The sequence below is a fragment of the Saccharopolyspora sp. NPDC003752 genome (assembly GCF_053605825.1).
The window spans coordinates 227543-283286 of sequence record NZ_JBSGJZ010000005.1 but is presented as its reverse complement, the minus strand read 5'-3'; the positions used below and the strand labels follow the sequence as shown (position 1 = coordinate 283286).

The window sequence follows — 55744 nt, the reverse complement described above, 5'->3', positions numbered from 1 at the left end:
ATCAGGTACACCAGCAGGATCAGCGCCTTGAGCAGGAACGTGAACATGATCCCGCTGGTGGCCGCGGCCTCTAGGTCCTGCGTGGTCATGGTCGGCTGGAGGTGGCGCAGTTCGGCGATCAGCTTGGGCCGGTCGAGGCCCTGGACGAACACCTGCACGACGCCGAGCAGCACCGATCCGATCCACAGCCACTTCGCCGTCTGCAGCGCCTGCGGCGCCGACGGCGGCTCCGGCTCGGGTACCGGTCGGCCGAACGCGTCCACCTGCTGCCCCAGGTCCGTCATGCCCGCGCGTCCCGCAACCAGCGCGCGGCTTCGACCGCCCAGTAGGTCAGGACGATGTCGGCGCCGGCCCGCCGGATCGAGGTCAGGGTTTCCAGCACGGTGCGCTGCCGGTCCAGCCAGCCGTTGGCGACCGCGGCCTCGATCATCGAGTACTCGCCGGACACCTGGTAGGCGGCCACCGGCACGTCGGCCACGCCGGCGATGTCGCGCAGCACGTCCAGGTAGGACATCGCGGGCTTGACCATCACCATGTCGGCGCCCTCGGCGAGGTCCAGGTCGGCCTCGCGCAGCGCCTCGCGGCCGTTGGCCGGGTCCTGCTGGTAGGTCTTGCGGTCGCCCTTGAGCTGCGAGTCCACCGCTTCGCGGAACGGGCCGAAGAAGGCGGAGGCGTACTTCGCCGAGTAGGCCAGGATCGAGGTGTCGCCGAAGCCGGTCGCGTCGAGCGAGTCGCGGATCACGCCGACCTGGCCGTCCATCATCCCGCTCGGGCCCACCACGTGCGCCCCGGACTGGGCCTGGACCACGGCCATCTCGCCGTAGATCTGCAGCGTGCGGTCGTTGTCGACGTTGCCGTCCTCGTCCAGGACGCCGCAGTGCCCGTGGTCGGTGAACTCGTCCAGGCACAGGTCGGCCATCAGCACGGTGTCGTCGCCGAGTTCGGAGTGCAGGTCGCGCAGCGCGACGTTGAGGATGCCGTCCGGGTCGACCGCGCCGGAGCCCTCGGCGTCGTGCGTGGTCGGCACGCCGAAGAGCATCAGCCCGCCGACACCGGCGTTGACGGCGTCGACCGCGGCCTTGCGCAGCGAGTCACGGCTGTGCTGCACGACGCCGGGCATCGACGCGATCGGCATCGGTTCGGTCGCGCCCTCGCGAACGAACATCGGAAGCACCAGGTGGCGGGGCTCCACGGAGGTCTCGGAAACCAGTCGGCGCAGCGCGGGGTTGCGACGCAGTCGGCGCGGACGGTGCGAGGGGTACATGACAGCGGCTCCCCAAACAGGCTCGACGGGGTGACACCACGAGCGTAGCGATCCGACAGAACGGACGTCCCGAGGCCTCGGCCTTGCCCCGCGAACCTCGTGAGCGTTCAAGCCGGTAAGAACCGGAACCAACGCTCACGAGGTCGAACCGCCCAGCCTTGAGCGCGTCGAGGAAACCGCGCGCCGACCGGCAATTCCGCGTCAAAGCCCGGTTGCTCGCGCCTGGTGATTGCTAGCTTCCACACATCTGTTCGACCAGCTGCACAGGAGCAGGACTTGACCGCTCGGCCGTCTCGCCTGGTCGCGATACTCGCGGCTCCCGGCGACATCTCCTTCCACGACGCGACAGATCTGCGGTTGCTCGCCGCGATGACCGAGGAGGATCGCGCCCAACTGCGGACGGTCGCCCGGTCCGGCAGGGGCTGGGACCGGACGTTCGCCGCCGTGGCTCTCGCTCGCCTTCGGGACGAGGCCGCCGGCGATCTGCTCGCCGGCCTGGTGGCCGACCCCGATTGCTGGGATGACACCGCGGTCGCCCTCCGGATCGGCGCGGACGAGTCCGGGGCGGCGGCGCTCACCGAGCACGAAGATCTGCTCACCCCGTGGCTGCTGGAAATGCTGGGCTCCGACGACGAGGCGCTGCACCGAAGCGCCGCTGCGACGCTCGGGATCCTCCGCATCGCAGCAGCCGGGCCGCGGCTGCTTCGGCTGGCGGAGTCGGCGATCGACGAACTGCCGGGCAGCGAGGAACGCACTTCGACCGCTTGGGTCCTCCTGAACGCCGCCGCCGAAACCTGGCCCAGCCGCGAGGTGGCCGACCAGGTGCGCCGGTGGCTGGACCTGCCGATCGACCACGCGCAGTGGCCTGCGGATGCGCTGACGACGATAGCCGCGAGAGCCGAGCCGGGAGCTTACGAATGGGCTCTGGAACGGTGCGCGGACCGGCTCATGAACGGGCACACCCGGTACACAGTGGACGCTTTGGTCGGCCGTGGCCGGGAAAGCCTGCCGCTGCTGGAGAAAGCAGTGCTGGAATCGCCGCACCAGGAAGCGGCGGCCATGGCCCTGCAGGCCATCGCGGTGCTGGACCCCGCTCTCGCCGAACGCCACGCTCGGGAGCAGTGGCAGCGGTTCCCGGAAGACGCGATCGAGGTGCTCAGCGAGCGCTACCGCGGAACGGCCGATCCCGAAATCGCCGAGCTGGTGGTGCGGATCGCCGGGAAGACGGCGCGGCGATCCCCGTGGGAGTTCTGCGATGCGCTGGTCCGGATCGGCGGGCCCATCGCGATGGCGGCCGCCACCCGGGCCGTCGAGAAGCTCGCCGAACGCGACCAGTACGACGAGGATCTGCCCCGCCTCCGGAGCCTGGTCACGAACGCCGCGTCGGCCCGCGACCTCGCGGCAGAGCTGACCGGTCTCGGCCTGGTGCCGGAGTGGGCGGCGGAGGCCGCGGACGAGCTGGCCCCCGGTCCGGTGTCCCCGTACGACCTGCTGCTGGCGGTGTTCGAGCGGGCGGGCCGTTCGGTCGAATTCGAGGTGGATTCCGGGTTCTACCCGCCGGGCTACGCCGACCTCCTGGCCGAGTTCGTCGACGCCTCCGGCGGCGCCGTCGAGGTCTCGGACGCCGAGCTGGTCGTGCTCGATGCCGACGGCGACACCGCCGAGATCGACGCCATCGAGGAAGAGGAGATCGAGGGGTTCCGCTTCTCCTTCACCCACCGCGGTTCGTCGCACTCCTGGGAGACCGAGGACAACGGCGACTACCTCGACATCGAGGTGACCGCGGGGATGGCCCACGCCCTGCGCCCGGCCGACCCGAGCGACCCGCGCCGGTTCGTCGAGGTCGGGAACGAATCGACCACGTACCTCTTCGCCGACCCCGAGAAGCTGGCCGAGTTCTGCAAGCGCAACGGCATCGACGAGGCCGTCAGGGGCGAGTGATTTCCCGCAGGCCGTCCGCGAGTTAGCCGGGTCAGCAGGTGAACTCACGTACGCCCCGCAGTTCGCGGGTGTCGTCGACCACGCTCCGCTCGTAGCGACCGATCGAGAAGTGCGGCCGGAGACCGCACGGCTCGTCGGCTAGGCCCAGATGATCTCGGGTGCCTTCCACAGCGACGGCGACTGGCTGCGCACCTTGCCCCGCGTCCACGCCGGTGTCGACGACGGCGACGGTCACGCCCGCGCCGTTCGCATGCTGCCACGCCTGGTCCGGGCGGAGCCTGGCCTGCGCCCACGGGATATCATCGGTGTCCGATGTGGACGGTGTGTGGAAGTCCTGATTCGCCGCCAGGGTCTGGGTGATCGGCGGCAAACGCTCCCGCAGCCATGCGCTGCCTTGAGCATTCGGCAGGTCCCGGGAACCGGCCCCTGCGGGGAAACCCCGCACCAACCGGGGCGGGTAACGACGCGCTCACGAGTTCGTGAGGGAACTCCCGGAAATTCGCCAATCGGCTAGCCGTCCCGGCCGCAGTTGATGTTGAGTCCGCAATGGGATCAATGTGAACAAGAGCCCGCGCGGATCGGAAGCGGCGAGGCCGCTTCCGCGCACCCCCGCGATCGGCACCGCCGCGGGTTCGCGGCGCCCACCCCTCCGGGGTCGAGGCGGCTGCTGAGATCCCGCTACCCAAGTCGATCTGCGCGCTCTCCAGGATTCGGAGGATTGCCGTGTTACGAGTACTGCGGCCCAAGGTGATCGCCGGGGTCGTCGCCGCTGCCGCCGCCGTCGGGGTGGGGGTGGCGATGTCCCTGCCCGCTGGTGCGGTGGCCAACGCACGGGACGCCGCGGACGGCACCTTCCCGTTCGCCGTGAAGTTCCTGATGACCGACATCCCCAAGCCCGACGGCAGCAAGTACGACAGCGCCTGCTCGGGCGCGCTGATCGATCCGCAGTGGGTGATCACCGCCGGGCACTGCTTCCACGACGTCGACCGCAAGCCGGTCAGCGGCCCCACCCCGTACCCGACGACCGCGATCGTGGGGCGCACCGACGACGCCGCCGAGGACGAGGGCCACGAGGTGGAGGTGGTGGAGGTCCGGCAGTCGCCGGTGAACGACGTCGCGGTCGTCCGGCTCGCCGAGCCGATCGACGACGTGCGGCCCCTGGGCCTGCGCTCGACGCCGCCCCGTCCCGGGGAAACCCTGGTGCTGGCCGGCTGGGGCCAGGAGTCCGCCGAGGCGACCGAGCCCGCCACCCACCTGCAGCTCGGCAAGGTCCGGGTGCACGACGTGCAGGACGCCATCACGACCGTCACCGGCAGCTGGCCGAGCTCCGACACCAGCGCCTGCCCCACCGACTCCGGGGCGCCCTACTTCGAGAACCGCGGCGCCGGCGCGGATGCGCTGGTGTCGGTCGAGAGCGGCGGGCCGGACTGCCCGCACGCCCAGCCGGAGACCACGTCCAGAGTGGACGTCATCGCCGACTGGATCCAGGAGCAGATCGACTAGCGCCGCGCCCAGCGGGCCCCGCCAGCGTGAGCGCAGGGGCGACGATTTCGCGGGGGTGTGCGTTCACCCGGGTGCTGGTCGATTTCCCGGGGCAAACATGCCGTGGTGATCACTGGGCAGTGATGGTCGTCGTCACCCCGGGATGGGTCGATTTCCCCACCGCGCGGTGCTGCTGTCGGTCTCGGACCTGGGCCCGACGGTTGGGCGTGTTCACCGCGTCCGCCGGCGGCGCCTACTCGACGCGGCTGCTACTCGGGGCCAGCCGCCGGGCCCGCTCGCAACCCCCACCGATCCGCAATTTCAATGGAAATCAGAGGTCTGATTTCCATTGAAATTGCGGAAGTTGTCCACAGGTGTCGGTGTGTCGTGGGGCGACGCGCCGGCGGTCCGCAACTTCCATTGAAATTGCGGAGGTCGTCCACCGGCGACCGGCCCCGAGCTCAGCCGCGCAGGGCGCGCACGACCTCGTCCAGCACGACTGACTTGGACGCGACCTTCGCGTCCGCGCTTTTCTCGACCAGGTAGGGGCGACGCCCTGCTGGCCCCACGACGGAGGCGACGCCGACCGGCTTGAGCCCGAGGGCGAGCGCGCTTTCCAGGGTGGGCTCGCTCAACGTCACCTCGCCGGGTGATCTCGGCCCCGAACCGCTGCCCCGGACGGCTGCCGGTCGGCGTTTCCGCTGGCGACGAGTCGTGAGCGGTTTGGAGCGCCGTAGCAGACCAAAACACGCACGACCCCGGACACCGCTCCAGGTGCCCAGGCAAAGCAGAGGGCGCCTCCGACCGGATCGGTCGGAGGCGCCCTCCACTCGGAAAATCAGCTGCGACGAGCCCGCTTGGCCTTGCGCGGCGGCGGCAGCGCGCCCTCCGCGCGGAGCCGGGCCGCGTGCTCGGCCAGCGCGTCCACCAGGTCCTCCACCCGCGGGATCTCCGGCTGGACGTCGACCCGCAGGCCGAACTCCTTCGCGGTCTCCGCGGTGTTCGGGCCGATGCACGCCACCAGCGTCCGGGCGTGCGGCTTGCCCGCGATGCCGACCAGGTTCCGGACGGTGGACGACGAGGTGAAGCACACCGCGTCGAACCCGCCGGTCTTGATCATCTCGCGGGTCTCGGCCGGCGGCGGCGCGGCGCGGACGGTGCGGTAGGCCGTCACGTCGTCGACCTCCCAGCCTCGCTCGCGCAGCCCGGCCGACAGCGTCTCGGTGGCGATGTCCGCCCGCGGCAGCAGCACCCGGTCGACCGGGTCGAGGATGTCGTCGTGCGGCGGGAACTCCTGCAGCAGGCCCTCGCTGGACTGGTCGCCGGAAGGCAGCAGCTCCGGGATGATCCCGAAGGAGCGGACCTTCTCCGCGGTGGCCTCGCCGACGCAGGCGATCTTCACGCCGGAGAACGCCCGGGCGTCCAGCCCGAACTCGCCGAACTTCTCCCACACCGCGCGGACCGCGTTCGCCGAGGTGAACACCACCCACTGGTAGCGACCGTCGACCAGGCCCTTGACCGCGCGCTCCATCTGCGCGGGGCTGCGCGGCGGCTCGACGGAGATCGTCGGCACCTCGTGCGAGACGGCACCGTGCGACCACAGCCGGTCGCTCATCACGCCGGCCTGCTCCTTGGTGCGCGGCACCAGGACCTTCCAGCCGTACAGGGCGCGCGACTCCCACCAGGACAGCTTGCCGCGCTCGGACACGATGTCGCCGATGGTCACCACCAGGTGGCCCTGCAGCTCACCCGCGTCGGCGGCCAGCGAGGCCAGCGTCGTGTCGATCGTGCGCTGCTGCACGGTGGTGCCGGAGGCGGTCACCGCCACGGCGGTCGTCGCCGGCCTGCCGTGCTCGACCAGGCGCGAGGCGGCCTCGGCCAGGTGGCTGCCGGTGGTGTGCAGCACCAGCGCGCCGGGCACCGCGGCCAGCGATGCCCAGTCCACGTCGCCGCGGACATCGACCTCGGTGTGCACCGCGCCGAGCGCGACGCCGGCGTAAGCCGGAACCGCGCTGCCGCCGGCGACGCCGGGGATGATGTCGAAGGCGGCGCCGGTCTTGGCGACCTCCTGGACCTCGCGGACCACCGCGTCGGCGGTCAGCGGGTCGCCCGCGACCAACCGCACCACGGTGCGGCCGATCGCGGCCTCGTTCGCCAGGTCCTTGGCCACGTCCGCGGGATCGCCCACGGCGGGGCGGACTTCGGCGCCGTCGGCTGCTTGGCCGACGATGTCGGCGGGTACGTCCGGGTCGGTCACCAGCAGCGAAGCGCGGGTGATCACGTCCCGGCCCCGAACGGTGAGCAGTCCCGCGTCACCGGGACCGGAGCCCACGAAAGCAATCCGTCCGGGGGTCTTACGTGCTCGGGTCATCAGGGCACTCCCCATCAACTACTGCCAGGTCCGCTGAGCAAAGCGGCCCTGGCTTCCAGCAACTGGGCGGCCAACTCCCGGCCCAGCTGCTCGGCGGCGGTCGTCTCACCAGTGGCGGAGGCGCGCACCAACTGATCGTCGTCGGTCGCCACCACCCCTCGCACGGACAGCCGCAGCGCCACGCGCCCGTCCTCGTCGAGGTCATCCACCACTTCGGCCAGCGCGCCGACCGGCGCGCTACAGCCCGCTTCGAGCGCGGACAACATCGCGCGCTCGGCGGCCACCGCGGCGCGGCTGGCCTGATCGTCCAAAACGGACTGCAGCAGGTGCTCGGTGTCCACGTCATCGACGCGGCATTCCACTGCGAGCGCACCCTGGGCGGGCGCGGGCAGCATCTGCAGTGGATCGAGCGTTTCCGTGATCACCGCAAGCCGGCCCACACGGGCCAGCCCGGCTCGGGCGAGCACGACGGCGTCCAGCTCACCGTCGGTCACCTTCCGCAGGCGGGTGTCCACATTGCCGCGGATGCTGCGCACCTCCAGCCCCAGGCCGAGGGCCCGGAGCTGGCTGGCGCGGCGCGGCGAACCGGTGCCCACAACGGACCCCGGGGGCAATTCGCCGAGCGTCAGTCCGTCCCGTGCCACCAGCGCGTCCCGCGGGTCCTCCCGGACCGGGACAGCCGCCAGCGACAACCGGGGGTCCGGTTCGGTCGGCAGGTCTTTGAAGGAGTGCACCGCGACGTCCACCTCGCCGGCGGCCAGCGCCTCGCGCAGCGCCGAGGTGAACACGCCGACACCGATCTCGGCGATCGGCGCCATCGAGAGGTCACCGGGGGTCTTCACGGTGACCAGCTGGGTCGGATAGCCCGCCTTCTCCAGCTCCTCGGCGACATTCGACGACTGCGCCATCGCCAGGGCGCTGCCGCGGGTGCCGATGCGGAGGGTCTTGTTCAACGGTCCTCACCGTCCTGTTCTGCTCGACCGCGCAGCCGCGCCTGGGCGACGGTGACCCCGCCGGGCAGGCTCTCGTCGGCCTGCGGGGTGCCGAGCACGGCAGTCGTCTGCGGATCGAGTTCGAAGAGCTCTCGGAGCGCGTCGGCGTACCCGGCACCGCCGGGCACCGACGCGAGTTGCTTGACCCGGACCGTCGGCGTGTGCAGGAGCTTGTCCACCACGCGACGGACGGTGCGCGCCAGTTCGTCGCGCACGTCGCCGTCCAGTTCAGGCAGCCGCGAGTCGAGTCGCAGCAGTTCACCGTCCACGACCTCGGCGGCGCGCTTGCGCAGCGCGGTCACGGTCGGAGTCACCTCGGCCGAGCGTTGCGCGGCGAGGTAGTTGCGCAGTTCCTCGGCGACGATCTGCGCGGCCCGCTCGGACTCGTTGCCGCCCTGCTTGTCCGACAGCCGCTGCTGCAGGCTCTCCAGGTCGACGACGGTCACGCCGGGCAGCCCGGCCACCTCGGGCGCGATGTCCCTGGGCAGGCCGAGGTCGCAGCACAGCAGCGGGCGGTCGTCGCGGACGGTCAGCGCCGCCGCGACCACGTCTTCGGTCACCACCGCGCCGATCGCGCCGGTGCAGGCCACCACCAGGTCGGCCGCGGCGATCGCGCTGCTGAGGTCCGTGAGGTCGGCGGTGCGGGCGGCGACGCCGTCGGCGCGCAGCGACGAGGCCAGCCGTTCGCCGTTGGCCGCGGTGCGGTTGGCGATCACGACCTCGCCGATGCCCGCGCGCTTGAGCTGCGCGGAGGCCAGGCCGCCCATCGAGCCCGCGCCGACCACCAGCGCGCTGCGCCCGGCCAGGCCGTCGAGCGCGACCTCGGCGTCGGCGAGCGCCTCGGAGACCACCGACGCGCCTTCGGCGTCGATGCCGGTCTCGGCGTGCACCCGCTTGCCGACGCGCAGCGCCTGCTGCGCGAGCTCGTGCAGCGTCTTGCCGACGGTGCCGTTCTCGTCGGCGGTGCCGTAGGCCTGCCGCAGCTGGCCGAGGATCTGCGCCTCGCCGACGACCATCGAGTCCAGGCCCGCGGACACCGAGAACAGGTGCTCCACCGCGGCGCCCGCGTAGTAGACGTAGAGGTGATCGGCGAGCTCGCCGACCTCCGCACCCGCGTGCCGGGCGAGCACGGACGTCACGTCGTCCAGGCCGCCGTGGAAGGTCTCCGCGACCGCGTAGACCTCGACCCGGTTGCAGGTCGAGATGATGAACGCCTCGCAGATGTGCTCGCGCTGCAGCAGTTCGCCGAGGAGCTTGGGGACGTCATCGCCGCCGATCGCGACGCGCTCCAGCACCCGCACCGGGGCGCTGTGGTGGGAAATCCCGACGGTGAGCAGGTTCACAGCCGTTCCACCATCCTGTCCGCCGATTCGACCTCACCCGACACCCGATCGCCGCCGCCCGGCGGACCGATGTCCGCACCGTCCACATCGGATCGGCCGGCTTCCGCCGCCGCTTCCTGCTGACGTCGGGCCACGTGAAACGAGAGGATCTGCATCTCCACCGCCAGGTCGACCTTGCGCACCTCGACGTCTTCGGGGACCTGCAGCACGACGGGCGCGAAGTTCAGGATGCACGTAACGCCGCCGGCGACCAAACGGTCGCAGACCTCCTGGGCGCCCTGCACGGGCGTGGCGATGACGCCGATGGTGACCTCGCGGTCGGCGCACACCTCGACGATGTCGTCGATGTGGCTGACCGGGATGCCGCCGACCGGCACGCCGACCAGGTCCGGGTCGAGGTCGAACAGCGCGGAGACCGGGAAGCCGCGGCCGGGGAAGCCGCCGTAGTTGGCCAGCGCGTGGCCGAGGTTACCGATCCCGACCACCGCGACGCTGTGCTTGCGGGTCAGGCCCAGGGTGCGCTCGATCTGGCCGATGAGCACCGCGACCTCGTAGCCGACGCCGCGGGTGCCGTAGGAGCCGATGTAGGAGAGGTCCTTGCGCAGCTTCGCGGAGTTGACCCCGGCGGCGACGGCCAGCTCGTCGCTGGAGACCGTGCCCACGTTCTGCTCGGCGAGAGCGGAAAGGGCCCGCAGGTAGACCGCGAGCCGGGCGACGGCGGCTTCCGGGATCGCCCTGGCGCGCTCCCGAGCCGCGGGGACCTCGATCGCCGGCGCCTGCTTGGAGGCGGTCCGGGAATCGGCCTCGGCCTGCCCGTCACCGTCCTGCACGTCCGCTCCGTGGGCCGTCACGCTGGATCTCCCTCGCCCTACCTGCTGCTTTGGCCTGCCCGCCCGTCCGCACCCGGAGGCGCGGCGGTCGTCGCCCACTTCCCGGCATCCCTGCTCAGGCTGGGGGCTCCGACACCGGCCGGGCTGCCGACCGGCTGCCCCGGCGTCATCCGCGAACGCCGTCGGCATCCGACGGCTCGACACCTGATCCGCTGATCCACACCGAGAATCCGGCGACCCGACCCGTACACCGTAACTAATTTGTGAACGCATGCACAAAGTCGCAGGGCCGGACTCCGCCGGAGGCGCAAGCCTTCCCCGCCATCATTGCCGATAGCCCCCCGACGTGCCAAAACGCGTGGTCTGGAGCACGTGACGGCGACAACCCGCGCCGGCACCGGGCGAGATCACGGTTCAGCGGGCCAGGGCCCGGCGGAAGCGGTCCTCCTCGACCTTCCAGTAGCCGTGCTCGACTCCATCGATCAAGATCACCGGGACCCGGTCGCCGTACTCCGCGCGCAGTTCCGGGTCGGCGTCCACGTCCTGCGCGGACCACGGCACGTCGAGCTCTGCGCAGATCCGCCGCACGTCGGAGATCGCGTCCGCGCAGGAGTGGCAACCCTCGCGGGTCATCACCGTCACCTCGTGCATGCCTTCGCTCCAGGGAGAAATTCGGGCCGACTTCGCGGCTTCCAAGGTACCCAGCGGACCGGGGGGCGGTGCGACACCGACCGCGCTGGTCAAGTGTCCAAAATCACCTGTCCGAGTTAGGCGTCGCGCCGCAGTTGAACACGCTGTGCAACCAGACCGTCACCGAGTAGCACTACCTACTTCCGAGTAACAACACGTATGCTGCTGCTCCAACGCCCACGCCCCTGGCGTCACCAGGCCGTCGGAGCCCCGTCGGCCGGCCGGAGGCGGGTGTCCGCCGGACACCGCGACATGACACCGGCACCGGTGCGTCCCACCTGCACCACGCCGGTGGAGCCAACGACGGCAGGAGGTCGCAAAGAGATGAGCAGCCCGAAGACGCTCACACCCCCCGCCCCGGCCGCACCCTTCCGCAGCGTCGACACCCCGGTCGCCCGACCGGTGCCCCGGCCGGGCACCGAGAGCTGGGCGTACGTCAGCGCCGCGCAGCAGGGCGACAACGACGCCTTCGGCCACCTCTACGACGAGTACGCCCAGATCGTCTACCGGTACGTGCTGTTCCGGGTCAGCGACCACTGCCTGGCCGAGGACATCACCAGCGAGACGTTCCTGCGCGCGCTGCGCCGGATCGCCTCCATCAGCTACCAGGGCCGCGACGTGGCGGCCTGGTTCATCACCATCGCCAAGAACCTGATCCTCGACCACATCAAGTCCAGCCGGAACCGGCTGGAGATCCCCACCTCCGACGTCACCGACAACCTGCCGGTCGGCCGGACGCACTTCGGCCCGGAACAGCACGTGCTCACCGAGGCGACCCACCGGGAGCTGCTCAGCTGCGTCCGGCAGCTCAACCCCGACCAGCGGGAATGCATCCGGCTGCGGTTCCTGCAGGGCCTGTCGGTGACCGAGACGGCGGTCGCGATGCAGCGCAACGAGGGGGCGGTCAAAGCCCTCCAGCACCGCGCGATCCGCCGGCTGGCGCAACTGCTGCCCGACGACCTCCGCTGACCACCCGCCGCGATTCCGGCGGAAACCGGAAGCCCGGTTTCCGCCGGAATCGCGGACCACCACGCCACGGCGGAGGTGCGCAAGTTCGGTTGCGGCCAGGTCTTAAGCTAGAGGCCTGCTGAGCCGGTTCGGCCCGGGTCGGCAAGACCTGGAACTTCGCACGACAACACCGGAGGACCCCCGGGAGGCGCGGCGGTGCCGACACGTCAAGGCTCAGCCGATGGCGCGGACCGGAGCTCGCGCGCGCCCGGCTCCGATCCGATCGACAGCGCGAAGGTGGCCGGTCGCGCGTCCGCCGAGGCCGCCGTCGCCGCCGCGCCGGTCCCGGACGGCTCGCTGGCCACCCCGCCCGACCTCACCGCCGCGGCGTTCTTCGACGTCGACAACACGATGATGATGGGCGCCTCGCTGTTCCACTTCGCCCGCGGACTCGCCGCCCGCAAGTTCCTCACCGCCACCGACCTGGCCGGGTTCGCCTGGCAGCAGCTGAAGTTCCGGGTCGGCGGCCGGGAGAACCCGCAGGACATGCAGGCCAGCCGGGAGCAGGCGCTGTCGTTCGTGGCCGGCCGCAAGGTCTCGGAGCTGGTGGAGCTCAGCGAGGAGATCTACGACGAGCTGATGGCGGACCGGATCTGGGCGGGCACCCGAGCGCTGGCCCAGATGCACCTCGACGCGGGCCAGCGGGTGTGGCTGGTGACGGCGACACCGGTGGAGCTGGCGCAGATCATCGCGCGGCGGCTCGGGCTGACCGGGGCGCTGGGCACGGTCGCGGAGAGCTCCGACGGCGTGTACACGGGCCGGCTGGTCGGCGAGATGCTGCACGGGCGCGCGAAGGCGCACGCGGTGCGGGCGATGGCCGCCAGCGAAGGCCTGGACCTGCGCCGCTGCACGGCTTACTCGGACTCGGCCAACGACATCCCGATGCTGTCGGCGGTGGGGACTGCGGTGGCCGTCAACCCGGACCAGCGCCTGCGCGACATCGCCCGGGCCCGCGGCTGGGAGGTCCGGGACTTCCGGACGGGCCGCAAGGCGGCGCGGATCGGCCTGAACTCGATCATGGGGGCCGGCGCCGTCGCGGGAGCGGTAGCGGCCGGCCTCGCCTACCGCCGCCGCGACCGGTCGTGAGCGATCCTTTCGGTTCTTACCGGCTTCAGCGCTCACGACCCGTCGGAAGCGCCGCCGACGGCTCGTGAGCGGTTGATCCGGTCTTACCGGAACGACCGCTCACGAGGCCTGCGCCGGTCACGAGCCGGCGATGTTCACCATCCAGCCGATGCCGAACCGGTCCACGCACATGCCGAACGTGTCGCCCCACATCTGCTTCTCCAGCGGCACCGCCACCGTGCCCGCCTCCGCCAGCTTCGCCCAGTAGCCGCGCAGCTCGTCCTCCGAGTCTCCGCTGATGCTCACCGAGATGTTGGTGCCCGGCTTGTGCTCCATGCCCGGCGGCGTGTCGGAGGCCATGAGCGTGAAGCCGCTGTCGGTCTCGAGCATCGCGTGCATGACCTTGTCCGCGCTGCTCGGGTCCGGGGCGCCGAACTCACCGAACGTGCTCATCGTCAGGTTTCCGCCGAACACGCTCTTGTAGAACTCCATCGCCTGTCGGGCGTCGCCGTCGAAGCTGATGTACGGGTTGAGCCGGGAACTCATCGGATTCTCCCCACCGGTAGCGGATTGGACTCGGCGAAAGCATGACCGGACGCACCGACGGCGGCCACGCGAAAACCGGACCGGTGCGGTGGCATCCCCGCCCACCGCACCGGCCCATCCGAAGGCCGGGCGCGCCCCTCCCGCTCGCGCGTCCGGTCATCGGCGTCATCCGGATGCGGCGAGCCGCTTCGCGGCGGAGCGGATCCGGAACGCGGTGACGATCTCCACGATGCCGAGGACGACCAACCAGATCCCGCCGAACAGGACCAGCAGCGCCACCGACGCCAGCGGCGACACCATCAGCACGATCCCCGCCAGGGCCGTGACGATGCCCATGAAGATCTGCCAGCCGCGCGCGGGCATCGCCCGGTCGGCTATCGACGCGGTCGTCTGGGTGACGCCGCGGAACAGCCAGCCGATGCCGATCCACAGGCCCAGGAACAGGATCGACTGCATCTCGCCCCGGAAGCACAGCAGGCCCAGCAGGATCGACAGCGCGCCGCTGATGAACGCCAGCACCCTGATCGCCGCCGTCACGTGCGTGCCGAACGCCGCGACGATCTGCAGCACACCGCTGACCAGCAGGTAGACGCCGAACAGCACACCGATGACGATCAGCGTCGCCCGCGGCCAGACCAGCGCCAGCACGCCGACGACCAGCGAGCAGACGCCCACGACGAGCACGGACTGCCAGGCCAGCTTCGCGAGCCGGTCGGCCACCGCCTGGGTCGGATCATCCGAAAGGCTACTCATGATCCATCCTTCCCACCGGATTCGAACCGGCGCACTTCCGAGCCGCCCCGACCACTCCTGGACGTGGCGAAGCCTGTTGGGGTGGCGGCGGTTTCGCGCGAAACCGCCGCGTTGAACGAACTCCCCAAGAGCCGCATCGAGCTTCAGACCTTGCTCGATTCGGGCGCCTTGTCCCCGGCCTGCTGCGGGACGTCCGCTTCGTGCGGCCGGGCCAGGGTGCAGATCAGCTCGTCGTCCTCGATCGAGGCGAGGATCGTGTCGCCCGGCTGGACCTCGCCGCGCAGCAGCAGCTTGGAGATCCGGTTGTCCAGTTGCGTCTGGATGGTGCGCAGCAGCGGCCGCGCCCCGAACTCCGGCTTGAACCCGCGCCGGGTCAGCCACTTCTTGGCCGCCTCGGTGACCTCCAGGTCGATCTCCTGGGCGCGCAGCAGGCGGCGGCTGCGGTCCAGCATCAGGTCGACGATCTGCGCCAGGTCGTCCTCGGTCAGCCGGTGGAAGACGATCGTCTCGTCGATGCGGTTGAGGAACTCCGGCGCGAACCTCGCGTGCAGGTCGTCCATCAGCTCGTCGCGGATGCCGTCCACGTCGCCCTCGTGGGCCAGGATCCGCTGGGCGCCCACGTTGCTCGTCATGATCACCACGGTGTTGCGGAAGTCCACGGTGCGGCCCTGGGCGTCGGTCAGCCGGCCGTCGTCGAGCACCTGCAGCAGCGTGTTGAACACGTCCCGGTGCGCCTTCTCGATCTCGTCGAACAGCAGCACGCTGTAGGGCTGCCTGCGGACCTTCTCGGTCAGCTGCCCGGCCTCCTCGTAGCCGACGTAGCCGGGCGGGGCGCCGACCAGCCGGGACACGGTGTACTTCTCCTGGAACTCGCTCATGTCGAAGCGGATCAGCTTGTGCTCGTCGCCGAACATCAGCTCCGCGAGCGCCTTCGCCAGCTCGGTCTTGCCGACGCCGGTCGGCCCCAGGAACAGGAACGACCCGATGGGCCGGTCCGGGTGCGCCATCCCGGCCCGGCTGCGGCGGACCGCCTCCGCCACCGCCAGGACCGCCTCGTCCTGGCCGACGACCCGTTCGTGCAGGGCCTCCTCCAGCCGCAGCAGGCGGTGCTTCTCGTCCTCGGTCAGCTGCGCGACGGGGATGCCGGTGCGCTTGGACAGCACCTCCGCGATGTCCTGGGTCGTCACGTCCGCGACGCCTTCGCGCCGCTCGGTGATCCCGGCGATCTCCCCTTCCAGGTCCTCGATCTGCTCCTTGAGCTCGCGGGCCCGGTCGTAGTCCTCGGCGTCGACGGCCTGGTCCTTCTCGCGGCGCAGCTTGGCCATCCGGTCCTCGCGCTCCCGGACGTCGCCGCTGCGGCTGACCGACCGCAGCCGCACCCGCGCGCCCGCCTGGTCCATCAGGTCGATGGCCTTGTCCGGCAGGTAGCGGTCGCTGATGTAGCGGTCGGAGAGGGCGGCGGCCGAGGAGAGCGCCTCGTCGGAGAAGCGGACGCCGTGGTGCGCCTCGTAGGAGTCGCGCAAGCCCTGCAGGATCTGGATGGTCTCCTCGACGGTGGGCTCTGCGATCAGGACCGGCTGGAACCTGCGTTCCAGCGCGGCGTCCTTCTCCACGTGCTTGCGGTACTCGTCGATCGTGGTGGCCCCGATGACGTGCAGTTCTCCCCGGGACAACGCGGGCTTGAGGATGTTGCCCGCGTCCATGCTGCTCTCGCCGCCGGCCCCGGCGCCGACGATGGTGTGCATCTCGTCGATGAACAGGATCACCGAGCCCTCGGCGGCGCGGACCTCGTCGATCACCTTCTTCAGCCGCTGCTCGAACTCGCCGCGGTACTGCGCGCCGGCCACCAGGCCGGTCATGTCGAGCGCGAGAACCCGCTTGTCCTGCAGGGTTTCCGGGACGTCGCCGGCGATGATGCGCTGCGCCAGCCCCTCGACGATCGCGGTCTTGCCGACGCCGGGTTCGCCGATGAGCACGGGATTGTTCTTGCTGCGCCGGGAAAGGATCTCCACGGTCTGCTCGATCTCGTCGGCGCGCCCGACGACCAGGTCCAGCTTGCCCGCGCGGGCCTCTTCGGTGAGGTCCCGGCTGTACTCGTCCAGCGTCGGGGTGTCGCTGCCCGCGGTCGTCGGGATGTTGTCGGTGGTCGCGACGCGGTCGACCCGGTCGCGGAGCTTGCGGGTGTTGATCTCGTAGGAGTCCAGCAGCTTGACCGCCGCCGAGTCCGGATCGTCGAGCAGGGCCGCCAGGATGTGCTCGGGCCCGATGTAGGACTTCTCCGCCGCCTGGGACCGCGCGTGCGCGCCGATCAGCGCGCGCTTCGCGGCGGGCGTCAGCCCCGGGCTCGCCGAGGGCTCGGCGCTGGCGCCGGGCAGCACCTCGGCGATCCGCGAGGCGAGGTGGTCCGGCTCGGCGCCGGCCTGGACCAGCAGGCTGCGGGACGGTTCCACCTGCGTCGCCGCCCACAGCAGGTGTTCGGTGTCCAGGTCGGCGCTGCCGTCCTGCTTCGCGCGCTCGGACGCCTTGCCGATCAGCTCGGTGGCGGATTCGCTGAGCAGCCGGCCGATCGGCACTCGCTGCACGGCGGGCGGCGACGTCATCGGCGACATGCCGAAGAACCTGTTGAGCAGATCCGCGAAGGGATCTTGGGAGCCGAAGGTCGAGGGGTAGCTCATCACGCACCGTCCGCTTCGTCTGGTAACTGTCCGGATTTCCGCGTTTCGACCTCACGGAAAAAGCACGTTCACCAGCACAAATAGAACAACGGACGGCCCGGTCCGCAACGCGGCACCGACCCGACGACCGCCTTACAATCCCTGGCCTCGGCGCCCCGCAACACCAGTTTCAATTGAAACTGGCGACCACCGACGCACGCACCGCCACGCAAAACGAGGCTGGAAAACCTCAATGGAACTTGCGGTCAGCCGAGGAAGACGTTGGTGCGTTGGGAGAGCAGGCGGTAGAGGGTCTGCTGGATGATCTCCCGGACCTGGTCGCTGAGGCTGAACACCAGCATCGGGTCGTCCGCCGCGCCCTCCGGGAACGACGAGGTCTCGATCGGCTCGCCGAACTCGATGTACCACTTCGACGGCAGCGGCACCGCCCCCAGCAGCCCGAAGTGCGGGAAGAACGGCGTGACCGGGAAGTACGGCACGCCGAGCAACCGCGCCAGCGGCTTGATGTCCGCCAGCTTCGGGTAGATCTCCTCGGCGCCGACGATCGAGCAGGGCACGATCGGCGCGCCGGTGCGCAGCGCGGCCGAGACGAACCCGCCGCGCCCGAAGCGCTGCAGCTTGTACCGGTCCTTGAACGACTTCCCGATGCCCTTGAAGCCCTCCGGCCACACCCCGACCAGCTCGCCGTTGGTCAGCAACCGCTCCGCGTCCGGGTTGCAGGCCAGCGTGTGCCCGGCCTTGCGGGCGAGCGGGCCGAGCACCGGCAGCGAGAACACCAGGTCGGCGCCGAGCATCCGCAGGTGCCGGGGCGCCTGGACGTGGTCGTGCAGCGCGACCGTGGTCATCAGCGCGTCCCACGGCAGCGTGCCGGAGTGGTTGGCCACCACCAGCGCGCCGCGGTCGACGGGCACGTGGTGGCCGCCGATCACCTCGACCCGGAACCACTTCTCGTAAACCGGCCGCAGGAGCCGGAGGAACACCTCGTCGGTCAGCTCCTGGTCGAAGCCGAACTCGTCGACCTGGTAGTCGCCGAGCAACCGCCGACGGGCGAACGCCAGCGCGTCGATGACGGCGTCCTCCCAGCCGGGTTCCGGCGGTTTCGCGGCCGCCAGCTGCTCCCGGTCCGCCGCGCGCAGCGGGATCACCTGCGCATCCGCCATCACGCCCCCGCACCCGGTCGGGCGAGACCGTCGCTCACCAGTTCCGCCTCTCCGCGTTTCACAGTTGTGGTTGCGTCCGGCTCAATCCCGCGTTTCGCAGTTTCTCGTGGCTGGTTCGCGTCACGTTCCCCTGAGGTGCGGTTGAGGAGGACTCGGGTTGACACAGGGCTACTCATGCCGCCTCCGTTACCGCAGCTTCCCCAGCAGGTCCCCTGCGCCGCGCTCCAGCGCCAGGATGCTCTCCTTGTCGACCACCGGCCGCAGGCCCCGGCCGCGCACGAAGTCGTCGAACGCCTGCTGGGTGGTCCAGCGCGGGGTGAACCCGAACTCCTCGCGGAGCCTCGTGGTGTCCAGCACCCGGCCGAAGTTGAGGTAGCGCAGCTGCTCCGGCGAGAAGTCGACCAGCCGGGCGCTGCGGAAGAACTGGGCCAGCGGCAGCACCGCCGTGCTCGGCAGCGGCATCGCGACGCGCCCGGCGCGCCGGATCGCCTGCGAGAGCATCAGCACGCCGTCACCGGCCACGTTGAACACGCCGGGCAAGTCCATCATCGTCGCCCGCTCCAGGACCGCCAGCGCGTCCTCGGAGTGCAGCATCTGCAGCCGCGCGTCGAACCCGAGCACGGTCGGCACCACCGGAAGCGCGAAGTAGCGGGCCAGCACGGCGTCGATGCGCGGGCCGATCAGGTTGCTGAACCGCAGCGTGGTGATGTCCACATCGGGCCGCCGCCGGCCGAAGCCGCGCACGTAGCCCTCGATCTCCACCGCATCCTTGGCGTAGCCGGACGACGGCAGGTCCTTGGGCTCCATCTCCTCGGTGAACACCGCCGGGTCCCGCGAGCTCGACCCGTAGACCGCGCAGGTCGACCGGACCACCACCTTGCGCACCAGCGGCGACTGCTGGCAGGCGGCCAGCAGCTGCATGGTGCCGATGACGTTCATCTCCTTCGTCGTGGCCCGTCCGCCGGGCCCGGAGTGGGAGTTGACCGCCGCGTGCACCACGGTGTCGACCTGGGCGTTCGCGATGACCTTGCTGATCAGCGGGTTCCGGATGTCGGCGCGGACGAACTCGGTGCGCCCCATCCGCCGCAGCAGATCGCGGCCGGGCTGCACGGTGTCCACGCCGAGGACCCGCTGAACCGAGGGATCGGCCGCCAGTCGCGCGGCGAGGTGCCCGCCCAGGAACCGGCTGACCCCCGTCACCAGCACGACATTCGGGCCCACTGTGCCTCCCTGCGCTCTCCGGCACGCTCGCCGACTGCGATGCTACCGCCGAATGCGCCCCTCACAGCGGCGTTCGGGTTACCGGAACGAGTCGGCCGCGCGCACCGGCCCACCGGCAAAAAACAACCGCCGCCGACCATCGGCCGGCGGCGGTGCGCAGGTCACTTGCCCAACTTGCGACGCTGGACGCGCGTCTTGCGGAGCAGCTTGCGGTGCTTCTTCTTGGACATGCGCTTACGGCGCTTCTTGATGACCGAGCCCATGCGGACTCCTTCACTCTTGACGGCAGTTCGAACGTCTCCCGCACCGGTGCAGCCGCATGAGCACGCACACCTGGCACGACCAACCCAAAACTTTACCCGCAGGTCTCGAGGCCTTCCGCCGTGGTCCTCGAAACGCCGCCGGGCACCGCCGGCCGGGCGCGCGAGCCGTCCGGGCCGCCATCGGCCGCCCGTCGGGCTCGCGGCCGGTCACCTGCGCAAACGGTCGGCCGGGCGATCTCAGCCCGCGTTGTAGTAGGCGCTTTCCAGGTACGCGTGGACGTCCTTCTCGGCGACCCGAAACGAACGCCCCACTCGCGCTGCGGGCAGCTCACCCGCGTGCACGAGCCGGTAGACCGTCATCTTCGACACCCGCATCAGCTTTGCGACCTCTGCGACGGTGAGGAACCGCACCTGACCCATGCTCGGTGGCGCCTGTTGGCTGGGTTCGGAGTTCGCAGACATGCTTCACCGTGCCCTTCGGCACGTGTCGCGCCGTCGGCTTCCCCTCCGACGGAAACCTCACGCACGTGCTCTATCGAGAGTAGCGGGACACACGGGACACCTGCGATGGCCGAACGTCCCCCTTGGCCCTGAGTAGTTCGCACCACCTCGCGCTCGAAGCCATGCGGCCACGCGGCGAGGGTGGCGATTTCGCGCGAAATCGCCACCCGCCAGGCGTGGGGAACGCCGATTTCGCGCGAAATCGGCGCCGGACCAGCACCGACCCGTCAGGCCGGTTCGTCGGTCTCGTGGGCCTTGCCGAGCTCGACGGACCGGTCGCGGGCCGCCTCGATGGCGTCGATGAGCGCCGCGCGCACGCCGTGCTTCTCCAGCTCGCGGATGCCCGCGATGGTCGTGCCCGCCGGGGAGGTGACCGCCTCGCGCAGCATCACCGGGTGGCCGCCGCCCTCGCGGAGCATCGCCGCCGCGCCGACCGCGGACTGGACGATCAGGTCCGCCGCGGTGGCCCGCGGGATGCCCAGCAGGATGCCGGCGTCGATCATGGCTTCGACCAGGTAGAAGAAGTACGCAGGGCCCGAGCCGGACAGCGCCGTCACCGCGTCCTGCTGGCTCTCGGGCACTCGCGCGACCTTGCCGACGCTGCCGAGCAGATCCTCGACCAGCGCCAGGTCTGCGTCCGAGGCGTGCGCGCCGCCGGAGATCGCGCTCATCGCCTCGCCGACCAGCATCGGGGTGTTCGGCATGACCCGGACGACCGCGGTGCTCTCGGGCAACCGGCGCTCGAACAGCTTCGTCGGCAGGCCCGCGCACAGCGACACCACGAGCTTGCCGCTGGGCAGGTTCGGCGCCATCTCGTCCAGCAGCGGCTCGATGTCCTGCGGCTTGACGGCGACGACGATGACGTCCGCGCGCTGCACGGCACCGGCCACGTCGACGTGCGTGATGCCGTAGGTCTTGGTCAGCTCCTCCGCGCGCGTCGGGAACCGCTCGGTGAACAGCAGGTCCGACGGGGCGCGCCCCGCCTTCAGCAGCCCCGACAGCAGGGATTCCCCGATCTTTCCGGCTCCGAGTACGGCGATCGTCGTCATGCCGCTCAGGGTGCCAGACCACGCTGCGTGGCCGACCCTCCCGAAGGTCGATTCCAGCCGCTACTGTGTCTGCCACCACAGCGCCCGCCACGGCCGAGCGATCTTTCGCGCCTGAATGACCAGCCCAAAGGAGCTCTGATCATGTTCAGCACGATGCAGGACGGCCCGCTCTCGATCGCTCGGATCCTCCAGCAGGGCAGCGGGCCGCACGGCGCGTCCGCGGAAGTCGTGACCTGGACCGGCGACGGGGCGCGGCGCCGCAGCTTCGCGGAGGTGGGCCGCCGGACCGCGCAGCTGGCGCACGCGCTGCGCGGCCTCGGCGTGACCGGCGACGAGCGGGTCGGCACGTTCATGTGGAACAACGCCGAGCACCTGGAGGCGTACTTCGCGGTGCCGTCCATGGGCGCCGTGCTGCACACGCTGAACATCCGGTTGTTCCCCGAGCAGCTCGTCTACGTCGCCAACCACGCCGAGGACCAGGTCGTGCTGGTCGACGCGACGCTGCTGCCGCTGTTCCAGAAGCTGCTGCCGGAGCTGAAGACGGTGCGGCACGTGATCGTCGCCGGCGGCGCCAAGGCCGCGCTGGAGGCGCCGGCCGGGGTGGCGGTGCACGACTACGAGGAACTGCTGGCCGGGCAGCCGGAGGAGTTCGACTGGCCGGAGATCGACGAACGCTCGGCCGCCGCCATGTGCTACACCTCCGGCACCACCGCCAACCCGAAGGGCGTCGTCTACTCGCACCGGTCGATCTACCTGCACTCGATGCAGGTGTGCATGACCGACGGGATGGCCCTGTCGCAGGCGGACCGGTCGCTGGCCGTGGTGCCGATGTTCCACGCGATGTCGTGGGGCCTGCCGTACGCGGCGTTCATGGTCGGCGCGTCGATGATCATGCCGGACCGGTTCCTGCAGCCCGAGCCGCTGCTGAAGATGATCGAGGCGGAGCGCCCGACGATGGCCGCGGCGGTGCCGACGATCTGGCAGGGCGTGCTGCAGCACCTCGATGCCGACCCGCACGACGTGTCCTCGCTGCGCGAGGTCGTGGTCGGCGGCGCGGCGTGCCCGCCGTCGCTGATGAAGGCGTTCGACGAGAAGTACGACATCTCGGTGCTGCACGCCTGGGGCATGACCGAGACGTCGCCGCTGGGCAGCGTGGCCCGGGCGCCGGAAGGCGTCACCGGCGAGCAGCGCTGGACCTACCGCGCCAGCCAGGGGCGCCTGCCTGCCGGCGTGCAGGGCCGGCTGGTCGGCGACGACGGCGCGGTGCTGCCGTGGGACGGCGAGAGCGTCGGCGAGCTGGAGGTCCGCGGGCCGTGGATCGCCGGGGCGTACTACGGCGACGACGATCCGGAGAAGTTCCACGACGGCTGGCTGCGCACCGGGGACGTGGGGTTCATCACGCCGGACGGGTTCGTGCAGCTGACGGACCGGGCCAAGGACGTGATCAAGTCGGGCGGCGAGTGGATCTCGTCGGTCGACCTGGAGAACAAGGTGATGGGGCACCCGGCGGTGGCCGAGGCGATGGTCATCGGCGTGCCGGACGAGAAGTGGTCCGAGCGGCCGCTGGTCGCGGTGGTGCTCCGCGACGGCCAGCAGGTGGACGCGGCCGAGCTGCGCGACTTCCTCGCGGGCGAGGTGGCGAAGTGGCAGGTGCCGGAGTACTGGACGTTCATCCCGGAAGCGCCGAAGACCAGCGTCGGCAAGTTCGACAAGAAGCGCCTCCGCAAGCAGCACGCCGACGGAGGCCTCGACGTCACCCGCCTCACCTGACCCACCCCGCCCCCGGACACCGGGCCCGCCGCAGATCACGAGGTCCTGAGCCTGGATCCCGGGTCCCTGGTCCAGGGTCCGCAGAGCACGGGGCCCGGCGTCCGGATCGTCCGCAGAGCATGGGGATCTCTGGATCTCTGGATCTCTGGTCCGGGGTCCGCAGGGCACAGGGTCCGGCGTCCGGATCGTCCGCAGAGCACGGGGTCCTGAGCCTGGATCCCTGGATCTCTGGATCCCTGGTCGGCAGAGCACGGGGTCCGGCGCCCGGATCGTCCGCAATTTCAATGGAAATCAGAGGTCCGATTTCCATTGAAATTGCGGGAGTTGTCCACAACCTCCGGCGTGTCGGGATCCGACACACCGGAGGTCCGCAGTTTCCATTGAAACTGGAGGACCAGTTTCAATGGAAACTGCGGGGAGACCGGGTCAGGGAGACCGGGTCAGGGAGACAGGGCGAGTTGGCGGGCCTGGCAGATCAGGCGGCCGACCGAGTCGATCACCATGACGTCCTCGTCGAACCACTGGCCGTGCACCGCGCGGCAGTCCACCACCATCCGCAGCCAGCCGTTCGCCGGCTGAGCCCGCAGCAGGGCGGTGAGCTGCACCGTCGGTGCCCAGCCGAACCGGCCGAGGTTCAGCGTCACCGGCACCGTCAGGTCGCCCGCGACCAGCCCGAACAGCAGGTCGGGCTGCGCCTCGCGGGGCTTGGCCCACAGCCTCAGCCGCGGCTCGCCGGTGCCGCCGTTGAGGAAGTCCGCGGTGCTCGCGTCCAGCCGCATGTCGCAGACCCGGGCCAGCGTGAAGAACTTCCGGGCCTCGGTGGCGGCGAGGTCGATCGCGGTCGACGGCGGGTTCACCGGCATGTCGGGCAGATCCGACCACTCGGGCTCCGATTCGGGCACCTTGCCGAGGGTGGCCGTGGCTTCCACGCAGACCTGGCCGCTCTGCTCCAGCTGCGCGCGGGCGGCCGTCACCGTCTTGCCTGCCTTGAGCACCTCGGTGCGGACCAGCACCGGGCCGACCCGGGGCGGGCGCAGGTACTGGGCGCTGAGCGAAAGCGGCGCGAGCCCGGTCACGTCGCCGAGGGCGCGGGCCATCAGGGCGAGCAGGTAGCCGCCGTGCGGACGTTCTCCGACGGCCCAGTCGGGATGCAGGTTGGCGACGAAGGTGCCATCGCCGAGCGGGCGCACCGAAGTGGCCGCTGCGAAGGGATCCAGGACCTCCGTCACGTGCGGTCCAGCGGTCGGAAGCGCTCGGCGACCGATGCGCGCAACGAGTTCATGGTCACTGAGTCTAGTGACCTTCGGAGAAGTTGATCACTAGGCATCGGTTAGTCGCGCCGGCCGCCCGCGCACGGTTTTTGCGGGCTATCGCGCGGAAAACCGCGCTCGGACCCTGACCAGGAGAAACCGGTCAGCCCGCGTGCAGAGGCTCCAGGTGCAGCCGCGCGAACAGCAGCGCCTCGGACAGCAATGCCGCGCGCTGCTGGGGATTGCGCGCCTTGCGGGTGTTGATCTCCAGGACCACCGCGCCCTGGTAGCCGTCGGCGGCCAGCGCCTCGCACACCTCCGCGCACGGCTGGTTGCCCTGCCCCGGCACCAGGTGTTCGTCCCGCGGCGCTCCGGTGCCGTCCGCCAGGTGCACGTGCGCCAGGCCGTCCTTCATCCGCTTCAGCAGCTCGATTGCGTCCACGTGCGCCGCGGCGGCGTGCGACAGGTCGAGCGTGTAGTTGCGGTAGCCGACCTCCGTCGGGTCCGGCGAGGGCTTGAACGCCGACAGCCCGCTGCTCTTGCCGCCGCGCAACCGGTTCAGCGTGCTCGGCGGGCGCAGCGGGAACATGTTCTCCACGGCGATCGAGATCCCGCTGGTCTCCTCCAGCTCCGCGACCAGCTCGGTGAATCCCTCCGCGTAGCGGCGCTGCCAGCGGAACGGCGGGTGCACGACGACCGTCTGCGCGCCCAGCTCGCTGGCCACCACCACGGACCGCCGCAGCCGCTCCTCCGGCTCCGGCGACCAGACCCGCTGCGTGATCAGCAGGCACGGCGCGTGGACCGCCAGGATCGGCACGCCGTGCTGCTCGGAAAGCCGGTGCAGCGCCGAGACGTCCTGGCTGACCGCGTCCGCCCAGACCATCACCTCGACGCCGTCGAACCCGAGGTCCGCGGCCATCTCGAACGCCGCGCGCGCCGGCTGCGGCCACACCGACGCGCTGGACAGCCCGACCGGGATCCGGCCGGGTGCCTCCTCGCGCTGGGGCGGTTGCACTGTCATCGCCTGCCAAGCATGACCGACGGTGGGTGGGTGGTCGTGCGCCGGTGCGTCACGAGTGGCTGAACAGCAGCAGTGCCGCCGGGGACACCGTGCAGAACAAGCCGACCAGCACCGCCAGCAGGATCGTCTGCAGATCGTTGGTGCGCAAGAACTTCCACGCGATGAACACCAGCAGACCGGTGATCACCAGCGCCGCGCCGAGCGCCGCGAGGGCGTTCGTGCCCCACAACCAGCGGAACCCGACCCAGACCAGCCCGCCGCCGACCAGGCCGCCGACGCCCTGCAGCACCAGCGTGCCCCACTCCTTGCCCGCGGAGACGGGCTCGTCATCGGGTTCGCCGTCGCGGTAGTCGTCCGCATCCAGGCCCGCGGGCAGCTCGGGGTCGTAGTCGTCCTCGGCGTACTCGGACTCGGGTTCGTCGTAGGAGTCGAAGTCGTACGGATCCTCCGGCTCGTCCGGCGCTTCCTCCTCCTGCTGCTGCGCAGGTGCAGGCGCGGGCGGGTAGGCCAGCACCGCAGTGCCTTCCGGATCGGGCTCGGACTTGGCTGCCGCGACGCGCGGCAGCTGCTCCGTGAGCCCCTCCTGCGGAGCGGGTTTCGGCGGCGCCGGGGGCGCGTCCTGCTGCGGCGCCGGCCGCCGCAACGCGGGCTGCTGGATCGTCGCCTCGGCGTCGCCTTCCGGCGGAGCCGACGGGGGCGATGCCTTGCCCTTGCCCGCGCTGGTGAACCGCTGAGCCCAGTAGCCGGCGCCCGCCGCCTCCGCCGCTGGCTCCGAGGCCGCGGGAGGCGCAGCGGGAGGCGGTGTCGCAGGTGCTGCCGGCGGTGGCGGAGCTGCGGGTTGCGGAGCGGGCGCTTGTGGAGCCGGCTGCTGAGCGGCCGGAAGCTGCGGAGCAGGTGCTTGTGGAGCCGGCTGCTGAGCGGCCGGAGGCTGCGGAGCAGGTGCTTGCGGAGCCTGCTGCTGGGCGGCCGGGCTCGGCGCACCCGGGCGGTGGCTGCGACGCTGCGGCGGCTCGGCGTCCGGCGGCACGGCGCGCATCTGGCCGCTGTCCGACAGCACCCGCTCGATGATCGCCTGCGGCGCGGTTTCGGACGGGTCTTCGGCCCTGCGGCGCCGGCGGCGGGAACTCTTCTGCGAGCTGCCGCCGTACTCGGCCAGCAGCTCCGCAACGGTGCGCTGGGTGGGCTGATCGGCCCCGCTGTCCCGACTCATCGCTCCCACCGTGCCCCGTGCTGCGTCTGGCGTCCAGTTCCGTCCGCGGACCCCGACTCCGCGAGCCCCAGTGTTGCGCGGGCCTGAATGGCAGTGTGACTGTCTCCATTGGTGTGGTCCAGTCGTCGCAGGATCACACCCTCCCGCAGCGCCCAGGGGCAGATGTCGAGTTCCTTCAGGCCCAGCGCCCGCATGGCGGCCTCAGCCACCAGCGCGCCCCCCACCAGCTGGTGCGCCCGCGCGCCGCTCACGCCGTCCAGCGCGGCCAGGTCGGCCGACGACATGCGGGTGATGAACGCGAGCAGCTGCCGCAGGCCGGTCTCGGTCAGCGTGCGCGGCACCCGTGGTCCCGCCGAAGCCGGGGCCGCCCCGGTCAGCCTGGCCAGCGACCGGAACGTCTTCGAGCTGGCCACCGCGCGATCGGGCCGCCCCAGCTTGCGGAAGCGCTTCGCGGTGGGCGCCAGCTGCCCCTGCAGCCAATCGCGCAGCTTCTTCACCTCGTCCTGGGTCGGCGGGTCGTGCAGCATCGTGCGCGCCAGCCGCCCGGCACCCAGCGGCACCGACACCGCCAGGTCCGGCTGCTCGTCGATGCCGACCGCCATCTCCAGCGAGCCGCCGCCGATGTCGAGCATCAGCAGGTTGCCCGCCGACCAGCCGTACCAGCGGCGGGCCGCCAGGAAGGTGAACCGGGCCTCGTCCTCGCCTGGCAGCACCTCCAGCTCGATGCCGGTCTCGGCGCGCACCCGAGCCAGCACTTCGGCGGCGTTCTCCGCATCGCGGATCGCCGAGGTCGCGAAGGCCATCAGCTCCTCGCAACCTGCGGCGATGGCAGCCTCCTGCGCGTCGGCGACGGTGCGGACGAGCTCCGCGGCGTCCTCCTCTGCGAGTCGGCCGCCGTGCGAGCCGATCCGCTCGGCCAGCCGCAGCACGGTCTTCTCCGATGTCATCGGGGTCGGATGGGCACCACGATGTGCGTCCACCACCAGCAGGTGGACCGTGTTGGATCCGACGTCGAGCACCCCTAGGCGCATGCCCGACAAATTACCGGCTGCGCACGCGGTCGGGGGCGAGGTGGGGCAGCAAACGGCCTACCAGCTCACCCCGCGCACGCCGCAGACCTGGCCAACCAGGACATCAGTGCGCCAGGTCACGCGGCCAACATCACCTCTCGACCTCGCCGTCGAGGTCGAGGCCCGAGAGGCCTGTCACGCTGAGTGCACGCCGTCCGCCCTGGGCCGTTACCCGGCGGTTGGGGACGATGCTCCACCAGGTCGCGCAGCGCCAGACCCACTCCAGCGGGCCGTACCGGAAGCGGGCGAGCCACAGCCGGCTCCAGATGATCTGGACGACGAGGATGCCGACGGCCAGCGCGATGAGCGCGCCGTACTCCGCCGACTCCCACAGCCCGGCCAGGGGGCCGAGCAGGAGGACCAGCAGCGTCGCGGTGACGTAGTTGGTCAGCGCCATCCGGCCCAGCGGTTCGAGCACCGCGGACAGCGCGCGGCGAGCCGGCGTCCGCATCAGCAGGAGCAGCCCGGTGGCGTAGGCGATGGCCATGAACAGCCCGGCCGCCGCCGACGAGTGCGTGAAGCCGGCGCTCAGGGGATCCTGCTCCTGCAGCACCAGGAACCCGGCGGAGGCGATCACGGCCACCGCGAACACGATCGCGATCTGGCCACCGCGGCGGTGCAGCGTCGCGGGCAACCCGCTCTGGGCGAGGGCGAAGCCGGTCAGCATCATGCCCGGGATCAGCGATGTGCCGCCGCTGGTGAGGATCGTCGCGGCGGCGATCAGGGCCGCGCCGATCGGCAGGTTCGCCCACCACGGCAGGAAGCTCATCGGCAGCAGCACGACCAGCCCCAAGATCGCGTATGGCAGCAGCGCCTCGCCCGGCTGGAGGAACTGGTGCAGGATGCCGAACCCGGCGAGCACGACCAGCCTGCGCAGGAACACCACGCGCGGATGCGCCGCGCGCCGGCCCGCGCTCGCCAGGAAGATCCCGAACCCGACGCCGAACAGCAGCGAGAAGATCGGGAAGAACCGCTGCTGGACGAACATGTCGAACACGTGCGGGACCGGCAGGACCTGGTAGTCCACCGTCCGGTCCATGTGCATCAGCGGCGGGATGTTGACCAGGAGGATCCCGCACAACGCGAAGCCGCGCAGCACGTCGAGCTCGACGATGCGCCTGGCGGCGGGTCTGCCGGGCGGCGCAGCGACGGCGGGCGGCGGAGTCGCGGCGGGGGCGTTGGGGATCGGGTTGTTCACGGCTCAAGATTGCCCGCTCGCACCCCTGTTCGCCGATCGGCCGATCGGCCCTCCGACCTCGGTCGATCGGTCAGTCGTCGGCGCTGCTCGCTCGGCCGATCGGCGCGGAAGAGCCCCCGGCGCGGGTCCCGAGGGGCCCGCGCCGGGGGCTCGATCGCACGGCGTCTCCGCCCGCGGCTAGCCCTCGAACTTGTAGCCGAGGCCGCGGACCGTGATCAGGTAGCGCGGGTCCGCCGGGTCGGGCTCGACCTTCGAGCGCAGGCGCTTGACGTGCACGTCCAGCGTCTTGGTGTCGCCGACGTAGTCGGCGCCCCACACCCGGTCGATGAGCTGGCCGCGGGTGAGCACCCGGCCGACGTTGCGCAGCAGGTATTCGAGCAGGTCGAACTCCTTCAGCGGCAGGTTGACGTCGGCGCCGTCCACGGTCACCACGTGGCGTTCCACGTCCATCCGCACCGGCCCGGCCGCCAGCACCTGCGGCTGCAGCTCCTCCGCCTCGCCGCGGCGGCGCAGCACCGCGCGCACCCGCGCGATCAGCTCCCGCGCCGAGTACGGCTTGGTGACGTAGTCGTCGGCGCCGAGCTCCAGGCCCACGACCTTGTCGATCTCGCTGTCCCGGGCGGTCACCATGATCACCGGGACCGAGGAGCGCTGGCGCAGCTGCTTGCACACGTCCGTGCCGCTCATGCCCGGCAGCATCAGGTCCAGCAGCACGATGTCCGCGCCGTTGCGATCGAACTCGTCCAAGGCCTCCGGGCCGTTGGCGGCGACCGCCGCCGTGAAGCCCTCCTTGCGCAGCAAGAAGGCAAGTGGGTCGGCGAAGGACTCCTCGTCCTCCACGATCAGCACCCTGGTCACCGGACTCCTCCCGTTTCGACGGTTGTGACCCCGTCCGCGCTCTCCGTCGCCGAGCGGGCGGCACTGCCCGCGCGATCCGCTGATGACACCGGCTCTGCTGCGGCCGGCGGGCCGTCGGTCGTGCCGTGCCTGGGCACCCGAAGTGTGAAGGTGGAGCCGGTGCCGGTGCGACTCCACAACTTGACCTCGCCACCGTGGTTGGCGGCGACGTGCTTGACGATCGCCAGGCCCAGGCCCGTGCCGCCGGTGGCGCGGGACCGCGCCGGATCCACCCGGAAGAACCGCTCGAACACCCGCTCGTGGTACTCGGGTTCGATGCCGATGCCGCGATCGGTGACCGCGATCTCCACGAAGTCGCCGGACAACCGGCGGCTGATCGACACCGGGCTGTCCGGCGGCGAGTACGAGATGGCGTTGTTGATCAGGTTGCTCAGCGCGGTCACCAGCAGCGTCCGGTCGCCGTCCAGCAGGTAGCCGGTGGGCTCGTCCACGGCGATCTCGATCCCGGCGGACTCGGACGCCAGCCTGCAGCGGCCCAGCGCCTCCTCCACCACGGCGTCGACGCCGACCGTGGTCAGCTCGGGCAGCCGCTCCGCGCCCTGCAGCCGGGACAGCGCGATCAGCTCGGAGACCAGCGTCCCGAGCCGGGTCGACTCGTGCAGGATCTTGTTGGAGAACCGCCGCACCTCTTCGGCGTCGTCAGCGGCGTCCAGCACCGCCTCGGCGAGCAGCGCGAGCGCCCCGACCGGGGTCTTGAGCTCGTGGCTGACGTTCGCCACGAAGTCGCGCCGGGTGGCCTCCAGGCGGACCGAGTCGGACTCGTCGGCGGCGTCGACGACGCTGAAGCCGTCGCCGAGCGGGCGCACCTCGCCGAGCACCGCGGCCGGGCCGCTGCCGCGCAGCGCGGTGCCCGCGCGGTTGAGCGGGGAGAGGTCGACGGGCACGGACTCGCCGCTCAGCAGGGCCTGCTCGGCGGCCTTGCGGGCGCGCGGATCGGCCTGGTGGTCGCGGATGAGCCCGAGTTCGTCGGCCCGCGGGTTGTGCAGCACCACGTCGCCGAACTTGTTGAGCACGACGACGCCGCTGTCACTGGTGTGCACCAGCCGCTGAAGGAGGTCTGCGACGGTCGGCCCTTCGGGCTTGCCGCGGCGCCGGGATCCCCGAGCTGCGACGAAGCCGCCGATCGCGCCCAGTGCGAGCGCGCCGATGATCAGGGCGGTGTAGCCCAATGCGGTCACGCCAGCATCGTAAGCAAGCCGGGGTGGGGAAAGGCCAGTCTACGAGGGCGTTCCGTGATACCCGTGACACGAAAAGGGGGCTTCTTCACCTCGGCTTCACCCCCTGCTGGGAGCCAGTTCACGTAGCGCCCGGTCGACCGTCGCGCTCCGTTCTCCGCCTCGGCGACTATTCGCCATCCGCCACCCATCTAGGTGACGAGAGAGGGGCACCCGCACCAGGTTGCCCGGCGCCGGGTGCCCCTCGCTCTTGGGCCGATCGGGCTAGCGGCCCTGGTTCGCGACCGCCGCCGCGGCGGTGGCGGCGGCCTCCGGGTCGAGGTAGGTGCCGCCCGGGTTGGTGGGCTTGAGGTCGGCGTCGAGGTCGTAGCGCAGCGGGATCCCGGTCGGGATGTTCAGGCCCGCGATGTCGCCGTCGGAGATCCCGTCCAGGTGCTTCACCAGCGCGCGCAGCGAGTTGCCGTGCGCGGCGACCAGCACCGTGCGGCCGGCCCGCAGGTCCGGCACGATCGCCGACTCCCAGTACGGCAGCAGCCGGGCCACCACGTCCTTGAGGCACTCGGTGCGCGGGAGGTCGGCGCCGAGGCCGGCGTAGCGCGGGTCGGCGTCCTGGCTGAACTCGCTGCCGAGCTCGATCTCCGGCGGCGGCGTGTCGTACGAGCGACGCCAGAGCATGAACTGGTCCTCGCCGTAGGCCTCGAGGGTCTGCTTCTTGTTCTTGCCCTGCAGCGCGCCGTAGTGGCGCTCGTTGAGCCGCCAGTCGCGGCGAACCGGGATCCAGTGCCGGTCCGCGACGTCGAGGGCGATGTTCGCCGTCGAGATGGCGCGTCGCAGCAGCGAGGTGTGCAGCACGTCCGGCAGCACTCCGCTCTCGCGCAGCAGCTCACCGCCGCGCTTGGCCTCGGCCACGCCCTTCTCCGACAGCGGTACGTCCACCCAACCGGTGAACAGGTTCTCGGCGTTCCACGTGCTCTCACCGTGCCGCAGCAGCACCAGGGTCGAAGTCATGCCCCCAGGCTATATAAAGCCTGTTCGGGGCTCGCTTCGCGTGGCGGTGCGGGTGGCGTCGGGTGTGGTTAGCGCGGGCCATCGTCCTTGAAGCGGCGCAGCCGCTTAGCCCACCCGCGCAACCGGCACCGCCGCGGGTTCCGCCACCTGCACCGCCACGCAAGGCGAGTCTGGAAACAGGCTCTTTCAGTCGAGGGCGGCGTCGAGGGTGATGGTGGTTCCGGTGAGGGCCGCCGAGACCGGGCAGATTTCCTTGGCCTTCTGGGCCGTTCGGTCGAAGACGTCCGGCTCGATTCCCGGTACCTTCGCCCGCACGGTGAGCGCGATCCCGGTGATGGCGAAGCCGTCGCCGCGCGGGCCGAAGGCGACCTCGGCGCTGGTGTCGATCCGCTCCGGCGGCGTGCCCGCCGCGGTGAGCAGGCCGGAGAGCTGCATCGAGTAGCAGGCGGAGTGGGCCGCGGCGATCAGTTCCTCGGGGCTGGTGCGGCCGTCGGGCTCCTCGGCCCGGGACGCCCAGGTGACCGGGAACTGGCCGGCGTTGGACGAGTCCAGCGTGACGGTGCCGGAGCCGCCCCTGAGGTCTCCGGTCCACTGCGTGGTGGCGTTGCGATCGGTCATCTCGCCGCTCCTCATCGGGTGCGCGGAGGCCGCTGCCCTCCGCCGGACCCCACCCTCCCGCAGCGCGCGGTGACCCGCAGTTTTGGTTGTGCGCTTCACCCGACAGTTATGTGATCACCGCAGCGCCGTGACACGAAAGTGGCGACTGTCACTTCCGTGGACAAACTGAACGCAGTTCGAATCCTTAGCGTTACTTTCAGTAGAAAACATCACACTAATGGAGTAATGCGGCGGGCTTGTGGCCGCTGCAGGACTCTGCGAAGTTGACAACGCTCTCCTTGAGATCGGCTCCCACGCACTCCCCGATCTCGTGAGAGCAAATCCGCGGTTCGCATCCCCCATCGAACCGCGCCCCCGCCGGGCCCCGGGTGCCCCCCGCCCACCGGCCCGTCAGGCGGGACCCCCGCGCGGGGCGGCTCGTGCTCGTGACTCCCCCTCTCTCCCGAGCCGCCCCGCGCGGTCTCTTTTGGTCTTCCAGACGCGTTGCGGGTGGCGGAACCTCGCAGCCTTGCCAGACCCGACGCCGATCCCAGGTCAGATGCTGGCCTTGCGGAGGGCTTTGCGGCGGCGGCGCAGGAGCCAGGCCGCGGTTGCCGGCACCGCGAGCGCCGCCGCGAACGGCAGCACCGCGCCGAAGGCCGTCAGCAGGAACGCGCCGATCTCGGACAGCGCCCGCCAGCCTCCGAAGAGCCCCGCCAGGAAGCCCGTGTCGTCGTCGGCGACCGCGGCCGGGCGCTCCAGCCGCACCGTCACCGTGGCCAGCTCGACCTGGCCGGACAGCGTCGCTTCGCGCCGTTCGAGGGCGTCCAGTTCCGTTTCGCGCGAGGTCAGCTCGCTCTCGATCGACACGATCTCGTCGACCGTCGCGGCGCGGTCCATCAGCGCGCGCAACCGCTGCACGCTGGCCCGCTGGGAATCGATCCTGCTCCGCGTGTCCACCAGCTGGTCGGTGACGTCCTGGGCCTGCTGGCTGCGCGACGTGACCCGTCCCAGGCCCGACAGCTCGCCCAGCACCTGGTCCAGTCGGTCCGCCGGAACCCGCATCGTCATCGTCGTGCCCGACCGGTAGGCGTCCTCCTGCTGGAGGTAGCCGCCCGCGCCCTCGCTGCGCCGCCGCACCTCGGCCGCGCCCCGCTCGACGTCGTCGACCTCGATGTCCAGCTCGGCCGTCCGGATCACCTCGCGCGCACCGGTCGCCGGGCTCTGCGCGTCGCCGGTTGCCGTGTCGGTCGCGAAACCGCTGCCCGAGGTGCTGCGCTCCTTCGGAGCCGGCGCCACCGCGCGCGACTCCGAGACCGCCGAATCACCCGCCCCCGAGGAACACCCGCTCAACAGGCCGAGCGCGACCAGCGCCACGATCGGCCCGCGTAATCGCCGCTTGCCCATGCCGTTCTCCTCCGCATCGTCGTGAACACGGCGGAGACGGAGCGGGACGATCTTCCGGTTGCACCGATCGGGCGACGAACGCCGCTACGGCCGGTCGTGCAGGGGCTCGACCGGGCCGTCGCGCTCCACCAGCTGCCGGAACGGCTGGAGGTTCGCCAGGGACTCGCCGCGCGACTCGCGCCAGCCCCACTCGCGCCGGATGGCCGTGGCGAACCCGAGCTCCAGCAGGGTGTTGAAGTCGCCGTCGGCCGCCTCCAGGACCTGCCCGAGCACCCTGTCGAGCTCGTCGGCGGTCACCGCGTGCAGGCCGATCCGGCCGACCAGGTAGATGTCGCCGTTGCCGTCGATCGTGTAGTGCACGCCGTAGAGCCGGGCGTTGCGGTGCAGCAGGAACCGGTAGACGTCCTCGTGCGCCTCGTCGGGCTGCCGGCACACGAACGCCTCGACGACCAGGGCGTGCTCGGCGACGATGAGCCAGCAGTTGGTCTGCAGCTTCTTGGTGCCCGGCAGCGTGACGAAGTACCGCCCCGCGCCCTTGGTCTCGTACTCCAGCCCACTCGCGTCCAATGTGGACTTGATGACCTCGTCGACGCTCACGCCGTGACCTCCCGGATGCGCAGCTGCGCGTGGAACGACATCTTCGCCTGCGCGTAGGCGTCGAGCAGGGCCTCGGTGGTGCGCTGCCACGAGAAGCGCGCTGCGTGCGCGGTTGTGTTCGCGGCCAGCCGAGCGCGCAGGCCCGGCTCCAGCATCGAGCCGAGCGCATCGGCCCACTGCCCGGCGCCGTGCCCGTCCACCAGCAGCCCGGACACCCGGTCGTCCACCGCGACCGGCAAGCCGCCGACGGCGGCCGCCACCACCGGCGTGCCGCAGGCCTGCGCCTCCAGCGCGACCAGTCCGAAGGACTCGTTGTAGCTCGGCACCGCCACGACGTCCGCCGCCCGGTACACATCACGCAGCGCCGCCCCGCTGCGCGGCGGGAGGAAGCGCACCACGTCGGTGATGCCCAGCTGCACGGCGAGTTCCTGCAGCGCCCGGGGACGCTCCAGCCCGCTGCCGGACGGGCCGCCGACCACCAGCACCACGAGGCGGTCGCGGATCTCCGGCCGGCGGGCGAGCAATTCCGCAGTCGCCCGCAGCAGCACGTCCGGGGCCTTCAGGGGCTGGATCCGGCCGACGAAGGCGAGCACCACCGCGTCCGGCGGCAGGTCCAGGGCCGTCCGGGCGGCAGCGCGGTCGCCGGGGGTGAAGAGTTCCAGGTCGACGCCGGGCGGGATCGTCGCGACCGCGTCCGGGTCGGCGCCGTAACGTTCGATCAGGTCGGCGGCCTCGAACTCGGTGTTGGCCACCAGCATGTCCGCCTCGGCCACCACCTGCTCCTCGCCGAGCACCCGGCCCCGCGGCTCGGGGTTGTCGCCCTGGGCGAGGTTGGCGTTCTTGACCTTGGCGAGGGTGTGCGCCGTGTGCACCAGCGGGACGCCCCAGCGCTCCCGCGCCAGCCAGCCGACCTGCCCGGACAGCCAGTAGTGCGAGTGGACGATGTCGTAGTAGCCGGGCTCGTGGCGGGCTTCCACCCGCAGCGCGCCGGCGGCGAATGCGCACAGCTGGGACGGCAGGTCGTTCTTGTCGAGCCCCTCGAAGGGGCCCGCGACCACGTTCCGGACCAGGACGCCGGGGGCCAGCTCCGCGATCGGCGGGATGTCCGAGGAGGTCGCCCTGGTGAAGATCTCGACCTCGGTGCCGAGCGCGGCGAGTCGCTTGGCGGTCTGCGCGACGTAGACGTTCATGCCCCCGGCATCGCCGGTGCCGGGCTGCTCCAGCGGGGAGGTGTGCAACGAGAAGACGGCGGCGCGGCGCGGCCGCATGCGTAACGTGCTGGAAGTCATCTGCTGCCCATCGCAAGCCGAGCGGCCCGAATTTTTCGGGCCCGCGTCAAACCCCGACACCCGGCGCGGCGGAAACATTCCCGTCGCCGTGCCGGAACACAGCCGGGGCCGGCGTTCGACGCTACCGCTCAAGGGCCGCCGGACGGTCCTGCCAGGCGGCCCCGGGTGGCACTGCTCACACGTCGGCCGACCGGCGCGAACGCGGCGCGAGCAACGCCCCGACGAGCGCGATCACCCTGCGCTGCGGCGTCCTCACGGCGGTCCTCGCCACCGACGCCGAGGGCTGAACCACCGGAGGAACGCGAAGGGGCCGCGAGTCCTCCGGGCCGCGGCGGCGACCCGAAGCGCTCACGGCCCCGTTCCAGCAGCAGCTCAGACCGCGGACTTCTTGGTCCACTGATCCCAGTTGAGCAGCCAGTCGTAGACGTCGAACTGCGGCGGCATGGTGCTGGCCGAGCCCGTCACCTCGACCGGGTCGCCGAGCAGCGCGCTGTCGAAGTAGGCCTTCGCGTCGGCCGCGCTGAGGTTGATGCAGCCGTGCGAGTTGTTGACCTTGCCGAGCGCCGCGGCGTTCTCCTGGTTCTCGTGGATGAACTCGCCGTGGTTCGAGAACCGCGCCGCCCAGGTCTTGCGCACGTCGCGGTAGCCGTAACGGGGATTGTCCATGATCTCCACCGGGTTCTTCTGCATGATGATGAACGTGCCGTTGGGCGTGTTGCGGCCCGGGTCGTACTCCTCGCCGTAGCTCGCCGCGTAGTTGGCCACCTGCTCGCCATCGCGCATCACGACCAGCCGGTGGGTGCCCACCGCCGCCTTGACGATCTGCGCCCGGCCGATGTCGAACTCGGTGCTCAGGTCCGCCAGCCCGTACGAGCCCTGGCCGTAGGACTGGCCGTAGAGCTTGGCGTGCACGCTGACGTGGGTGTGCGCCGGCCAGTACTCCTTCGGCCGCCAGTCGACCTGCCGGTCCGACAGCCAGGCCCAGGAGCCTTCGACCGGCACCGAGGCCTGCACGGTCAGCGCCCGCTGGATCCCCGCCTTGTCCTGGACCGGCTCGTCGAACTTCACGCTGATCGGCATCGCGATGCCGACCTCGGCGTTGTCCGTCGGGTTGATCGTCGCGCGGATCGTCTTCTTCGGCTGCAACGTGCTGAAGGTGCCCTGCACCGGCACCTGCTTGCCGTCCTCGCCGATGGCCTGGCCGGTCCAGGAGTAGCTCTTGCCGTAGCCGAGCGCCTCGGTGGCGTGCCAGTTCTTGCCGTCCCTGGACAGCTCGCCTGCGACCTGCTTGCCGTCGGCGTTGGTCAGCGCGATGGAGTCGAACCTGCCTCGATCCACGGTGGCCGTGATCGGCGCGGCGGGGTTGACCTCGCCCGCGTCGGCGCCCGGTTCGAAGGACACCTTGGCGACCGGATCCGCGGGTTTCTGCTCCTGCGGCGCGGACGCACCGCAACCCGAAATCAGCAGCACCGCCGCTACAGCTCCCGCCAGCGCAGCCCACCCCGACCGCAGCTTGGAACCACTCACCTTCTGACCTCTATCCCCTTCGAGAATGTGCGCACGACCATCCGTTTTGCCCGGAATGCAACGGGACGGTCGTCCAGAAGTGACCCTTTATCCATAAGACGCCCGAAGGCGAAAAAAGATGTCTGGAACCCCCAGTGTGTCGTGTCACATCCGGCACGTCACATCAGCCCCGGCCGGACGTGGTCCGATGGACGCGGGCAATCGGCCGTCTCCCGGGAGGAAGAAGACGTGAGCACAAGTTCTGCAGGCCGCTGGGCCGTGGTCACCGGGGCGAGCTCCGGCATCGGCGCGGCCACCGCGCGCCACCTCGCCGCCGCGGGCTTCCACGTGGTGCTGGGCGCCCGGCGGCTCGAACGGCTGACCGCGCTCGCCGAGGAGATCGGCGGCACCGCGCTGCCGCTGGACGTCACCGACCCGGATTCGGTGGCGGCGTTCGTCGAGCAGGTGCCGGAATGCCACGTGCTGATCAACAACGCCGGCGGCGCGAAGGGCCTGGCCAAGATCGCCGAAGCCGACGAGGACGACTGGCGCTGGATGTGGGAGACCAACGTGCTCGGCACGCTCCGGGTCACCAAGGCGCTGCTGCCGAAGCTCGTCGCCTCGGGCGACGGGCACGTGGTGACGGTGACCTCGGTGGCGGCCTCCGAGGTCTACGACAACGGCGCGGGCTACACCTCGGCCAAGCACGCGCAGGGCGCACTGCACCGCACGCTGCGCGGCGAGCTCCTGGGCGAGCCGGTGCGGTTCACCGAAATCGCGCCGGGCGCCGTGGAGACCGAGTTCTCCGAGGTGCGCTTCGGCGGCGACAAGGAGCGCGCGGCGGCGGTCTACCACGGCATCACGCCGCTGGTCGCCGACGACATCGCGGACATCATCGCGTTCGCGGTGACCCGCCCGTCCCACGTGAACCTGGACTTCATCTCCGTCAAACCCCGCGACCAGCACTCGGCCACCCGGATGCACCGCCGGACCGAGTGATCCCTTCCGGGTGACGGTCCGCAATTTCCATTGAAATCGAACCTCTGATTTCCATTGAAATTGCGGACCCGACCGGCCGGGAGCCGATCGGGTCGGGGTGGGAGGGGTGTGGGTCAGACTCGGATTCGCTGGGATTCGGTGCAGAGTTCCACGTCGAGTTCCGCCAGCACGTCCGCGATCGGGCTGGCGAAGCCGAACGCCCCGCCGCGGCTGCCCGCCACGTGCAGGCCGATGATCCGCCCGCCCGGATCGAGCACCGCCGCCCCGGCGTCGCCCGGCCCGCAGAACCGCAGGTCCGCGGCCGCGATCCGGATCTGCTCCCGCAGCACCCGGACGCCCAGGGCCTCGCCGTGATCGATCCGCACGGTCGCGTCGATCGAGGTGACGACGCCGAGCGTCACGCCCGTGCCGAAGCCGTTCTTGCGGACCCGCTCGCCCGGGTACGCCGACGCGTGCCCGGTGACCGGGCCGATCCCGTCGACCACGCACGACGTCTCCGAACCCGGCGCGATCGCGACCGCGGCCGCGTCGACCCGGCCGGACAGCGCCGCCCGCGCCAGCTCGGTGTGCACCCGGCCGTCGTCCGGATCCGCCATCCGGTCGCCCACCGCCCAGGCGTCGTCCAGGCAGGCCACGTCGAAGGTGGTCAGGCCCATCGTGACCACCGTCGGCGCGGTGCCGGTGACGATCGCCCCGAGCGTGCCGATGCGGCAGTACTCGCCGGCGCTCGGCACGGTGGGCGGCGCCAGGTGGACGGCCCGGCAGGGCGCTAAACCGCCGCCGGCCCGCACCACCCCGGAGCGGTCGCCGCGGCGCCGGTTCGGCGCCATCGCCTCCTGCCGGGCGCAGTGGATGTGCTGCAGGACCGGCTGTTCCTCGATGACGTCGGTCGGGATGCCGAAGATGTCGCCCGGCACGCAGGTGCCCGGGACGAGCTGATCGCGCGGCCTCTTGCGGATCACCGAGACGACGATCGCCTGTTGGCCGGTGGGTGCCCCGGCACGGTGCTTCACACCGATGTCGACAGCGGTCACCCAGGGCAGGTCCAGGAGCTGGTCCTCGACCGCCCGCTTGATCGGGCGTATGACCGCCCGATCCCTAAGCTCCCTGATGCTCAGCATGGTGGCCCCCTCCACCTACCCCATTTAACACTCAGGGTTACGCATCAGTCACGAAGAGTCACTCTTACGGCCGTTCGGCTCTTCGGCTGCTACAGCGAACAGTCCACCAACACGGGCTCGGGTGCCAGCGAAACACCGAAGGCCACGCGTACCCCGTCCCGAACTTCACGCGCTAGAAGTAGCAGGTCGCGGGTCGTCGCGGTGCCGCGGTTGGTCAGCGCGAGGGTGTGCTTGGTGGACAGCCCCACCCGTCCGCCGGGGCCGCGGTGCCCCTTGGCGAACCCGGCGCGCTCGATCAGCCACGCCGCGGACAGCTTGGTCCGGCCGCCGTCCGCCGGGTACTGCGGGATCCGCTGGTCGGGGCCGATCTCGGCGACGATCCGGGACAGCACCTCGGGCAGGTGGCCGGCCTCGACGATCGGGTTCGTGAAGAACGAACCGGCGCTCCAGGTGTCGTGGTCGACAGGGTCGAGCACCATGCCCTTGCCACGCCGCAGCGCCAGCACCGCTTCACGGGCGGCGGCGACGTCGACCTGACCGCCGGGCTCCACGCCGAGCGTGCGCGCGAGCTCGGCGTACCGGATCGGGGCCGACCGGCCGCCGTCGCGCAGCAGGAACCGGGCGCGCAGCACCACGGCCGTGTCGCTGTGCTTGAGCACGCTGGTCCGGTAGGCCAGCCCGAGCTCGTCGGCCGGGACCGTGCGCACGCGCCCGGTGGCGCGGTCCAGCAGGTCGACCGAGACCAGCAGCTCGGACACCTCGACGCCGTAGGCGCCGACGTTCTGCACCGGCGTCGCCCCGGTCAGGCCGGGGATGCCGGACAGGCATTCGAGCCCGCCCAGGCCCTGGCGGACCGTGTCGGCGACCACCTCGTCCCAGTCCTCGCCGGCCTCCGCCGTGAGCTGCACCAGCCCGTCGCCGACGCTGTCGTACTGGCGCCCCTTGGTGGCGATCCGCACCACGTGCCCGGCGAAGCCCTCGTCCGCGACCACGACGTTCGAACCGCCGCCCAGCACCAGCAGCCGCTGCCCGGCCGAATCCGCGGCCCGCACCGCGGCGGTCAGCTCGTCTGGCTGATGGGCGACCACCAGGTCGGCCGCCGGGCCGCCCAGCCGCAGCGTGGTGTAACCGGCCAGCGACCGACCGTCGGCGCCGTGCCCGACGGCGGTACCGGTCGGGTGCGGATCCGACGACCGAGTGTTGTCGCGCACTTCTTCGGCACCGGACATGGAGGGATTCACGGTTGCCAAAGGTAGCCTCCGCTGCATGGCACGCCGCATCGAGCACCGGAGCACCTCCGAGTGGCCCGCCGCCCGGGTGTACGAGGCGCTGATCGACAAGAATTACCTCACCGACCGGTTGGCGGAGATCGGCGGCGCCAGCGCGGCGCTGGTCCAGCACGTCAACACCGAGGACGGCGCGCGGTTCCAGCTGCGCCAGGGCGTGCACGCCGACTCGCTGCCGTCGGTGGCCCGCACGGTGGTCGGCGGAGACTTGACGATCGACCGCAGCGAATCGTGGCGGCGCGAGGAGGACGGGCACTACACCGGCGAGATCGCCGCCGAGGTCGCCGGCGCGCCCTGCTCGATCACCGGCTCGATGTGGCTGCGCGACCTGGCCGAACCGGCCGGAGCCGCGATCAGCGAGTTCGTGGTGTCCGGGAGCGTGCGGGTGAACGTGCCGTTCCTGGGCGGCAAGCTGGAAGATCTGATCGTCGACCAGGTGCAGAAGCTGCTGGCCGACGAGGAGCGCTTCACGACCGAGTGGCTGGCCCGCCGGGGATGAACTCGGCCCCGAAGAAGCGGGCGCCCCGGCTCGCCGCCGGTCGGGCCCGCGCCCTGGGCATGCCCACGCGCGGCACGACCAACCCGAACCGGCTGCGGCGCATCGACCGGTGGATCGCCGGCACGCAGTGGGTCGCCGACGCGCTGCGCAACGCGGCGGAGCCGGTCGTCATCGACCTCGGCTACGGCGCCACCCCGGTGACCACCGTGGAGCTGGCGGCCCGGCTGCGGCCGCTGCGCCCGGACGCGCGGGTGGTGGGCCTGGAGATCGACCCGGACCGGGTGGCGGCCGGCAAGCTCGTCGCCGATCCGCCCGCGCTGGAGTTCCGCCGCGGCGGGTTCGAGCTGGCCGGACTGGCCGCCGGGGTGCGCGACTTCCCGGGGCCCGCGCTGGTGCGGGCGTTGAACGTGCTGCGCCAGTACACCGAGCCCGAGGCGTGGAAGGCGTGGGAGGAGCTGTGCTCCCGGCTGGCGCCCGACGGGTTGCTGGTGGAGGGCACCTGCGACGAGATCGGTCGGCGCTGCTGCTGGGTGACGCTGGACCGGGGCGGGCCGCGGACGCTGACGCTGGCCTGCCTGCCCGCCGACATCGAGCGGCCGTCGGACCTCGCGGAGCGGCTGCCGAAGACCTTGATCCACCGCAACGTGCCAGGCGAGAAGGTGCACGCGATGCTGGCCGAGCTCGACGCGTGCTGGGCGAAGGCCGCCCCGATGGCCCCGTTCGGGCCGCGCGCCCGGTGGGCTCAGGCCGCGCAGTCGTTCGCGGAGCTGGGCTGGCCGGTGCGGGACCGGCGACGCCGGTGGCGGCTGGGCGAGCTCACCGTCGACTGGTCCGCGGTGGCGCCCTGAGCCGACCCGGTCGAGCGGGATTCCGCGCACGCGCCCGGCTGCACCAAGGCTTCCGCTGATCTCGCGGCCCGCCACCGGTGTCCGCGACGACGTCCGGATTCCTATTGTGGAGGCATGGCTAGCGACTTCTTGCACCGCGCATTCCGGGACCAGGCCGCTGCCTTCCGCAGCGCCGCGCTCCAGGCCGGACCGAACGCCGAGGTCTCGACCTGCCCCGGCTGGGACGTCCGCAAGCTGGTCCAGCACCTCGGGCAGGCCTACGCGAGAGCGGAGGCCTCCCTGCACCTGGAGCCGGGCAGCGAGCGCCCCGAGGACCTGCGGCCGCCGGCCGAGTTCGACGACGTGGTCGCCTGGTGGGACGAGCGGCTGGCGATCCTGCTCCAGACACTGTCCACAATGGATCCGGATCGGCCCGTGCGGTGGTTCTTCGCCGGCGGCACGCCGCGGACCTGGATCCGGCGGATGGCGCACGAGACGGCGATCCACCGGCTCGACGCGGAGCACGCGCTCGCCGGGCTCGGCCCGGACCACGTGCACGACCTGATCTTCGACCCGGAACTGGCGGCCGACGGCATCGACGAGTTCCTGACCGCGCTGCTGCCCCTGGGCGACTGGACGGAACAGGAGAACGAGGGCAAGGTGCTCTTCCACGCTCCGGACGCGGGCCGCGCGTGGCTGGTCGAGTACCGGCCGGGCCGGCCGCCGCTGGCCGGGGCGCCGACCGACGCGGCGTTGGAGGTCGACGCGACGGTCGCGGGCACCGCGGACGCGGTGTTCCGGCGGGTCTGGGGCCGCCCGAGCACTGCCGTGGTGACCGGCGACGCCGCCCTCGCGGCCCTCGCCGCCGGGCGCTGACTACGGCCCGTGCGTACTTCGTGTTGCTACAGCAACACGAAGTACGCACGGCACTCACGCGGCGACAGTCACGGCGGATTCGTCGAACCCCTCCGCCGCGCCGATGCGGTCAACCCTCTTGAGCAGCGTCAACGCCAGCACCAGCAGCGTCGCCTTCAAGCGCAGCCTCGGCATCCGCCCCAGCGACCGCGCCGCCCTCGCCTGCTGACCGCGCCCGGTCCGCCGTTCACCTCGTCCACCCGAGCCGGGCGCAGCACCCGACCAGGCGAAACGACGACTCCTAGTGGGCGTCACGCGGCTCGGCCTGTTGCCGGTACAGCCATTGCTACCTGCGATAATCACCGGCCGTGAGCCCTTCCGAACGTCGTTTCGTCATCAGCCTCGGGTGCCCGGACCGCACCGGGATCGTCGCCCGCATCGCGACCTTCATCGCCGAGCACGGCGGCTGGATCGTCGAGGCCGGCTACCACACCGACATCAACACCGGCTGGTTCTTCACCCGGCAGGAGGTCCGCGCGGACTCGCTGCCGTTCGGCATCGACGAGCTGCGCCGCCGGTTCGCCGCCGTCGCCGACGAGCTCGGCAGCCGCACCGACTGGCGGGTGGCGGACACCGGCGAGCGGCGGCGCGTGGTGATCCTGGTGTCGAAGGAAGGCCACTGCCTGCACGACCTGCTCGGCCGCATCGGTTCCGGGGAGCTCGACGTCGACCTGCGCGCGGTGATCGGCAACCACCAGGACCTGGGCCCCATCACCGAGGCGCACGGCATCCCGTTCCACCACGTGCCGTTCGGCAAGGACCCGGACGCGAAGGCGGCGGCGTTCCGGGAGGTCCGGAAGCTGGTCGACGACCACGACCCGAACGCGATCGTGCTCGCCCGCTTCATGCAGGTGCTGCCGCCCGAGCTGTGCGAGGCGTGGGCCGGCCGGGCGCTGAACATCCACCACAGCTTCCTGCCGTCGTTCGCCGGCGCCCGCCCGTACCACCAGGCGTACGAGCGCGGCGTGAAGCTCATCGGCGCGACGTGCCACTACGTGACCGCGGAGCTCGACGCGGGACCGATCGTCGAGCAGGACGTGATCCGCGTGGACCACACCGACGACGTGACGGACATGGTCCGCAAGGGCCGGGACGCCGAGAAGCTCGTGCTGGCCCGGGGCCTGCGCGCGCACCTCGAAGACCGGGTCCTGGTCCACGGCCGCCGCACCGTCGTCTTCTGAGCTACCGGGGCGGGGCCGCCGGGTAGTCGGTGTAGCCCTCGGGGCCGTTGGTGTAGAGGCGGGTTTCGTCGATCTCGGCCAGCGGCGCCCCGGTGGCGATCCGGTGCGGCAGATCCGGGTTCGAGATGAAGAGCCGCCCGAAGGACACCAGGTCCGCGCGGCCCTCCTCGACCAGCGCCGCCCCGGCCTCGGGCGTGGTGGGATGCCCGAACCCGGTGTTGCCGATCAGCGTTCCGGTCCACCGTGGACGGAGGTCCCGCAGGGCCGGGTAGCGGCTGTTGTCGGTCAGGTGCAGGTACGCCAGGCCGAGGGGTTCGAGCGCGTCGACGAGCGCCCGGTACACCGGGGCCGGGTCCGCCTCGATGAGCCCGGTCAGCGGATTTCCCGGCGACAGCCGGATTCCGACGCGGTGCGCACCGATCGCGTCCGCCACCGCCTCGGCCACCTCGACGGCGAACCGGATCCGGCCGCGGCCGCCGTACCGGTCGGTTCGGATGTTGGTGTTGTCGGCGAGGAACTGGTGCAGCAGGTAGCTGTTCGCACCGTGCAGCTCGACCCCGTCGAAACCCGCTGCCACGGCCTTCCGCGCCGCAGCAACGTGTTCGTCGACGACCTGCGATATGTCCACAGTGGTCATCTGACGCGGCACCAGGGCTGGGACCTTGCCGTCGGCCGTGTGGAGTTCGAAATCCGCGCGCACCGGCGACGGCGCGACCGGTCGCAGGTCGCCGAGGTTGTTGTCCGGATGGGCCAACCGGCCCGCGTGCATGAGCTGCGCGAAGATCCGGCCGCCTTCGCCGTGCACGGCGTCCGTCACCGCGCGCCAGCCCTCGACCTGTTCGGGGGAGACCAGACCCGGGCCGTGCAGCGCGCTTTGACCTTGCACGCTCGGCCAAATCCCCTCGGTCACGATCAGCCCCGCCCCGGCACGCTGCGCGTAGTACTCCGCCACCACCGGCTGCGGGACACCACGGGCATCGGCGCGGAAGCGGGTCATCGGCGCCATCACGATCCGGTTCGACATCGACAGCGATTCGTACGGCTTCAGCAGCGAGTTCGTCATGCGGACCACGCTAGAATCTCACATGCATGTCAGATTCCACCGATCGTGACGGAGCGCACATGAGGATCGGCGAGCTGTCCCGCCGCACCGGGGCGAGCGAGCGCGCGCTGCGCTACTACGAGCAGCAGGGGCTGCTGACGGCCGCCCGGACCCCGGGCGGCCACCGCGAATACGCCGAGTCCGACGTGGGCAAGGTGGCGCTGGTGCAGCGGCTGATCGGGGCCGGCGTGTCGAGCGCGAAGATGGCGGAGATCTTCCCGTGCGTCTTCGGCGGCCACTCCAAACCCACCGTCGAGGTGGTCGCCGACCTCTGCCAGGAACGGGAGCGGATCAACGGGATGATCGACGATCTCGTCGCGTCGCGCTCGATCCTGGACGACATGATCACCGAAGCCCGGGTCGCCGCCGGCGTGTGACTCCGGGACGTGAGCGGTTCAGCGGCCGAGGCCCTCGAGGACTTCTGCGCCCGGGAGCTGCGCCAGGAGCTCGCCCGGCGTGATGATCTTGCTTCGCCGGACACCGCTGCCGACGACCACGGCCGGGGCCCTGGCCACCTCGGAATCCACCAGGATCGGCCAGTCGGCGGGGAGCCCGAACGGCGTGATCCCGCCGTACTCCATGCCGGTGAGCCGCACCGCGTCGTCCATCGGCGCGAACGACGCCTTGCGCACGTCCAGCCGCCGCTTGACCACACCGTTGACGTCGGCACGGGTCGTGGCGAGCACCACGCACGCGGCGTAGCGCACCTCACCGGCCCGCTTGCCCGCGACCACCACGCAGTTCGCCGACAGCTCCAGCGGCGAGCCGTACTTCTCGCAGAACTCGGCGGTGTCCGCCAGATCCGGGTCGATCTCGGTCGCCCCGATCCGCTCGTCGTCGAGCTCGCGAACCGCGGCCGCGACCGGCTCGGCGAGCAGTTCGAGGCGCTCCAGCGCCGACGTGACGTCCAGCGTTCCAGCCGCCGCAGACCAATCAACACCCATGACCAGACAATACGAATCCCGCCGGAGCTGCCCGACGCGGGTTCAGCCCAGGAAGCCCACCAGCAGGCGGCGCAGCTCCCGGCGGTGCGTGAGCATCGGCGCCGGGGAGGGCAGGACCTCCAGCCGCGCGCGGGCGAAGGCCGCGGCCACCGCCTTGGCGACCTCGGCCGGGTGCAGCGGATCGTCGGTGGCGCCGATGACCAGCACCTCCGACCGGACACCGGCCAGCACGGCGGCGTCCGGCACCGGAACCTGCTCCGGCAGCTCGCGCAGCGCGTCTTCCAGCCGCAGCAGCGCCTCGGCGCGGCGTTCGACGTAGTCGCCGACCTCCACGCCCTCGGGCAGGTCTGCGGCCACGGTCTCGCGCAACGTCTCGCCGCCGGCCGCGACCGCCGCCGCGAGCCGCTCGAAAGCCCAGGTCGCGGCTACCTCTCGCGGCCTGTCCAGGGCGGCGGGCAACAGCAGCGCCAGCCGCTCGAACCGGTCCGGGTGCTCCGCGGCGATGCGCGTCAAGGCGCCGGCTCCGAGCGAGACGCCGACAGCGCGGGTCGCCTCGACCTCGTCCGCCACGGCGAGGACATCTGCCGCGATCGAGCCGTAGTTCCAGTAGTCCGGCGGCGCGTCGTCGGCGCTGCCGTGGCCCGGGAGCGCCAGGACGACGCGGGTGCCCGGCAGCCCGGAGGCCGGGATGCGGGCTTCGCCTTCGGTCGCGCCCAAACCGTGCACGACCAGCGTCACCGGGGCTCCGCGGCCGTGCGCCGTCCAGCGAGCCCCCACTACCAGGACCGCCCCTGGACTTCCTTCACCTTGGGCCGGACGTCGACGATGTAGACCAGCGAGGCGACCAGCCCGGCGATCCAGATGATCGTGAACGGCCCCAGCGTGCTGAAGATCAGCACGAGCGCGGCGACGCCCGTGATGCCCATCCAGGCCAGCTTGTTCAGCTTGTCCACGGCGGTGAAAGCGTCCGCGCGCTGCGACGCCGCGTGCACGAAAGCGAAAACCCCGACCGGGATGCCCGCAATCCAGATGATCGTCAGGATCCAAAGCGCCAGCTCCACATGCACACCCTACGTGGTCGCCGGCGCGGTGGGCACCCTGCCGGACCGTCAGCTCTCGCTGGACTTGCTGGTCGGGGACTTCTTCGCGGCGGTCGACTTGGTCGTGGTCTTGCGCGTGGTGGTCCGCGCGGCCGTGGTCTTCGCGGCGGGCTTGGCGGCGGGCTTGGCGGCGGGCTTGGCGGCGGGCTCGGCGGCCTTCGGCTCCTCGGCGGCCGCTTCCTCGGTCTTGCCGAACGGGCGGCTGACCTTGCCGAGCACGTCGTCGGCCAGGTCGCGGACCTCGTCGACGGTGTCCTCGACCTTGCCCTGCGCGGTGCCCACCTGGTCCCAGACCTTCTTGACCTGCGGCTGGTCCTGCAGCCGGTGCAGCGTCTCCTCGCCGCGCTCGGCCAGGTAGTCGTAGAGGTTCTTCGCGGTCTGGCTGTAGGCGTCGACGCGCTTGCGCAGCTCGGCCGGGTCGAACTTGTCGCGCAGCTCGCCGAAGTCGCCGGGCAGGTCCTGGCGCGCGGCCTCGGCGCGCTCGTTGAGCTGGGTGCGGACCTTGTTGACCGCCTCCACGAGAGCCTGGGCGGCGAGGTCACCGGCGCCGAGCGCGGCGAGCAGCGGGGTGCGGGCCTGCTCGACGGCCTCGCCCAGGGCGTGCGCGGCCTGCTCGCGCACCTTGTTCACGTCGTCGGTCTTCGGGAAAGCCGGCATGGCGGTCACTCCTCGGGTTGCTCGGTGTCCCCGTCCGCCGCGGTGTCGTGCTCCCGCCGGAACGAGGCGTAGATGTCCAGAAGCACTTGTTTCTGCCGCTCGTTGAGCTCCGGGTCGGCGAGGATCGCGTCCACCACCGGCCCGCTCTCGCGGCGCTCCAAGATCCCGGCCTGCACGTAGAGCGCTTCGGCGGAGATCCGCAGCCCCTTGGCTATCTGCTGCAGGATCTCCGCGCTGGGCTTGCGCAGCCCGCGCTCCACCTGGCTCAGGTAGGGGTTCGACACGCCGGCGAGCTTCGCCAGCTGCCGCAACGAGATCTGGGCGTTGTTGCGTTGCGTCCGGATGTAGCTGCCGAGGTCGCTGACCGCCTGGTTGACGGCCTTGTTGACGGCTTTGTCCACGCGTTCCATCGGGCTAGCACCTTTCCGGTCACCAACCACGATACGCATGAGTGCTAACTCTTGCAAGCACCCTGCTTGCACTCGATCGGGCCTGCCCGACGACAGCACTGCGGCCTCGCCGTCGCCACTACCGACGGCGAGGCCGCAGACGCGATGATCAGCCCGGCGGGGCGCACAAGCAGAACGGGTGCCCGGCCGGGTCGGCGTAGACGCGCCAGCTCGCGTCCTGCTGGTCGGGCGGCTGCGGCAGGGGCGTCGCGCCCGCCGCGATCGCCTGCTCGTGCCCCTCCGCGAGCGTCGACACCCTGATGTCCAGGTGCATCATCTGCGGCACCTCCCGGCTCGGCCAGGTCGGCGGCCGATAGCCCGGATCCCGCTGGAAGCCCAGCCCGGCACCGCCGGCCGGGTCCGCGAGCTCGACCCAGTCGTCCTCGGTCTCCGATTCGTCGATCTCCCAGCCCAGCAACCGCCCGTAGAACTCGGCCAGCGCCCGCGGGTCCGGGCAGTCGATCGCGAAGGCGACCAAGCGCAAGGTCGTCGTCATCGTCATTCCTTTCGTCAGCAGTTGAGGCAGCCGCGCGGGGCCGGACCGGGATCCACCGCGGCACCGGGTCTCAGCGCCGCCGTCACCGAGGCCCACCAGTTGGCGAACCGGTCGAGCCCCGCGGGACGGAGCCGGCCCCCTTCCTTCAGCGCCCGGTCGATCTCGGCGCCGCGAACGGCGCGCGCAGTCAACTCGCGGCTGCTCTCGGAGTACCCGTACGACTCGATCTGGATCGGATTCACCGTCACACTCCAACCTGTCAAACACGTTCACCGGTTACTAACCGGTGTAGTGATTATGTTGGTTACATGAGGTCGGCACAACCCCCTATTGGCTTACGATGGTGTTCGTGAACAGCAGAGCTGTCGCTCCGGAGGTGGATCGCCCGTCGGCGCCGGAGGGCGTCGAACTCGACTTCGACCACGACATAGAGCTGGTCCTGGCCTTCCTGAACACCTGCGACGCCGAGAAGGGCACCGAGATCCTGGACGATCCCGGGCAGTGGCAGCAGTGGTGCATCGACCAGGGCCTGGGCAAGGCGCCGGGCGTCGATGCGGCGCGGGAGATCCGGGACGCCATGCGCACCGCGGTGTCCTGCGGCGTCCGGCCGCAGGCGGGCTTCGAAACGGCCTGGCCGGTCCAGGTCCGGTTGCACAACGGCGTTCCTACGCTGACCGGCGGCGATGCGATCGGGAGCGTGCTGGTGGCCGCGGCCAGGCTGGTGCACACGGGGCGCTGGGACCGGATCAAGATCTGCCCAGCCGACGACTGCCTGTGGGCGTTCTACGACCGCTCCCGCAACCGTTCCCGCACCTGGTGCTCGATGCGCGTGTGCGGCAACCGCGAGAAGGCCCGCTCCTGGCGGGAACGCCACACCGGCTGACACCCCGGTGGTTCCGCCGGAGACCGGCGGAACCGCCTGCGGCACTCAGAGGAACAGCTGGGAGAGGGTGTAGATCAGCAGGCCGGCGAGGGCGCCGACCACGGTGCCGTTGATGCGGATGAACTGCAGGTCCCGGCCGACCTGGAGCTCGATCTTGCGGGACGTCTCCTGCGCGTCCCAGCGCTCCACCGTTTCCGTGATCAGCGTGGTCAGCTCGTCGCGGTAGTTGGACACCACGTACACCACGGCGCCCTCCACCCAACCGTCCACCTTGGACTGCAGCTCCGGCTCCTCGACCAGCCGGCGGCCGAGCGAACGCAGCCCTTCGCGCACCCGCACCCGCAGCTCGCTCGACGGGTCCTCGGCCGCGTCGAGCAGCATCTTCTTGGCGGTGCCCCATGCCGAGGAGACGAGGTTCTGCACCTCCGGGTGCTCCAGCACCTGCTGCTGGATCTGCTCGGCCTTGGCCATCGTCTTCGGGTCGTTCTGCAGGTCGTCGGCGAACTCCACCAGGAAGCGGTCGACGGCCTTGCGCATCGGGTGCTCCGGGTCGGTCTTGACCGCCCACGCGAACGACAGCACCTCGGCGTAGATCTTGTCGGCCACGATGGTGTCGAAGAACTTCGGCGACCACGACGGCGCGCGCTGGCTGACCACGCGCAGCACGGTCTCGTGGTTGTCCCGCACCCAGTCGTAGGCCCGGTCGCAGATCAGGTCGACGAGCTTGTGGTGCGAGCCGTCGGCGAAGACCTGGCCGAGGATCCGGCCCAGCGGCGGCCCCCAGGGCTGGGCGAGCACCTTGCGCACGACCGCCTGCTCCAGCACGGCCTGCACGTCCTCGTCCCGCAGCACCTGCACGGCGCCGCGCACCGCCGTGGCCAGCTCCGAGGTGACCCGCTCGGCGTGGTCGGCGTCGTCGAGCCAGCCGCCGAGGCGGCGGCTGATCTCCGCGCGGCGCAGCTTGTCCCGCACCACCTGCTCGGCCAGGAAGTTCGAGCCGACGAAGTCGCCGAGGCTGCGGCCGATCATGTCCTTGCGGGTCGGGATGATCGCGGTGTGCGGGATCGGCAGGCCCAGCGGCCGCCGGAACAGCGCGGTGACCGCGAACCAGTCCGCCAGCGCACCGACCATGCCCGCCTCGGCCGCGGCCCGCACGTACCCCACCCAGGCACCGGCGCCGGCGTTCTCCTGCCAGTGGGCGATCACGTAGATCAGGGTCGCGACCAGCAGGAACCCACCGGCCACCGCCTTCATCCGCCGCAGGCCACGGCGCTTGTCACTGTCGGTTTCCGCTGTCGGCTGCACATACCGATTGTGGCAGCGCTTGAAGAGCGCCGACGCGTCACGGCGATCCGGCGGCGGCCGCAGGCCCCGCAGCACCCGCTGGTCACCGACCACAGCGCGAGACGACCGAGCGTCGCACCGGCAGTTTCGACTACCCTGCGGAAACGTGCGTACTCCTGCCCTCACCAGCCGGTTGCGGCCCTTCACGTCCACGATCTTCGCCGAGATCACCGAGCTCGCCCGGCGGACGGGCGCGGTCAACCTCGGGCAGGGCTTCCCGGACACCGACGGTCCCGCAGGCATGCTGCGCGTCGCGCAGGAGGCCATCGCCAACGGCGTCAACCAGTACCCGCCGGGCGCCGGCGAGCCGGACCTGCGGGCCGCGATCTCCGAGCACCGCCAGGCGCGCTACGGCATCGAGCACCGCCCCGAGGACGAGGTGCTGGTCACAGTAGGCGCGACCGAGGCGCTGACGGCCGCGATGCTCGCCCTGGTCGAGCCCGGCGACGAGGTGGTGCTCGTCGAGCCTTACTACGACTCCTACCCGGTCGCCATCGCGATGGCCGGCGGGGTGCGCCGGACCGTCGCGCTGCGGCAGGGCCCCGACCACCGCTTCGAGCTCGACGTCGAGGCGCTGCGCGCCGCCGTCGGGCCGCAGACCCGCGCCCTGGTGCTGAACTCGCCGCACAACCCGACCGGCACCGTGTTCACCGACGCCGAGCTGGCCGTGATCGCCGAGGTCTGCCGCGACAACGACGTGATCGCCATCACCGACGAGGTCTACGAACACCTGATCTTCGACGGCCGCAAGCACCGCCCGCTGGCCACCCTGCCCGGCATGGCCGAGCGGACGCTGTCGATCTCCAGCGTCGGCAAGAGCTTCAGCGCCACCGGCTGGAAGATCGGCTGGATCTGCGGCCCGGCCGAGCTCGTCGCCGCCGTGCGCGCGGCCAAGCAGTTCATGACCTTCGTCGGCGGCGCTCCGTTCCAGCCCGCCGTCGCGCACGCCCTGCGCAACGAGCTCGACTGGGTCGATCGGTTGCGCGACGACCTCCAGCGCAAGCGGGACCGGCTCGCCGGCGGGCTGACCGAGGCGGGCTTCGACGTGCTCGCCAGCGAGGGCACCTACTTCATCTGCGCCGACGTCCGGCCGCTGGGCTTCGAGGACGGCGCCGAGCTGTGCCGCTCGCTGCCGGAACGGATCGGGCTCGCCGCGATCCCGGTGCAGGTCTTCTGCGATCACCCGGAGGACGCCAAGCACCTGGTGCGGTTCGCCTTCTGCAAGCGCGACGAGGTCCTGGACGAAGCGATCCGGCGCCTCCACAAGCTCCGCTGACGCGGCACGTTCCGGTCATCGACCACCTCCGTACCCGAGGCAGACGAACCCGGTTTCGCCGTGCTCCGCTTGGGCCTCCGCCAGCGCCGCAGCGGCGGGGCGGCCCGCGCGGAGCGCGCGGTGCAGCGACGTCATCACGCCCGCCGTGCGCTCGTCCGGGACCGGCACGACGCTGGCGATCACCGTCGCGGTGCCGCGCCCGAGGAGCGTGGTCGCCAGGCCGCTGAGCTGGTCGCCCCGGCTGACCGCCGACCGGCCCACATCGCAGGCCGACAGCACCACCGTGGTGGGGCCGCGGTGCAGCCGGTCCAGGTCGTAGGCGTACAGCGGCCCGTCGGCGAGATCCACGCACGACAGCAGCGGTTGGTCGTCCCGGAACCGGCCGTGCGCGGCGATGTGCACGATCGCCGCCCCGTCCACAGTGGATAGGACTCGCTCCGAGATCGCCTCGGCGCCCACCAGCAGCCGCCCGCCCGCAACCGCGTGCAGACCCTCGACCTCCCGCTCCGCGTGCTCCAGGCCGGGGCCCGCGACCCACACCGGCGCACCGGCCTGATCGGCGCTCCGCGAGTCTGATGCGCCGCGCAACCAGCACCGCAAGGACGGGCTCACGGTCACGCTGCGCCCGCGGCACGCCGGTAGCGCCGCCCACGGCAGCACGTGCAGGCGCCCGGTCGGGATCACGACGAGCTGCCGACCTCGTTCGAGCGCGGGCAGCACCGGCGCGAGCAGCTGCGCTTGCAGCTCCTCCGCCTCGCGGCGCGCGCTCATCTCGAAGACCGGCGCCGCGCTCGGCGCGGTGCCCACCGCCTGCCGCGCGAGCAAGTGCCGGAGCCGGGCCGCGTGGCCTTCCGCGTTCACCTCCGGACCGAGCACGTGCAGCCGGACATCACCATCCACAATGGACACCGCGAACAGCCGATCCCCGTGGGAGAAGAGGCTGAGCAGCACGGAATCACCGAGCTCCGCGATGACGTCGTCGATGCCGCCGGGCGCCTGGAGGCCGCTGGTGCGGCCGCGCACCAGCATCGCGCGGTGGCGCACCTGCTCCTCCAGCTCCGCGATGGTGGCCAGCGCTCGCTTCGGGTCGCGGCTGCCCTGCGCCTCCAGCACCGCGGCGCGCAGCCGCACCAGCGCGGAGTTCAGCCTCGAATCCGTCGGCGGCCGCAGCACCCGGCGGTGCAGCGCGCTGCACCGCGACCGCTCGGTCCAGCGCAGGACCAGCCGTGGATCGCCCGTGCGGAGCGCAGCACCGACCGCGATGTCGCCCAGCTCGCCCGCCAGACCGAGGGCGTGCACCCGCAGCTCGAAGGCCGCCATCCCGGCCGCTTGGCCGTCAACGGCCTGCAACCCGCCCCGGCACGCCGCGAACACCCGGTCCACATCGCCGTCCTGGTCGGCCAGCAGCGCTTCGGCCAGCCACCCCAGCGCCCGATGTTGCGGAGGCCCCGAGAGCTCGTCACGCAGCGGGACGCACAGCGCGAAGAGCTTGCGGGACAACGCGTGCATCCCGGCGCGGGCAGCACTCCGACCGGCGATGAGCCGCAGCTCGGCCGCAGGCCCGATCCACCCGGCCTCCTCGCACGCGGCGGCGGCTCGCCGCGCGGCCCCGAAGGCGTAGCGGGAGCACTGGCCGCCGCGCAGCTTCGCCTGCCACGCGATGGCCGTCGCCAACGCCGCCCACGCCGGGCGCCGCTGAGCGCGGAACAACTGCCGTGCGCTGCTCGCGGCCTCGGCGGCGGCAGCCGCATCGCCGTCCCGCAGCGCGCAGCCGGCCAGCGCCAGCCGGGTTTCGGCGAGCCGACCGGCCCGGCCACAGGCGGCCAACCGGTCGGCCGCGTGCTCCATCGCCGCCCGGGCCTCGCCGCGCAATCCGGCCGCCGCCAACGCCTCCGCCCGGTCCACCAGCGCCTCCGGGTTCGACTCGACGTCCAGCCCGGCGGCCACCGCCTCCTCGAACAGCCGCAGCGCACGCGGCAGGTCACCGGCCCGGAACGCGACGCAACCGCGGTTGTGCAGGCAGCCCGCCGCCCGTGCGGTCCTGCCGTCCGAGGCGAAAACCCGTTCCGCGGCGGCAAGATCCGCCTCCGCCGCGGCCAACCTGTTGGTGTACAGGTTCGCCAGGCCACGCCCCAGCAGCGCGTTCGCCCGCCAGCGCCGATCGTCGCCCGCCGACAGGCTCCGCAACGCCCGGCTCAGCTCCGCTATCGCCTCGCGGTGCTGGTCGCTCTGGCAGTGCAGGAGTCCGCGCAGGCAGGCGGCCCGGGTCTGGTCCGCAGCGGGCAGCGACGGCTCCGCCGCCACCAGCTGCGCCCAGCTCGCGCTCGTCGCGCCGCGCTCCATCTCGATCCACGCGAGCGTGAGCCGCAGCTGCGCGGCCCGCTCCGGCTGCCCGGTCCGGTTGGCCGCGGCCAACCCGAGGCGCGCGTGCCGCTGCGCCTGCCGCACCTTCCCGCGTTCGACCGCGGCGAGCGCCGCGATGTGCCGGGCGAGCACCCTCAACTCCGCGTCGCCGGTGCCCGACAGCAGTTCCTCCGCCTTGCGCATGGCCGGCTCCGGTGCCGCGCCGGCGTTGTCCCGCCACCACAGCGCCGCGGTGATCTCATCCGGCGGTGCCACCGCCGTCCCGGCGCTCAACAGACCAGCCAATCGGCGACGGCGGGCGCCGACCGGAGCGGCCGGAACACCACGCTGATCGGGCCGCGGGGCACGTCGGCCACCCGGAACGCGCCGTGCTCGTCCAGCGGGCCCGCGCATTCCCCGGCCGGATGGCGGAGCACGACCTCGCCCGCCGGCGGGGCGTGGCCCGCCCGGTTCAGCACCATCCCGGACGCCCGGTACTGGCCGGTCACGGTCGGGACCAGGTCGATCTCCAGCACCCGGCCGGGCATCGCGAAGGTCAGCACCCGCGGCTCCGGCCGTCCGGACCGGATCCTCGCCGGCGACTCCGCCGAGTCGCCGACGAGCTCCAGCGCCATCTGGTCCGGGTGCGGCGAGCGCCGCGCCATGGCCGAGTACGCGCCCGCCAGGGCGTGCTCCGGAATCGGGTCGCAGGACTGGAACATGTCGCGCAACCGCCACAGCTCCGACGGCATCCACCGGCTCATCCCGCCACCTCCTCCGGGACGTCGGCGGCCAGCATGAGCCGCCGCAGCTCCGCCAGGCAGCGGCTCTTCTTCGGCCCGATCGTTCCCCTCGGCATCCCCAGGGCCTGGCTGACCTGGGAATAGGTTGTCTCCGGCGCGACCGCCAGCACCCGCAGCAACTGCTGGCAGCGCTGCGGCAGCTGGGCGAACGACTGCGCCAGCCGCGAACTCGTCATGGCCCGCAGCACCTTGTGCTCCGGGTCCTCCGCGTGGTCCGGCGGCCCGAGATCGCCGGAATCCAGCCCGACCGGCGATTCCCGCCGCCGCGCCCGGCGCAACCGCATCGACTCCCGCCGCGCGGTGGTCACCAGCCACCCGGACAGCGACTCCGGTTCGCGCAGCCGCCCCA

Annotated in this window: 57 protein-coding genes (2 of these 57 cut by a window edge); 13 read left to right on the top strand and 44 right to left on the bottom strand. The window is 71.5% G+C overall.

Annotated features, from left to right (window positions below; translation table 11 throughout):
* Positions 1-284, bottom strand: the beginning of a protein-coding gene (locus tag ACWEV3_RS09410) for a hypothetical protein (RefSeq protein WP_452613400.1). It extends 307 nt beyond the left edge of the window; only the first 284 of its 591 coding nucleotides appear in the window; it begins with the start codon at positions 282-284; its stop codon lies beyond the left edge, outside the window.
* Positions 281-1264, bottom strand: coding sequence for a porphobilinogen synthase (gene hemB, locus ACWEV3_RS09405; protein ID WP_452613399.1), 984 nt, complete (start codon positions 1262-1264; stop codon positions 281-283). The genes ACWEV3_RS09410 and hemB overlap by 4 nt, the downstream gene beginning before the upstream one ends.
* Positions 1265-1540: 276 nt before the next feature.
* Between hemB and ACWEV3_RS09400 the strand changes: the two genes are divergently transcribed.
* Positions 1541-3205 (top strand): hypothetical protein, encoded by a 1665-nt coding sequence (locus ACWEV3_RS09400; protein WP_452613398.1) that lies wholly within the window; start codon positions 1541-1543, stop codon positions 3203-3205.
* 31 nt (positions 3206-3236) lie between these two features.
* Here the strand turns inward: ACWEV3_RS09400 and ACWEV3_RS09395 are convergent, their stop codons facing one another.
* Positions 3237-3575, bottom strand: coding sequence for a hypothetical protein (locus ACWEV3_RS09395; RefSeq protein WP_452613397.1), 339 nt, complete (start codon positions 3573-3575; stop codon positions 3237-3239).
* A gap of 428 nt (positions 3576-4003) precedes the next feature.
* Here ACWEV3_RS09395 and ACWEV3_RS09390 point away from each other — a divergent pair, with 428 nt between their 5' ends.
* On the top strand, positions 4004-4708 hold the full coding sequence (locus ACWEV3_RS09390) for a S1 family peptidase (RefSeq protein WP_452613439.1): 705 nt from the start codon (positions 4004-4006) through the stop codon (positions 4706-4708).
* A 440-nt stretch (positions 4709-5148) separates the two neighbouring features.
* On the opposite strand, the gene ACWEV3_RS09385 is transcribed toward ACWEV3_RS09390, so the two are convergent.
* The 6 genes from ACWEV3_RS09385 to ACWEV3_RS09360 all read right to left on the bottom strand — a co-directional run bounded on the left by ACWEV3_RS09385 (position 5149) and on the right by ACWEV3_RS09360 (position 10874).
* Positions 5149-5322 (bottom strand): hypothetical protein, encoded by a 174-nt coding sequence (locus tag ACWEV3_RS09385; RefSeq protein WP_452613396.1) that lies wholly within the window; start codon positions 5320-5322, stop codon positions 5149-5151.
* 203 nt (positions 5323-5525) lie between these two features.
* A complete protein-coding gene (locus ACWEV3_RS09380; protein WP_132492426.1) occupies positions 5526-7058 on the bottom strand; it encodes a bifunctional uroporphyrinogen-III C-methyltransferase/uroporphyrinogen-III synthase in 1533 nt (510 codons plus the stop codon).
* A 14-nt stretch (positions 7059-7072) separates the two neighbouring features.
* Positions 7073-8011: a hydroxymethylbilane synthase gene (hemC, locus tag ACWEV3_RS09375; RefSeq protein WP_358576115.1), complete on the bottom strand. Its 939-nt coding sequence runs from the start codon at positions 8009-8011 to the stop codon at positions 7073-7075.
* Positions 8008-9393: a glutamyl-tRNA reductase gene (locus ACWEV3_RS09370; protein ID WP_132492430.1), complete on the bottom strand. Its 1386-nt coding sequence runs from the start codon at positions 9391-9393 to the stop codon at positions 8008-8010. The genes hemC and ACWEV3_RS09370 overlap by 4 nt, the downstream gene beginning before the upstream one ends.
* Positions 9390-10244, bottom strand: a complete 855-nt coding sequence (locus ACWEV3_RS09365; RefSeq protein ID WP_452613395.1) for a redox-sensing transcriptional repressor Rex — start codon at positions 10242-10244, stop codon at positions 9390-9392. Before ACWEV3_RS09365 ends, ACWEV3_RS09370 begins: the two co-directional genes overlap by 4 nt.
* 393 nt (positions 10245-10637) lie before the next feature.
* A complete protein-coding gene (locus tag ACWEV3_RS09360; RefSeq protein WP_452613394.1) occupies positions 10638-10874 on the bottom strand; it encodes a glutaredoxin family protein in 237 nt (78 codons plus the stop codon).
* 363 nt (positions 10875-11237) lie between these two features.
* On the opposite strand from ACWEV3_RS09360, the gene ACWEV3_RS09355 reads away from it, so the two are divergent.
* Both ACWEV3_RS09355 and ACWEV3_RS09350 read left to right on the top strand, forming a co-directional pair.
* Positions 11238-11882, top strand: a complete 645-nt coding sequence (locus tag ACWEV3_RS09355; protein WP_452613393.1) for a sigma-70 family RNA polymerase sigma factor — start codon at positions 11238-11240, stop codon at positions 11880-11882.
* 261 nt (positions 11883-12143) lie between these two features.
* The gene (locus tag ACWEV3_RS09350) at positions 12144-13007 is read left to right on the top strand and encodes an HAD family hydrolase (RefSeq protein WP_452613438.1); all 864 of its coding nucleotides are present in this window, start codon (positions 12144-12146) and stop codon (positions 13005-13007) included.
* Positions 13008-13124: 117 nt separating this feature from the next.
* Here ACWEV3_RS09350 and ACWEV3_RS09345 read toward each other — a convergent pair whose 3' ends face one another.
* From ACWEV3_RS09345 to proC, 8 genes are all read right to left on the bottom strand, one after another.
* Positions 13125-13532, bottom strand: a complete 408-nt coding sequence (locus tag ACWEV3_RS09345) for a VOC family protein (protein WP_452613392.1) — start codon at positions 13530-13532, stop codon at positions 13125-13127.
* Between the two features lie 165 nt (positions 13533-13697).
* Positions 13698-14285 carry an HdeD family acid-resistance protein gene (locus tag ACWEV3_RS09340; protein WP_452613391.1) on the bottom strand — a complete coding sequence of 196 codons (588 nt, stop codon included), beginning with the start codon at positions 14283-14285 and terminating at the stop codon, positions 13698-13700.
* A 143-nt stretch (positions 14286-14428) separates the two neighbouring features.
* Complete coding sequence (locus tag ACWEV3_RS09335; protein WP_452613390.1) at positions 14429-16960, bottom strand: ATP-dependent Clp protease ATP-binding subunit; 2532 nt, start codon at positions 16958-16960, stop codon at positions 14429-14431.
* A 245-nt stretch (positions 16961-17205) separates the two neighbouring features.
* Positions 17206-18120 carry a lysophospholipid acyltransferase family protein gene (locus ACWEV3_RS09330; protein WP_452613389.1) on the bottom strand — a complete coding sequence of 305 codons (915 nt, stop codon included), beginning with the start codon at positions 18118-18120 and terminating at the stop codon, positions 17206-17208.
* Positions 18121-18306: 186 nt separating this feature from the next.
* Positions 18307-19341: an NAD-dependent epimerase/dehydratase family protein gene (locus tag ACWEV3_RS09325; protein WP_452613388.1), complete on the bottom strand. Its 1035-nt coding sequence runs from the start codon at positions 19339-19341 to the stop codon at positions 18307-18309.
* Positions 19342-19502: 161 nt separating this feature from the next.
* Positions 19503-19604: a 30S ribosomal protein bS22 gene (locus tag ACWEV3_RS09320; RefSeq protein ID WP_010241351.1), complete on the bottom strand. Its 102-nt coding sequence runs from the start codon at positions 19602-19604 to the stop codon at positions 19503-19505.
* Between the two features lie 237 nt (positions 19605-19841).
* Positions 19842-20066: a helix-turn-helix domain-containing protein gene (locus ACWEV3_RS09315; protein ID WP_029535864.1), complete on the bottom strand. Its 225-nt coding sequence runs from the start codon at positions 20064-20066 to the stop codon at positions 19842-19844.
* Between the two features lie 266 nt (positions 20067-20332).
* Positions 20333-21154 (bottom strand): pyrroline-5-carboxylate reductase, encoded by an 822-nt coding sequence (gene proC, locus ACWEV3_RS09310; RefSeq protein WP_452613387.1) that lies wholly within the window; start codon positions 21152-21154, stop codon positions 20333-20335.
* A 141-nt stretch (positions 21155-21295) separates the two neighbouring features.
* On the opposite strand from proC, the gene ACWEV3_RS09305 reads away from it, so the two are divergent.
* Positions 21296-22924 (top strand): long-chain fatty acid--CoA ligase, encoded by a 1629-nt coding sequence (locus ACWEV3_RS09305; RefSeq protein WP_452613386.1) that lies wholly within the window; start codon positions 21296-21298, stop codon positions 22922-22924.
* A 440-nt stretch (positions 22925-23364) separates the two neighbouring features.
* Here ACWEV3_RS09305 and ACWEV3_RS09300 read toward each other — a convergent pair whose 3' ends face one another.
* The 13 genes from ACWEV3_RS09300 to ACWEV3_RS09240 form a co-directional block, all read right to left on the bottom strand.
* Positions 23365-24153, bottom strand: coding sequence for an acyl-CoA thioesterase (locus tag ACWEV3_RS09300; protein WP_452613385.1), 789 nt, complete (start codon positions 24151-24153; stop codon positions 23365-23367).
* 184 nt (positions 24154-24337) lie between these two features.
* A complete protein-coding gene (locus ACWEV3_RS09295; RefSeq protein WP_452613384.1) occupies positions 24338-25195 on the bottom strand; it encodes a sugar phosphate isomerase/epimerase family protein in 858 nt (285 codons plus the stop codon).
* Positions 25196-25244: 49 nt separating this feature from the next.
* Positions 25245-26405, bottom strand: coding sequence for a hypothetical protein (locus ACWEV3_RS09290; RefSeq protein WP_452613383.1), 1161 nt, complete (start codon positions 26403-26405; stop codon positions 25245-25247).
* A complete protein-coding gene (locus ACWEV3_RS09285; RefSeq protein ID WP_358576086.1) occupies positions 26402-27436 on the bottom strand; it encodes a Ppx/GppA phosphatase family protein in 1035 nt (344 codons plus the stop codon). The genes ACWEV3_RS09290 and ACWEV3_RS09285 overlap by 4 nt, the downstream gene beginning before the upstream one ends.
* A 130-nt stretch (positions 27437-27566) precedes the next feature.
* Entirely contained in the window at positions 27567-28673 is a 1107-nt protein-coding gene (locus tag ACWEV3_RS09280) for a DUF418 domain-containing protein (protein ID WP_452613382.1), read from the bottom strand.
* 177 nt (positions 28674-28850) lie between these two features.
* Positions 28851-29531 (bottom strand): response regulator transcription factor, encoded by a 681-nt coding sequence (locus tag ACWEV3_RS09275; protein ID WP_010312341.1) that lies wholly within the window; start codon positions 29529-29531, stop codon positions 28851-28853.
* Positions 29528-30769, bottom strand: a complete 1242-nt coding sequence (locus ACWEV3_RS09270; RefSeq protein WP_452613381.1) for a sensor histidine kinase — start codon at positions 30767-30769, stop codon at positions 29528-29530. The genes ACWEV3_RS09275 and ACWEV3_RS09270 overlap by 4 nt, the downstream gene beginning before the upstream one ends.
* A gap of 261 nt (positions 30770-31030) precedes the next feature.
* A complete protein-coding gene (locus ACWEV3_RS09265; protein WP_452613380.1) occupies positions 31031-31774 on the bottom strand; it encodes a phosphoglyceromutase in 744 nt (247 codons plus the stop codon).
* Between the two features lie 186 nt (positions 31775-31960).
* Complete coding sequence (locus tag ACWEV3_RS09260; protein WP_452613379.1) at positions 31961-32392, bottom strand: OsmC family protein; 432 nt, start codon at positions 32390-32392, stop codon at positions 31961-31963.
* A 534-nt stretch (positions 32393-32926) separates the two neighbouring features.
* Entirely contained in the window at positions 32927-33778 is an 852-nt protein-coding gene (locus ACWEV3_RS09255) for a DUF4349 domain-containing protein (RefSeq protein WP_452613378.1), read from the bottom strand.
* Between the two features lie 84 nt (positions 33779-33862).
* On the bottom strand, positions 33863-34375 hold the full coding sequence (locus ACWEV3_RS09250) for a YbjN domain-containing protein (protein WP_452613377.1): 513 nt from the start codon (positions 34373-34375) through the stop codon (positions 33863-33865).
* Positions 34372-35664, bottom strand: coding sequence for a D-inositol-3-phosphate glycosyltransferase (mshA, locus tag ACWEV3_RS09245; RefSeq protein ID WP_452613376.1), 1293 nt, complete (start codon positions 35662-35664; stop codon positions 34372-34374). Before mshA ends, ACWEV3_RS09250 begins: the two co-directional genes overlap by 4 nt.
* Positions 35665-36036: 372 nt before the next feature.
* Positions 36037-37191 (bottom strand): L,D-transpeptidase, encoded by a 1155-nt coding sequence (locus tag ACWEV3_RS09240; RefSeq protein ID WP_452613375.1) that lies wholly within the window; start codon positions 37189-37191, stop codon positions 36037-36039.
* A 228-nt stretch (positions 37192-37419) separates the two neighbouring features.
* Between ACWEV3_RS09240 and ACWEV3_RS09235 the strand changes: the two genes are divergently transcribed.
* Positions 37420-38169, top strand: coding sequence for an SDR family NAD(P)-dependent oxidoreductase (locus ACWEV3_RS09235; RefSeq protein ID WP_452613374.1), 750 nt, complete (start codon positions 37420-37422; stop codon positions 38167-38169).
* A gap of 113 nt (positions 38170-38282) precedes the next feature.
* On the opposite strand, the gene ACWEV3_RS09230 is transcribed toward ACWEV3_RS09235, so the two are convergent.
* Both ACWEV3_RS09230 and ACWEV3_RS09225 read right to left on the bottom strand, forming a co-directional pair.
* Entirely contained in the window at positions 38283-39290 is a 1008-nt protein-coding gene (locus ACWEV3_RS09230) for a hypothetical protein (RefSeq protein WP_452613373.1), read from the bottom strand.
* Positions 39291-39379: 89 nt separating this feature from the next.
* On the bottom strand, positions 39380-40519 hold the full coding sequence (locus ACWEV3_RS09225) for a UDP-N-acetylmuramate dehydrogenase (protein ID WP_452613437.1): 1140 nt from the start codon (positions 40517-40519) through the stop codon (positions 39380-39382).
* A 37-nt stretch (positions 40520-40556) separates the two neighbouring features.
* On the opposite strand from ACWEV3_RS09225, the gene ACWEV3_RS09220 reads away from it, so the two are divergent.
* The 4 genes from ACWEV3_RS09220 to purU all read left to right on the top strand — a co-directional run bounded on the left by ACWEV3_RS09220 (position 40557) and on the right by purU (position 43998).
* Positions 40557-41075, top strand: coding sequence for a DUF2505 domain-containing protein (locus ACWEV3_RS09220; RefSeq protein WP_452613372.1), 519 nt, complete (start codon positions 40557-40559; stop codon positions 41073-41075).
* Positions 41072-41923 (top strand): class I SAM-dependent methyltransferase, encoded by an 852-nt coding sequence (locus tag ACWEV3_RS09215; protein WP_452613436.1) that lies wholly within the window; start codon positions 41072-41074, stop codon positions 41921-41923. The genes ACWEV3_RS09220 and ACWEV3_RS09215 overlap by 4 nt, the downstream gene beginning before the upstream one ends.
* A gap of 114 nt (positions 41924-42037) precedes the next feature.
* A complete protein-coding gene (locus ACWEV3_RS09210) occupies positions 42038-42778 on the top strand; it encodes a maleylpyruvate isomerase N-terminal domain-containing protein (protein WP_452613371.1) in 741 nt (246 codons plus the stop codon).
* A gap of 347 nt (positions 42779-43125) precedes the next feature.
* The gene (gene purU / locus ACWEV3_RS09205; RefSeq protein WP_452613370.1) at positions 43126-43998 is read left to right on the top strand and encodes a formyltetrahydrofolate deformylase; all 873 of its coding nucleotides are present in this window, start codon (positions 43126-43128) and stop codon (positions 43996-43998) included.
* A 1-nt stretch (position 43999) separates the two neighbouring features.
* Here the strand turns inward: purU and ACWEV3_RS09200 are convergent, their stop codons facing one another.
* The gene (locus tag ACWEV3_RS09200; RefSeq protein ID WP_452613369.1) at positions 44000-45061 is read right to left on the bottom strand and encodes an alkene reductase; all 1062 of its coding nucleotides are present in this window, start codon (positions 45059-45061) and stop codon (positions 44000-44002) included.
* Between the two features lie 59 nt (positions 45062-45120).
* On the opposite strand from ACWEV3_RS09200, the gene ACWEV3_RS09195 reads away from it, so the two are divergent.
* A complete protein-coding gene (locus ACWEV3_RS09195; protein WP_452613368.1) occupies positions 45121-45477 on the top strand; it encodes a MerR family transcriptional regulator in 357 nt (118 codons plus the stop codon).
* A gap of 18 nt (positions 45478-45495) precedes the next feature.
* Here ACWEV3_RS09195 and ACWEV3_RS09190 read toward each other — a convergent pair whose 3' ends face one another.
* From ACWEV3_RS09190 to ACWEV3_RS09160, 7 genes are all read right to left on the bottom strand, one after another.
* On the bottom strand, positions 45496-46044 hold the full coding sequence (locus ACWEV3_RS09190) for a YbaK/EbsC family protein (protein WP_452613367.1): 549 nt from the start codon (positions 46042-46044) through the stop codon (positions 45496-45498).
* A 42-nt stretch (positions 46045-46086) separates the two neighbouring features.
* On the bottom strand, positions 46087-46782 hold the full coding sequence (locus ACWEV3_RS09185; protein WP_452613366.1) for an alpha/beta fold hydrolase: 696 nt from the start codon (positions 46780-46782) through the stop codon (positions 46087-46089).
* Positions 46783-46820: 38 nt separating this feature from the next.
* Complete coding sequence (locus ACWEV3_RS09180) at positions 46821-47105, bottom strand: DUF2516 family protein (RefSeq protein WP_452613365.1); 285 nt, start codon at positions 47103-47105, stop codon at positions 46821-46823.
* 48 nt (positions 47106-47153) lie between these two features.
* Entirely contained in the window at positions 47154-47801 is a 648-nt protein-coding gene (locus ACWEV3_RS09175) for a hypothetical protein (RefSeq protein ID WP_452613364.1), read from the bottom strand.
* Between the two features lie 5 nt (positions 47802-47806).
* A complete protein-coding gene (locus tag ACWEV3_RS09170; protein ID WP_093269388.1) occupies positions 47807-48211 on the bottom strand; it encodes a helix-turn-helix domain-containing protein in 405 nt (134 codons plus the stop codon).
* 148 nt (positions 48212-48359) lie between these two features.
* Positions 48360-48746 carry a VOC family protein gene (locus ACWEV3_RS09165; protein ID WP_452613363.1) on the bottom strand — a complete coding sequence of 129 codons (387 nt, stop codon included), beginning with the start codon at positions 48744-48746 and terminating at the stop codon, positions 48360-48362.
* Between the two features lie 14 nt (positions 48747-48760).
* Entirely contained in the window at positions 48761-48988 is a 228-nt protein-coding gene (locus ACWEV3_RS09160; RefSeq protein WP_452613362.1) for a hypothetical protein, read from the bottom strand.
* A gap of 98 nt (positions 48989-49086) precedes the next feature.
* On the opposite strand from ACWEV3_RS09160, the gene ACWEV3_RS09155 reads away from it, so the two are divergent.
* Complete coding sequence (locus ACWEV3_RS09155; RefSeq protein WP_452613361.1) at positions 49087-49629, top strand: CGNR zinc finger domain-containing protein; 543 nt, start codon at positions 49087-49089, stop codon at positions 49627-49629.
* 45 nt (positions 49630-49674) lie between these two features.
* On the opposite strand, the gene ACWEV3_RS09150 is transcribed toward ACWEV3_RS09155, so the two are convergent.
* Entirely contained in the window at positions 49675-50883 is a 1209-nt protein-coding gene (locus ACWEV3_RS09150; protein ID WP_452613435.1) for a DUF445 domain-containing protein, read from the bottom strand.
* A 196-nt stretch (positions 50884-51079) separates the two neighbouring features.
* Between ACWEV3_RS09150 and ACWEV3_RS09145 the strand changes: the two genes are divergently transcribed.
* Complete coding sequence (locus tag ACWEV3_RS09145; protein ID WP_132489879.1) at positions 51080-52249, top strand: pyridoxal phosphate-dependent aminotransferase; 1170 nt, start codon at positions 51080-51082, stop codon at positions 52247-52249.
* A 15-nt stretch (positions 52250-52264) separates the two neighbouring features.
* On the opposite strand, the gene ACWEV3_RS09140 is transcribed toward ACWEV3_RS09145, so the two are convergent.
* The 3 genes in view from ACWEV3_RS09140 to ACWEV3_RS09130 are tightly spaced (each overlapping or abutting the next) and all read right to left on the bottom strand, a layout consistent with a single transcriptional unit that may run on beyond the window.
* The gene (locus ACWEV3_RS09140) at positions 52265-54886 is read right to left on the bottom strand and encodes a CHAT domain-containing protein (RefSeq protein WP_452613360.1); all 2622 of its coding nucleotides are present in this window, start codon (positions 54884-54886) and stop codon (positions 52265-52267) included.
* Positions 54883-55356, bottom strand: coding sequence for a hypothetical protein (locus ACWEV3_RS09135; protein ID WP_452613359.1), 474 nt, complete (start codon positions 55354-55356; stop codon positions 54883-54885). Before ACWEV3_RS09135 ends, ACWEV3_RS09140 begins: the two co-directional genes overlap by 4 nt.
* Positions 55353-55744, bottom strand: partial view of an RNA polymerase sigma factor gene (locus ACWEV3_RS09130; RefSeq protein ID WP_358576027.1) — the 3' portion only. The gene runs 193 nt beyond the window's last position; 392 of the gene's 585 nt are visible here — the last part of the coding sequence; its start codon lies beyond the right edge, outside the window — the gene reads right to left on this strand; the stop codon is at positions 55353-55355. The genes ACWEV3_RS09135 and ACWEV3_RS09130 overlap by 4 nt, the downstream gene beginning before the upstream one ends.

Excerpts from the sequence above, each read along its gene's own strand:
- ACWEV3_RS09165 (WP_452613363.1), bottom strand. The coding sequence starts at position 48,746 with ATGACGACGACCTTGCGCTTGGTCGCCTTCGCGATCGACTGCCCGGAC.
- ACWEV3_RS09200 (WP_452613369.1), bottom strand. The coding sequence starts at position 45,061 with ATGACGAACTCGCTGCTGAAGCCGTACGAATCGCTGTCGATGTCGAAC.
- ACWEV3_RS09335 (WP_452613390.1), bottom strand. The coding sequence starts at position 16,960 with ATGAGCTACCCCTCGACCTTCGGCTCCCAAGATCCCTTCGCGGATCTG.
- ACWEV3_RS09255 (WP_452613378.1), bottom strand. The coding sequence starts at position 33,778 with ATGGGCAAGCGGCGATTACGCGGGCCGATCGTGGCGCTGGTCGCGCTC.
- ACWEV3_RS09175 (WP_452613364.1), bottom strand. The coding sequence starts at position 47,801 with ATGCCGGCTTTCCCGAAGACCGACGACGTGAACAAGGTGCGCGAGCAG.
- ACWEV3_RS09230 (WP_452613373.1), bottom strand. The coding sequence starts at position 39,290 with ATGCTGAGCATCAGGGAGCTTAGGGATCGGGCGGTCATACGCCCGATC.
- ACWEV3_RS09215 (WP_452613436.1), top strand. The coding sequence starts at position 41,072 with ATGAACTCGGCCCCGAAGAAGCGGGCGCCCCGGCTCGCCGCCGGTCGG.
- ACWEV3_RS09380 (WP_132492426.1), bottom strand. The coding sequence starts at position 7,058 with ATGACCCGAGCACGTAAGACCCCCGGACGGATTGCTTTCGTGGGCTCC.
- ACWEV3_RS09355 (WP_452613393.1), top strand. The coding sequence starts at position 11,238 with ATGAGCAGCCCGAAGACGCTCACACCCCCCGCCCCGGCCGCACCCTTC.
- ACWEV3_RS09360 (WP_452613394.1), bottom strand. The coding sequence starts at position 10,874 with ATGCACGAGGTGACGGTGATGACCCGCGAGGGTTGCCACTCCTGCGCG.
- ACWEV3_RS09150 (WP_452613435.1), bottom strand. The coding sequence starts at position 50,883 with ATGAAGGCGGTGGCCGGTGGGTTCCTGCTGGTCGCGACCCTGATCTAC.
- ACWEV3_RS09265 (WP_452613380.1), bottom strand. The coding sequence starts at position 31,774 with ATGACTTCGACCCTGGTGCTGCTGCGGCACGGTGAGAGCACGTGGAAC.
- ACWEV3_RS09155 (WP_452613361.1), top strand. The coding sequence starts at position 49,087 with ATGGTGTTCGTGAACAGCAGAGCTGTCGCTCCGGAGGTGGATCGCCCG.
- ACWEV3_RS09210 (WP_452613371.1), top strand. The coding sequence starts at position 42,038 with ATGGCTAGCGACTTCTTGCACCGCGCATTCCGGGACCAGGCCGCTGCC.
- ACWEV3_RS09295 (WP_452613384.1), bottom strand. The coding sequence starts at position 25,195 with ATGACAGTGCAACCGCCCCAGCGCGAGGAGGCACCCGGCCGGATCCCG.
- ACWEV3_RS09315 (WP_029535864.1), bottom strand. The coding sequence starts at position 20,066 with ATGTCTGCGAACTCCGAACCCAGCCAACAGGCGCCACCGAGCATGGGT.
- hemB (WP_452613399.1), bottom strand. The coding sequence starts at position 1,264 with ATGTACCCCTCGCACCGTCCGCGCCGACTGCGTCGCAACCCCGCGCTG.
- ACWEV3_RS09195 (WP_452613368.1), top strand. The coding sequence starts at position 45,121 with ATGAGGATCGGCGAGCTGTCCCGCCGCACCGGGGCGAGCGAGCGCGCG.
- ACWEV3_RS09190 (WP_452613367.1), bottom strand. The coding sequence starts at position 46,044 with ATGGGTGTTGATTGGTCTGCGGCGGCTGGAACGCTGGACGTCACGTCG.
- ACWEV3_RS09305 (WP_452613386.1), top strand. The coding sequence starts at position 21,296 with ATGTTCAGCACGATGCAGGACGGCCCGCTCTCGATCGCTCGGATCCTC.
- ACWEV3_RS09260 (WP_452613379.1), bottom strand. The coding sequence starts at position 32,392 with ATGACCGATCGCAACGCCACCACGCAGTGGACCGGAGACCTCAGGGGC.
- ACWEV3_RS09340 (WP_452613391.1), bottom strand. The coding sequence starts at position 14,285 with ATGAGTAGCCTTTCGGATGATCCGACCCAGGCGGTGGCCGACCGGCTC.
- ACWEV3_RS09390 (WP_452613439.1), top strand. The coding sequence starts at position 4,004 with ATGTCCCTGCCCGCTGGTGCGGTGGCCAACGCACGGGACGCCGCGGAC.
- ACWEV3_RS09285 (WP_358576086.1), bottom strand. The coding sequence starts at position 27,436 with ATGCGCCTAGGGGTGCTCGACGTCGGATCCAACACGGTCCACCTGCTG.
- mshA (WP_452613376.1), bottom strand. The coding sequence starts at position 35,664 with ATGACTTCCAGCACGTTACGCATGCGGCCGCGCCGCGCCGCCGTCTTC.
- ACWEV3_RS09170 (WP_093269388.1), bottom strand. The coding sequence starts at position 48,211 with ATGGAACGCGTGGACAAAGCCGTCAACAAGGCCGTCAACCAGGCGGTC.
- ACWEV3_RS09330 (WP_452613389.1), bottom strand. The coding sequence starts at position 18,120 with ATGGCGGATGCGCAGGTGATCCCGCTGCGCGCGGCGGACCGGGAGCAG.
- ACWEV3_RS09220 (WP_452613372.1), top strand. The coding sequence starts at position 40,557 with ATGGCACGCCGCATCGAGCACCGGAGCACCTCCGAGTGGCCCGCCGCC.
- ACWEV3_RS09290 (WP_452613383.1), bottom strand. The coding sequence starts at position 26,405 with ATGAGTCGGGACAGCGGGGCCGATCAGCCCACCCAGCGCACCGTTGCG.
- ACWEV3_RS09135 (WP_452613359.1), bottom strand. The coding sequence starts at position 55,356 with ATGAGCCGGTGGATGCCGTCGGAGCTGTGGCGGTTGCGCGACATGTTC.
- ACWEV3_RS09345 (WP_452613392.1), bottom strand. The coding sequence starts at position 13,532 with ATGAGTTCCCGGCTCAACCCGTACATCAGCTTCGACGGCGACGCCCGA.
- ACWEV3_RS09320 (WP_010241351.1), bottom strand. The coding sequence starts at position 19,604 with ATGGGCTCGGTCATCAAGAAGCGCCGTAAGCGCATGTCCAAGAAGAAG.
- proC (WP_452613387.1), bottom strand. The coding sequence starts at position 21,154 with ATGACGACGATCGCCGTACTCGGAGCCGGAAAGATCGGGGAATCCCTG.
- ACWEV3_RS09225 (WP_452613437.1), bottom strand. The coding sequence starts at position 40,519 with ATGTCCGGTGCCGAAGAAGTGCGCGACAACACTCGGTCGTCGGATCCG.